This is a genomic window from Clostridiales bacterium (genome assembly GCA_030016385.1).
Lineage (GTDB): Bacteria > Bacillota > Clostridia > Clostridiales > Oxobacteraceae > JASEJN01.
This window is the reverse complement of the sequence record JASEJN010000010.1, coordinates 1-57,671: the sequence shown is the minus strand read 5'-3', so window position 1 is coordinate 57,671 and position 57,671 is coordinate 1. Positions and strand designations below refer to the sequence as shown.

The 57,671-nt window shown below is 38.5% G+C and carries 45 protein-coding genes, 1 other RNA gene and 1 riboswitch (1 of these 47 running past the window's edge); of the genes, 42 read left to right on the top strand and 4 right to left on the bottom strand.

Features of this window, described 5'->3' with window-relative positions:
* From grdC to secG, 10 genes are all read left to right on the top strand, one after another.
* Positions 1 to 285, top strand: partial view of a glycine/sarcosine/betaine reductase complex component C subunit beta gene (grdC, locus tag QME45_04040; GenBank protein ID MDI6617835.1) — the end only. Its footprint begins 1,251 nt before the window's first position; 285 of the gene's 1,536 nt are visible here — the last part of the coding sequence; its start codon lies beyond the left edge, outside the window; its stop codon occupies positions 283 to 285.
* A 13-nt stretch (positions 286 to 298) separates the two neighbouring features.
* Positions 299 to 1,462, top strand: a complete 1,164-nt coding sequence (grdD, locus tag QME45_04035) for a glycine/sarcosine/betaine reductase complex component C subunit alpha (protein ID MDI6617834.1) — start codon at positions 299 to 301, stop codon at positions 1,460 to 1,462.
* A gap of 110 nt (positions 1,463 to 1,572) precedes the next feature.
* The gene (locus tag QME45_04030) at positions 1,573 to 2,718 is read left to right on the top strand and encodes a BMP family ABC transporter substrate-binding protein (GenBank protein MDI6617833.1); all 1,146 of its coding nucleotides are present in this window, start codon (positions 1,573 to 1,575) and stop codon (positions 2,716 to 2,718) included.
* Positions 2,719 to 2,955: 237 nt separating this feature from the next.
* Positions 2,956 to 3,987 carry a sugar-binding domain-containing protein gene (locus QME45_04025; protein ID MDI6617832.1) on the top strand — a complete coding sequence of 344 codons (1,032 nt, stop codon included), beginning with the start codon at positions 2,956 to 2,958 and terminating at the stop codon, positions 3,985 to 3,987.
* 65 nt (positions 3,988 to 4,052) lie between these two features.
* Entirely contained in the window at positions 4,053 to 5,063 is a 1,011-nt protein-coding gene (gene gap, locus QME45_04020; GenBank protein ID MDI6617831.1) for a type I glyceraldehyde-3-phosphate dehydrogenase, read from the top strand.
* 73 nt (positions 5,064 to 5,136) lie between these two features.
* Positions 5,137 to 6,330 carry a phosphoglycerate kinase gene (locus tag QME45_04015; protein ID MDI6617830.1) on the top strand — a complete coding sequence of 398 codons (1,194 nt, stop codon included), beginning with the start codon at positions 5,137 to 5,139 and terminating at the stop codon, positions 6,328 to 6,330.
* A gap of 93 nt (positions 6,331 to 6,423) precedes the next feature.
* Complete coding sequence (gene tpiA, locus QME45_04010; protein MDI6617829.1) at positions 6,424 to 7,170, top strand: triose-phosphate isomerase; 747 nt, start codon at positions 6,424 to 6,426, stop codon at positions 7,168 to 7,170.
* A gap of 12 nt (positions 7,171 to 7,182) precedes the next feature.
* Positions 7,183 to 8,715, top strand: a complete 1,533-nt coding sequence (gene gpmI / locus QME45_04005; GenBank protein MDI6617828.1) for a 2,3-bisphosphoglycerate-independent phosphoglycerate mutase — start codon at positions 7,183 to 7,185, stop codon at positions 8,713 to 8,715.
* 44 nt (positions 8,716 to 8,759) lie between these two features.
* Positions 8,760 to 10,055 (top strand): phosphopyruvate hydratase, encoded by a 1,296-nt coding sequence (gene eno / locus QME45_04000; protein ID MDI6617827.1) that lies wholly within the window; start codon positions 8,760 to 8,762, stop codon positions 10,053 to 10,055.
* A 105-nt stretch (positions 10,056 to 10,160) separates the two neighbouring features.
* Entirely contained in the window at positions 10,161 to 10,397 is a 237-nt protein-coding gene (secG, locus tag QME45_03995) for a preprotein translocase subunit SecG (protein MDI6617826.1), read from the top strand.
* 50 nt (positions 10,398 to 10,447) lie between these two features.
* Here the strand turns inward: secG and QME45_03990 are convergent, their stop codons facing one another.
* Complete coding sequence (locus QME45_03990; protein MDI6617825.1) at positions 10,448 to 11,734, bottom strand: hypothetical protein; 1,287 nt, start codon at positions 11,732 to 11,734, stop codon at positions 10,448 to 10,450.
* A 406-nt stretch (positions 11,735 to 12,140) separates the two neighbouring features.
* On the opposite strand from QME45_03990, the gene rnr reads away from it, so the two are divergent.
* From rnr to QME45_03955, 7 genes are all read left to right on the top strand, one after another.
* The gene (gene rnr / locus QME45_03985) at positions 12,141 to 14,264 is read left to right on the top strand and encodes a ribonuclease R (GenBank protein MDI6617824.1); all 2,124 of its coding nucleotides are present in this window, start codon (positions 12,141 to 12,143) and stop codon (positions 14,262 to 14,264) included.
* Positions 14,265 to 14,366: 102 nt separating this feature from the next.
* A complete protein-coding gene (gene smpB, locus QME45_03980) occupies positions 14,367 to 14,834 on the top strand; it encodes an SsrA-binding protein SmpB (GenBank protein MDI6617823.1) in 468 nt (155 codons plus the stop codon).
* 3 nt (positions 14,835 to 14,837) lie between these two features.
* Positions 14,838 to 15,238, top strand: a transfer-messenger RNA (tmRNA) gene (ssrA, locus tag QME45_03975).
* A gap of 74 nt (positions 15,239 to 15,312) precedes the next feature.
* Entirely contained in the window at positions 15,313 to 16,335 is a 1,023-nt protein-coding gene (locus QME45_03970) for a hypothetical protein (GenBank protein ID MDI6617822.1), read from the top strand.
* A gap of 29 nt (positions 16,336 to 16,364) precedes the next feature.
* Positions 16,365 to 16,724, top strand: a complete 360-nt coding sequence (locus tag QME45_03965) for a DUF4186 domain-containing protein (GenBank protein MDI6617821.1) — start codon at positions 16,365 to 16,367, stop codon at positions 16,722 to 16,724.
* A gap of 137 nt (positions 16,725 to 16,861) precedes the next feature.
* Positions 16,862 to 17,425, top strand: coding sequence for a TetR/AcrR family transcriptional regulator (locus tag QME45_03960; GenBank protein ID MDI6617820.1), 564 nt, complete (start codon positions 16,862 to 16,864; stop codon positions 17,423 to 17,425).
* Positions 17,426 to 17,522: 97 nt separating this feature from the next.
* Complete coding sequence (locus tag QME45_03955; protein ID MDI6617819.1) at positions 17,523 to 18,152, top strand: CDP-alcohol phosphatidyltransferase family protein; 630 nt, start codon at positions 17,523 to 17,525, stop codon at positions 18,150 to 18,152.
* A 56-nt stretch (positions 18,153 to 18,208) separates the two neighbouring features.
* On the opposite strand, the gene yicI is transcribed toward QME45_03955, so the two are convergent.
* The gene (gene yicI, locus QME45_03950; GenBank protein ID MDI6617818.1) at positions 18,209 to 20,536 is read right to left on the bottom strand and encodes an alpha-xylosidase; all 2,328 of its coding nucleotides are present in this window, start codon (positions 20,534 to 20,536) and stop codon (positions 18,209 to 18,211) included.
* A 152-nt stretch (positions 20,537 to 20,688) separates the two neighbouring features.
* On the opposite strand from yicI, the gene QME45_03945 reads away from it, so the two are divergent.
* The 16 genes from QME45_03945 (at position 20,689) to QME45_03870 (ending at position 43,917) form a co-directional block, all read left to right on the top strand.
* On the top strand, positions 20,689 to 22,467 hold the full coding sequence (locus QME45_03945; GenBank protein ID MDI6617817.1) for a histidine kinase: 1,779 nt from the start codon (positions 20,689 to 20,691) through the stop codon (positions 22,465 to 22,467).
* A gap of 11 nt (positions 22,468 to 22,478) precedes the next feature.
* Complete coding sequence (locus QME45_03940) at positions 22,479 to 23,558, top strand: response regulator (protein ID MDI6617816.1); 1,080 nt, start codon at positions 22,479 to 22,481, stop codon at positions 23,556 to 23,558.
* 139 nt (positions 23,559 to 23,697) lie between these two features.
* A complete protein-coding gene (locus QME45_03935; GenBank protein MDI6617815.1) occupies positions 23,698 to 25,398 on the top strand; it encodes an extracellular solute-binding protein in 1,701 nt (566 codons plus the stop codon).
* A gap of 111 nt (positions 25,399 to 25,509) precedes the next feature.
* Positions 25,510 to 26,364, top strand: a complete 855-nt coding sequence (locus tag QME45_03930; GenBank protein ID MDI6617814.1) for an ABC transporter permease subunit — start codon at positions 25,510 to 25,512, stop codon at positions 26,362 to 26,364.
* Positions 26,365 to 26,379: 15 nt separating this feature from the next.
* A complete protein-coding gene (locus QME45_03925) occupies positions 26,380 to 27,267 on the top strand; it encodes a carbohydrate ABC transporter permease (GenBank protein MDI6617813.1) in 888 nt (295 codons plus the stop codon).
* Between the two features lie 324 nt (positions 27,268 to 27,591).
* Positions 27,592 to 28,518, top strand: a complete 927-nt coding sequence (locus QME45_03920; protein ID MDI6617812.1) for a nucleoside hydrolase — start codon at positions 27,592 to 27,594, stop codon at positions 28,516 to 28,518.
* Positions 28,519 to 28,692: 174 nt separating this feature from the next.
* Positions 28,693 to 29,613: a ribokinase gene (gene rbsK / locus QME45_03915; GenBank protein ID MDI6617811.1), complete on the top strand. Its 921-nt coding sequence runs from the start codon at positions 28,693 to 28,695 to the stop codon at positions 29,611 to 29,613.
* A 621-nt stretch (positions 29,614 to 30,234) separates the two neighbouring features.
* On the top strand, positions 30,235 to 31,161 hold the full coding sequence (locus QME45_03910) for an ABC transporter permease subunit (GenBank protein ID MDI6617810.1): 927 nt from the start codon (positions 30,235 to 30,237) through the stop codon (positions 31,159 to 31,161).
* 18 nt (positions 31,162 to 31,179) lie between these two features.
* Complete coding sequence (locus QME45_03905; GenBank protein ID MDI6617809.1) at positions 31,180 to 32,097, top strand: carbohydrate ABC transporter permease; 918 nt, start codon at positions 31,180 to 31,182, stop codon at positions 32,095 to 32,097.
* Positions 32,098 to 32,318: 221 nt separating this feature from the next.
* Positions 32,319 to 33,926 carry a hypothetical protein gene (locus QME45_03900; protein MDI6617808.1) on the top strand — a complete coding sequence of 536 codons (1,608 nt, stop codon included), beginning with the start codon at positions 32,319 to 32,321 and terminating at the stop codon, positions 33,924 to 33,926.
* Between the two features lie 95 nt (positions 33,927 to 34,021).
* Positions 34,022 to 35,536, top strand: coding sequence for a hypothetical protein (locus tag QME45_03895; protein ID MDI6617807.1), 1,515 nt, complete (start codon positions 34,022 to 34,024; stop codon positions 35,534 to 35,536).
* Positions 35,537 to 35,714: 178 nt separating this feature from the next.
* Positions 35,715 to 37,229 carry a response regulator gene (locus tag QME45_03890; GenBank protein MDI6617806.1) on the top strand — a complete coding sequence of 505 codons (1,515 nt, stop codon included), beginning with the start codon at positions 35,715 to 35,717 and terminating at the stop codon, positions 37,227 to 37,229.
* 12 nt (positions 37,230 to 37,241) lie between these two features.
* Complete coding sequence (locus QME45_03885) at positions 37,242 to 39,011, top strand: histidine kinase (protein MDI6617805.1); 1,770 nt, start codon at positions 37,242 to 37,244, stop codon at positions 39,009 to 39,011.
* Between the two features lie 103 nt (positions 39,012 to 39,114).
* Positions 39,115 to 40,722, top strand: a complete 1,608-nt coding sequence (locus QME45_03880; GenBank protein ID MDI6617804.1) for a right-handed parallel beta-helix repeat-containing protein — start codon at positions 39,115 to 39,117, stop codon at positions 40,720 to 40,722.
* A gap of 127 nt (positions 40,723 to 40,849) precedes the next feature.
* A complete protein-coding gene (locus QME45_03875; protein MDI6617803.1) occupies positions 40,850 to 42,826 on the top strand; it encodes a beta-galactosidase in 1,977 nt (658 codons plus the stop codon).
* A 164-nt stretch (positions 42,827 to 42,990) separates the two neighbouring features.
* On the top strand, positions 42,991 to 43,917 hold the full coding sequence (locus QME45_03870; protein MDI6617802.1) for a BadF/BadG/BcrA/BcrD ATPase family protein: 927 nt from the start codon (positions 42,991 to 42,993) through the stop codon (positions 43,915 to 43,917).
* A 108-nt stretch (positions 43,918 to 44,025) separates the two neighbouring features.
* On the opposite strand, the gene QME45_03865 is transcribed toward QME45_03870, so the two are convergent.
* Complete coding sequence (locus QME45_03865; GenBank protein ID MDI6617801.1) at positions 44,026 to 44,289, bottom strand: hypothetical protein; 264 nt, start codon at positions 44,287 to 44,289, stop codon at positions 44,026 to 44,028.
* A gap of 316 nt (positions 44,290 to 44,605) precedes the next feature.
* Between QME45_03865 and glgB the strand changes: the two genes are divergently transcribed.
* From glgB to QME45_03840, 5 genes are all read left to right on the top strand, one after another.
* Positions 44,606 to 46,540 carry a 1,4-alpha-glucan branching protein GlgB gene (glgB, locus tag QME45_03860; protein ID MDI6617800.1) on the top strand — a complete coding sequence of 645 codons (1,935 nt, stop codon included), beginning with the start codon at positions 44,606 to 44,608 and terminating at the stop codon, positions 46,538 to 46,540.
* 41 nt (positions 46,541 to 46,581) lie between these two features.
* Positions 46,582 to 47,772, top strand: a complete 1,191-nt coding sequence (locus QME45_03855) for a glucose-1-phosphate adenylyltransferase (protein MDI6617799.1) — start codon at positions 46,582 to 46,584, stop codon at positions 47,770 to 47,772.
* A 62-nt stretch (positions 47,773 to 47,834) separates the two neighbouring features.
* Complete coding sequence (glgD, locus tag QME45_03850) at positions 47,835 to 48,953, top strand: glucose-1-phosphate adenylyltransferase subunit GlgD (protein ID MDI6617798.1); 1,119 nt, start codon at positions 47,835 to 47,837, stop codon at positions 48,951 to 48,953.
* A 12-nt stretch (positions 48,954 to 48,965) separates the two neighbouring features.
* Positions 48,966 to 50,405 (top strand): glycogen synthase GlgA, encoded by a 1,440-nt coding sequence (gene glgA, locus QME45_03845; protein MDI6617797.1) that lies wholly within the window; start codon positions 48,966 to 48,968, stop codon positions 50,403 to 50,405.
* A 22-nt stretch (positions 50,406 to 50,427) separates the two neighbouring features.
* Positions 50,428 to 52,362, top strand: coding sequence for a glycoside hydrolase family 13 protein (locus tag QME45_03840; protein MDI6617796.1), 1,935 nt, complete (start codon positions 50,428 to 50,430; stop codon positions 52,360 to 52,362).
* 82 nt (positions 52,363 to 52,444) lie between these two features.
* On the opposite strand, the gene QME45_03835 is transcribed toward QME45_03840, so the two are convergent.
* Positions 52,445 to 52,747 (bottom strand): hypothetical protein, encoded by a 303-nt coding sequence (locus tag QME45_03835; protein ID MDI6617795.1) that lies wholly within the window; start codon positions 52,745 to 52,747, stop codon positions 52,445 to 52,447.
* A gap of 373 nt (positions 52,748 to 53,120) precedes the next feature.
* Positions 53,121 to 53,313: riboswitch (cobalamin riboswitch) on the top strand.
* 226 nt (positions 53,314 to 53,539) lie between these two features.
* Between QME45_03835 and nrdG the strand changes: the two genes are divergently transcribed.
* From nrdG to QME45_03815, 4 genes are all read left to right on the top strand, one after another.
* Positions 53,540 to 54,031: an anaerobic ribonucleoside-triphosphate reductase activating protein gene (nrdG, locus tag QME45_03830; GenBank protein ID MDI6617794.1), complete on the top strand. Its 492-nt coding sequence runs from the start codon at positions 53,540 to 53,542 to the stop codon at positions 54,029 to 54,031.
* 52 nt (positions 54,032 to 54,083) lie between these two features.
* Positions 54,084 to 56,321 carry an anaerobic ribonucleoside-triphosphate reductase gene (nrdD, locus tag QME45_03825; GenBank protein ID MDI6617793.1) on the top strand — a complete coding sequence of 746 codons (2,238 nt, stop codon included), beginning with the start codon at positions 54,084 to 54,086 and terminating at the stop codon, positions 56,319 to 56,321.
* Between the two features lie 87 nt (positions 56,322 to 56,408).
* Complete coding sequence (locus QME45_03820; protein MDI6617792.1) at positions 56,409 to 56,978, top strand: GNAT family protein; 570 nt, start codon at positions 56,409 to 56,411, stop codon at positions 56,976 to 56,978.
* 2 nt (positions 56,979 to 56,980) lie between these two features.
* Positions 56,981 to 57,577: a GNAT family N-acetyltransferase gene (locus tag QME45_03815; GenBank protein ID MDI6617791.1), complete on the top strand. Its 597-nt coding sequence runs from the start codon at positions 56,981 to 56,983 to the stop codon at positions 57,575 to 57,577.
* Positions 57,578 to 57,671: the final 94 nt, after the last annotated feature.

Below are 57,671 nucleotides of genomic sequence, written 5' to 3'. Positions count from 1 at the left end.
GGGAATCCAGGTTTTGCCCCTACCCAGGGCCATGTGCCTTCAGGTGTTCCCATAATAGGCTTTGCAAGGGACTTTATACTGGAAGGGAAAATAAAAAGCGTAATGGTAATAGGAAAGGGCAGCTTGTTTTTAGGAAGGATGACAAATCTGTTTGACGGAATTTCATTTGTAATCCAGAAAAATTCCGGTAAAACAGATGAAGGGTATGCGGTTTCAAAGGATGAGATAAAAGGCATGATTGCACAGGCGTTTAAAGACTTTGCATCGACATTACTTTCAAAGTAGAGGTGAGCTTACGGTGCAGGATAATATAAGGAAAACCATAGGAGAAGTATTTAGCGATATTGCGGATGCAATTGAAAGCGGCTCGTTTATAAATAAAGTCAGAGTAGGAATAACCGTACCCGGAAGTGAGCATGGTACGGATGAGATTATTAAAGCAGCAAAAATGGCGATGACAAAATACGGTGATTTTGATGTAGTTCTTATAGGAGCGAAACATGGAAGCAGCTTTGAATCATATGAAGCAGATACATTAGAAGAAGCGCATAAAAAAATGGAAGAGTTGTTGAACAGCAAGAGGATCGACTGTGCCGTTACAATGCATTATAATTTCCCGATAGGTGTTTCCACTGTAGGAAGGGTTATAACTCCGGGATGCGGAAGGGAAGTATTTATATCGGCATCCACCGGTACGTCTTCAGCAAATAGGGCTGAGTCTATTTTCAAAAATGCGCTGTATGGAATAATAGTTGCAAAAGCGTCGGGAAACTTGAATCCCAGTATAGGAATACTAAATATCGATGGCGCGAGACAGGCTGAGAGAGCGCTTAAAGAGCTTCAAAGAAGCGGATACAACATAAATTTTGCGGCATCGGTAAGGAAGGATGGAGGCAGCATCATGCGTGGAAACGACCTTTTGCATGGGACCTGCGATGTAATGGTAACAGATTCTCTTACGGGAAATATTCTGGTAAAATTATTAAGCTCGTTTACAACAGGTGGAAGTTATGAATCTACAGGATATGGATATGGTCCCGGAATAGGCGAAGGATATAATAAGGTCATAAGCATTGTTTCCAGGGCATCAGGTGCTCCTGTAATATGTGAAGCGTTAAGATATGCTGCAACCATGGTCAAAAATGGAATATTAGATATTGCCGGAAAAGAATTTGAGGCGGCAAAAAAGGCCGGTTACAATAAAATATTGGATAGGTTTTCCGAAGGGCATGAGAAAAAAGATACAATCGCTGTAAACGTTCCGCCTAAGAAGGTAGTGACATACCAGATAGCGGGAGTTGATATACTCGAGCTTGAGGATGCCGTAAAAGAGTTGTGGGAAAATGATGTTTATTCCGAAAGCGGGATGGGGTGCACAGGTCCCATTATACTTGTCTCTTCTGATGAAGGCGATAAAGCGAGAGGTATTCTCATCAAAAAAGGGTATCTTTCACCGAATTAATTAACAATTTAATAAATTTCCTATAATTTGAAGGAATTTATTCAGGAATATAGAATTAAATAAAGGCAAATTGAGTTGATTGGAAACTTTCATCCGGAGGCAGGTAAAAAATGAAAAAGGTTATCACTATATTTTTATCGGCAATTATCATGTGCGATTTTTTTACAGGGTGTAATTTTAAAATAAATAAAAAAATAAATACTCCTGTACCTCCAAATAATAATAACCATGTTGACAAACCGACGATAAAAATAGGATTTTTAACTAATATATACGGTATAAACGACAAATCTTTCAATCAGGCTGCTGATGAAGGCATAAAAAGGGCTAAGGAAAAGTATGGCATCAGCTATAAAGTGATTGAATCAAAAAAGGATTATGATTATGAATCGAATTTAGATACGCTGACAAATGCGGAAAAGACGACTCTCGTATTCTGTGTGGGTAAGGATATGGAGGACGCTGTAAAAGATGTTGCTCCTAAAAAGGCAGATAGTAAATTTGCTTTAATCGATGCTGTAATAGAACTGCCGAATGTTGAATCATTTACTTTTAAAAAAGAAGAAGCGGCTTTCCTGGCAGGGATTGTAGCAGGGAAAATGACTCTTGCAAATAAAGTGGGTTTTATAGGCGGTGAAAACATACAGGCTGTAAACATGATAGAGAGCGCTTTTGCCGCGGGAGTCAAGACCGTTAATTCCGCTGCCGCGGAGGGACTTTTAAGCAAGGACCAAAAGAGTTATCCAAAGGAAGTAAGGTATGGAAAGGATGATAACTTTACAAATATAAATAAAAGCTATAAGCTGGGGATTTCTTTGTTTAAAGACGGCTGCGATGTAGTATATCATACAGGAGATGGGAATGGAGAAGGCTTGTTTGCGGCGGCAAAAGAAATAACAGACAAGGGAAATAATAAAGCCTGGGCCATCGGGGATGACAGGGATCAGGCAATAGAATTCCCTGAATATGCGCCGTACATACTCACGAGCGCTGTTAAAAGAGTAGATAATGTTGCGTATAATGCTGTCGAAGACGTTATGAACAATGAATTTAAGGGCGGCAAGCATACGATCCTCGGGTTAAAGGAAGATGGCGTGGGGCTCGCTCAATCATCATATAAAAATACGCCCGGGGATGTGCTCGATCTTGTCGATAAGTATGCCGATTTAGTCAAAGACAAGAAAATAACGGTTCCACAAGACAGAAATGGAGTATTGAACTTCAAAGCCCCGCAGATAGAAGAAAATAGCAAATAGGCATCGCAAGATAATCATTTAGCCAGCGTATTCAATACATTTAAAATGTATGTTTTTGTGTATTGAAAAATCAAGGCTAAAATGATACCATAATATAGGATAATTTATTATCCGGGTGGGACATAAATGAAGTACAGGGACGATGACAGTCCCATACCATGAATCAATTCATGACATGAATTGATTGGATATTGCCTGCACATTGTGTAATAGCGGCCAAAAGGGCGTGAGGTGATTTTGAAGGATTTACTGCTGCTGCAGCAAAAGATTGTTCCGGAACTTATAGAATTGCTGGAAAAAAGATATACTATTTTAAGAGCTATATATTTTAAAGGCCCTATTGGCAGAAGAGCTCTTGCATTGCAGCTCGAAATGGGTGAAAGGATCGTCAGGAAGGAAGTAAACTTTTTAAAAAACCAGGGATTAATCAATATAGAATCCGTGGGCATGACTATTACGCCTGATGGTGAGAATATAATAGACACTTTAAAGGAATACATACATGAGCTAAAGGGTTTTTCCAGCATTGAAAAAATGTTGCAGGACAGATTAGGGTTTTCCAAGGTTATAATAGTGCCAGGCAATATTGACGAGGACCCATTGATATTGAAAGAAGTTGGAAGAGTTGGCGCCAATTATGTAAAAAACCTTATAACAGACAACCAGGTAATCGCCGTTACGGGTGGAAATTCGGTCAAGGAACTTGTAAACAGTATGCCGAAGATAACTAACAAATCAAATATTCTGGTTGTACCTGCGAGAGGGGGGATGGGAAAATTAGTCGAGACGCAGGCTAATACTATAACAGCAAACCTTGCAAATAAGCTTAATGCAAACTATAAGCTTCTTCATGTGCCCGATGTGATGAGCAAAGAGGCGCTTGAAACCGTCGGCAATGAGCCTGTGATAAAGGACATAATAAAAAGTATCGGCAAAACGAGTTTGCTGATATATGGTATAGGCAGAGCCGACGATATGTCAAAAAAAAGAGGCTTAAGCGATGAAGAGTTGAAGAAACTTATGGATAAAAAACCTGTTGCCGAGGCTTTTGGTTATTATTTCGACAGCGATGGCATTATAGTCGATAAGACACTGACAATCGGGCTCAAGTTTGAAGATGTCAAAAAAATCAAAACGATTATAGCGGTAGCGGGTGGTAACAGTAAGGCAAAGGCTATTATAGCCACAAAGACATACAGTAAAAACAGCATATTGATAACAGATGAAGGCGCTGCTAAAGAAATGGTAAGGCTTTTAAGCTCAAAATAGTGGTTAAACATAGTTTGTAATATTTTTTTCAAATATTTAAAATAAATTTTTCAGGAGGTTTTATTATGACGATAAAAGTTGGTATCAATGGTTTTGGAAGAATAGGAAGAAATGCTTTCAAGATTGCACAGGAGAAATTGAATAAAGATGTTGAAATAGTAGCTATAAATGATCTGACGGATCCGAAAACGTTAGCACATCTTTTAAAGTACGATTCGCTATTTGGAAAGTTCAAGGGAACTGTAGAAGCAAAAGAACATAGCTTTATTGTAAATGGAAAAGAAATAAAGATTTTTGCTGAAAGAGATCCAGGCAATCTTCCATGGAAAGAACTTGGAGTCGATATCGTTATTGAATCAACAGGATTGTTCACAAAGAGAGAAAAGGCAATTCTGCATATAAATGCAGGGGCAAAGAAAGTAATAATAAGTGCTCCGGCAAAGGGTGAAGACATCACTATAGTTATGGGCGTCAATGAAGAAAAGTACGATCCAGCGAAACATAATATCATATCAAATGCATCATGTACTACAAACTGCCTCGCTCCATTTGCAAAAGTTCTTGATGCCGAATTCGGCATAGAGAAAGGCTTAATGACGACAGTTCATTCATATACCAATGACCAGAGGATACTTGATCTTCCTCACAAAGATTTAAGGAGAGCAAGGGCTGCTGCAGAATCCATAATTCCTACAACAACCGGAGCTGCAAAAGCTGTCGCACTTGTTTTACCGCAGCTTAAGGGAAGATTGAACGGTCTTGCAATGAGGGTGCCGACTCCTACAGTATCAGTTACAGACCTTGTTTGCGAAGTAAGAAAAGAAACAACTGTTGAGGAAGTCAACGGCGCATTCAAGAAAGCTGCTGAAGGAAAGATGAAAGGAATACTCGGCTATTCAGAAGAGCCGCTTGTTTCAATAGATTACAGGGGAGACAGCCGTTCATCCATAGTCGATGGTTTATCGACAATGGTTATGGGTGGAAATCTGGTAAAGGTTATTTCATGGTATGATAATGAATGGGCTTACTCAAACAGGATCGTAGACCTCTTAAACTACGTAGCTGAAAGGCTTTAATCTGTTTAGTTTATAAATTAGTGCTTGTATTGCAGCCTTTGAATATGAATTAAATATTGAAGGGAGTGAAATTATGAACAAAAAAACTGTTAAAGATATAGAGATACTCGGTAAAAGGATACTTGTAAGATGTGATTTCAATGTTCCTCAGGATGCTGATGGAAACATAACTGATGACAGGAGAATTAGAAGTGCTCTTCCGACCATAAAATATCTTAAAGAGCATGGCGGCAAAGTTATACTTATGTCACATCTTGGAAGGCCAAAGGGAACTGGATATGAGAAGAAGTTTTCCTTAAAGCCTGTCGCAGACAGATTATCGAAGCTTCTTGGCGAAAAGGTATATTTTGCCGAAGATGGTGATGTTGTCGGGAAAAATGCGAAGGAAATAGCTGCAAAGCTTAAAAACGGAGAAGTAATGCTCCTTGAAAATGTTAGATTTGTAAAAGGTGAAACCAAAAATGACAGTGAATTTGCAAGAAAGCTTGCTTCACTCGGAGATGTATTTGTAAATGATGCCTTTGGAACAGCTCACAGGGCGCATTCCTCAACAGCGGGAGTTGCAGAGTATTTGCCTGCCGTAGCCGGTTTCCTTATCGAGAAGGAAATATCCGTTATGGGGAAGGCATTGAACAATCCGGATAGGCCGCTCGTTGCTATTCTTGGAGGAGCCAAAGTATCGGACAAAATAGGTGTTATTAATAACCTTCTTGATAAAGTCGATAAGCTTATAATAGGCGGAGGGATGGCTTATACTTTTGAAAAAGCCCTTGGAAGAGAAGTCGGGAAGTCCCTTCTTGAACCCGAGAAAATCGATCTGGCAAAAGAAATGATGGAAAAGGCGAAGAAAAAAGGCATAAAGCTTCTGCTTCCTGTGGATGTTGTCATTGCAAAAGAATTTAAAGAAGATGCGGAGCATCACGCTGTTGATGTCGATAAAATACCGGCCGATAGCATGGGGCTTGATATAGGTCCTAAGAGTATTGATCTTTTTAAAAACGAATTAAAAGATGCAAAGACCGTTATATGGAACGGCCCCATGGGTGTCTTTGAGATGCCTGCATTTGCCGTCGGTACGGAAGCAATAGCGCAGGCCCTTAGCAAAATTAATGGTACGACCATAATCGGAGGGGGAGACTCTGCTGCTGCCGTTGAGAAATTAGGATATGCAGACAAAATGACCCACATTTCAACAGGTGGAGGAGCATCCCTTGAATTTTTGGAAGGGCGTGAACTTCCAGGGATCGCTGCTTTAAATGATAAATAATAAAATGTGAAATGTCCTTTTGGGGACACTCTTCCCACCCCAGGTGTATTTAAAGGAAGGGTGCCCCTGAAATAATTTTAAGGAGGAAATAATATGAGAAAACCGATTATAGCAGGCAACTGGAAAATGCATAAAACTGTCGATGAAGCTGTAGAACTGATAAACTCACTAAAAGATAAAGTAAAAGATGCAAAATGCCAGGTGGTCGTATGCCCTCCTTTTGTATGCTTGCCTGCAGTCTGTGAAGCTGTAAAAGGCACAAATATAGAAGTTGGCGCACAGAATATGCATTTTGAAGAACAAGGGGCATTTACCGGTGAGGTTTCCCCGCTTATGTTGAGTTCGCTGGGTGTAGAATATGTAATAATAGGCCATTCGGAACGCAGGCAATATTTTGCAGAAACTGATGAAACAGTAAATAAAAAAGTTCATGCCGCTTTTAAACATTCCCTAATACCTATAGTTTGTGTGGGGGAAACATTATCCGAGAGGGAAAACGGCAAGGCTTATGAGAAGGTCGGCAGTCAGATAAAAAAGGACCTTGAGGGCCTCACAGTAGAACTGGCAAAGAAAATAATAATCGCATATGAGCCCATATGGGCCATAGGTACCGGAAAAACGGCAACGGCGAACGATGCTAATGAGATGATCAAATTCATAAGGAAAACAGCCGCAGAGATTTTGGGCGATGAGTGCGCATCCGAGATAAGGATACAATATGGCGGAAGCGTTAAGCCGGCAACAATAAAGGAGCAGATGGCGCAAAGCGATATCGATGGTGCATTGGTCGGCGGTGCAAGCCTGAAAGCATCTGATTTTGCTGCCATAGTAAACTTCTAAGGAGGACATCAGATGGATAAAAAGTTATGCATGCTTATGATATTGGATGGATGGGGATTAAGCAAGAGCGATAAGGGAAATGCAGAAGTTGCCGCAAATACTCCGAATATGGATGCAATTTTAAAGAAATACCCTCATACATCGATTAAAGCCAGCGGTCTTGATGTGGGACTGCCTGGAGAACAGATGGGAAACTCAGAGGTCGGACATTTGAATATCGGAGCCGGCAGAGTGATCTATCAGGACTTTACAAGAATCAACAGCGAAATAAAGACAGGTAATTTCTTCAATAACGAAGCATTTAAAGACGCAATATATAATGTGAAAAAAAATGGTACAAAACTCCATTTAATGGGCCTTTTATCTGATGGAGGTGTGCATAGCCATATAGAGCATCTTAAAGCGTTAATTAAGATTGCCAAAGATGAGGGGCTCAGTGAAGTTTATATTCACTGCTTTTTAGATGGAAGGGATGTACCGCCTGCATGTGCAAAACGCTATATAGTCGAACTTGAAAATTACATGTCTGAAATAGGAATAGGAAAAATAGCGACTGTTGCGGGAAGATATTATGCAATGGACAGAGATAAAAGATGGGAAAGAGTTAACCTTGCATATAATGCGATAGTTGAAGGCAAGGGAGAAACAGCCGAATCCGCTGTAGAAGCAGTAGAAAATTCTTATAATAAAAATAAAACAGATGAATTTGTGCTCCCTACTGTTATTCTAAAGGATGGTAAACCTACAGCGAAATTATGTGAAAACGATTCCATGATATTTTTCAATTTCAGACCGGATAGAGCAAGGCAGCTTACAAGAGCTATCGTAGATAAGAATTTCGCAGGTTTTAAAAGAGAATATTTTAAGACTCATTTCGTTTGTATGACCCAATACGATAAGACTATCGAAGATGTTGATATAGCATATTTGCCTGAGACGTATAAAAATACTCTCGGCGAATACGTGAGCAAATTAGGATTGAAACAGCTTAGAATTGCTGAGACGGAAAAATATGCTCATGTGACATTCTTTTTCAACGGAGGAGTTGAAAAGCCGAATGAAGGAGAAGACCGCATATTGATTCCGTCGCCTAAGGTTCCGACATATGATATGAAACCTGAGATGAGCGCATATGAGGTTACGAAAGTCGTACTGGAGAAAATAAAAAGCCAAACATACGATGTGATTATTTTAAACTTCGCAAATCCCGATATGGTAGGTCACACAGGAGTGTTCAAAGCTGCCGTTAAAGCTGTAGAAACAGTAGATACCTGCATAGGCAGGATATTGGATCAGGTGCTGAGCGTTGGAGGAAAGCTTGTTATAACGGCGGATCATGGTAATGTCGAAGAGATGATAAATCCTGAAACCGGCGGTCCGCATACAGCTCATACAACAAACCCGGTACCGTTTATCGTAATCGGAGAGGGAAATGCTAAACTTCGTGAAGGCGGAAGACTTTCGGATATCGCGCCGACTATGCTTTCTATGATGAGGATTCCCATTCCTAAAGAGATGACCGGAAAGAGTATTATAATCGGATAAATTGCAAAGCATAATTATACTGGATAATGAAAGGAGATAATAAAATGAAAACATATTATGAAATAGTAGATGTTCATGCAAGAGAGATACTGGATTCAAGGGCAAATCCCACAGTAGAGGTTGAAGTTGAGGTTGAGGACGGTACTATAGGCAGGGCTGCAGTGCCTTCAGGAGCATCGACAGGCGCTTATGAGGCTGTTGAGCTCAGGGATAATGACAAGGAGCGCTATAATGGGAAAGGCGTTTTAAAAGCAGTTGATAATGTAAACAATGTTATTGCGCCACAAGTTATAGGTTTAAATGTGTTTGACCAGACGCTTATCGATAAAACGATGATCGACCTGGACGGAACCCCCAATAAGGGTAAACTTGGAGCAAATGCAATACTTGGTGTTTCTTTGGCCGTTGCAAAGGCTGCTGCAAGATCCTGCGGTTTGAGCCTGTATCAGTACATAGGCGGAGTAAATGGAAAAGTTTTACCTGTTCCTATGATGAACATATTAAACGGCGGAAAGCATGCCGATAATAATGTGGACATTCAGGAATTTATGGTAATGCCCGTAGGAGCAAAGAAATTCAGCGATGCCCTCCGCATGTGTTCTGAAACATTCCATTCGTTAAAATCGATATTGAATAAAGCAGGGTTATCGACAGGCGTTGGTGATGAAGGCGGTTTTGCCCCGAACCTTAAATCCAATGAAGAGGCTATAAAGGTTATAATCGAGGCAATCGAAAAAGCAGGATACAGGCCAGGGGAAGATATCTCGGTCGCAATTGATGCTGCTGCCTCTGAGCTTTATAAAGAAGATGGAAAGTATCATCTTGAAGGAGAAGGCAAAGTATATACTGCAGCAGAGATGGTTGACTTTTATGAAACGCTGATCAAAAAATATCCTATCGTTTCATTAGAGGATGGGCTTTCAGAAAACGACTGGGACGGCTGGAAAGCATTAACCGATAAACTTGGAAAGAAGATACAGCTTGTCGGAGACGATTTGTTCGTAACAAATACCGAAAGGGTTAAAAAGGGAATAGAATTAGGCGTAGCCAATTCCGTGCTTATAAAGTTAAATCAGATAGGTTCCCTTACAGAAACATTAAATACTATTGAGATGGCTGAAAGAGCAGGATATACTGCTGTTGTTTCCCACCGTTCAGGAGAAACGGAGGATACAACCATAGCGGATTTGGTTGTAGGTGTTAATGCCGGACAGATAAAGACAGGCGCTCCGTCGAGAACTGAGAGAGTCGCTAAATACAACCAGCTTTTGAGGATTGAAGAAGAATTAGGAGAAGTTGCCGAGTATTTAGGCAAAAGCGCATTTTATAATTTGAGATAGAACAATCCTGACAGCATTTGAAAGGACATATTGTGTTTTACTGCATGCTGTGATAGAATCAAATCATGAAATCTGGTTTTTTTAAACAGCACGGGAGGTATCCTTATGTTAACATTTTTGACAATTGTGCATATAGCCATCTGTTTTATACTTATACTGGTCATACTCCTTCAATCGAGCAAAGTTGAAGGGATAACGGGTATAATTCAAGGCGGAGCCGAAACATTCTTCGGGAAGAATAAAGGCAGAAGCTATGAAGGAAAGCTTGAAAGAGCTACGGCGATATGTATGGTACTTTTTATTATAACATCCATCGGATTGAACATACTTGGAAACAGATAGCCTGATGACACACCTTAAATAATTGGATTTAAGGTGTGTCATTTTATATATTAATGGCTGTGGGACCTATGCAGCAAATATATTATGCAAATTGCTGCCGCCCCTGCACTGCCGTATAACAGATATTTATTATATTTTGTATTGCTGTTATCTACTTTTTCCTCAATGGACGATTCCTCAATTGCCGTTTTGGCGATCGCTTCGGCGGCAGGCTTTATCTCTTCATCTGCAAAGCTGCGAGCCAGGACATATTCGTTATATTGACCAAGCTTTTGGAGTTCTTCCATAAAAGAACTGTAATTATTTGAATCTTTAAGTTTTAAGGCGTTTATATATTCATATTTAATATATACAGGCCAAATATTAGTTTTGTAAGGTAAAGACAGCATCTCAAGAGCTTTGTTATATTTTTTCTGCCTGTAATAGAATTCGGATGCCAAATAGGCCGCCGTACCGCGATCATTCGACGTAAGTGTGGATAGTTTTTGGTTTTGTGTTATTTGCTCAAAAATTTTCGATAGCTGTTCATAGTTATTATTTAACAGTGCCCATTTTATGGAATAATCTATAGACGTATTTGTGCTGAAATTGGACGCTGCCTTTTGGTAAGACAGAACGTAAAGCCGGAAATCATGAAGATCATTTGTATTATCAAATCTCCATAATAGCTGGTTGTTATTCAGCGCAGGAGATAATGCCGATTTTGATATATTATTATACTCCGCTACTGAATTCATTATTATCCTTACATCGGGAGGACTTATTTGATCATCGTTTAAATATTGTATTCTGTAATTTTTGACATCACCAAACAGCTTATCCGTTGAGAACATAAAAGGTATTATGTAATAAGGGTTGTTATTCTCTTCGGATGTTCTCCAGGAAATATCATAGTTTAAAAATATATTTGTTTCAGTGTCCTTTTTGATCGGAACATTGAATGTGTGCCATTTGAAGCGCAGGGAATAATTATCCCGTATACCGGATAGGCTTTTAGCCGTATTATATATTTTATAATCGACTTCTCTATTGTCGATGAATACATTCAGATTTTCAATATATCCTGCTTCCAGAGTGTATCCGAGATCGCCTGGGATACCAATCGTAAGGTTGTCTATATTATCTATCCCCTTCAATGTATAAGCACAGGAAAATTTTATATTATTGTAATAAGGTGACACATTGATCTGTGCACTTTCTATTTTAACAGGCGGATTTTTAACAGGTTCAACGCCATCCTTCAATATTTTTAAGGGCGCTATATTTGCATATGCCTTGCCCGATATAAAAAAAATTAAAAACAACGAAAAAGAGACAAAACTTGTTAGTCCCTTCATAGATACACCTCCGTGATGTGTTCTCTATAGTCTTTCATAAAAATACAAAAATTTACCGAGATATTAATTCGACATTTATTATTATTTACCTTTTAAATTTAGTAAAATACAAAATAATTTAACAATTTGAAAAGGATGCACTTTCCCAAATATCGATCAATGTTAAGCAAAATTAACTTTGTTCTTTAAAATAGCCGGATATCAAATTTTATTGTATAATAAAATAGATGTTTAGAGTTAATATTTGTATATATAAAAGGAAAATAAAGTATAATATATGTTAGTGCGAAAAATCAATATGCTTTTGAAGTGTATATATTATTCGAATATAAAATATGCACCCATGATTTTGTATTGATTGATGGCTTATTTAATACAGGTGATGATGAATATTGGAGGAATACGAATGAACACTAAAGAGACAATATTGCAGTTTATGAGAGAGTCTGCATATAACCCGATGCTTTTTAAAGAGCTGCTAACTTCTTTTAATATAAAGAAAGATGAAGAAGATGCTTTTAAAAAAATACTGGATGAAATGGAATCGGAAGGGCTTATTTTTAAGACAAAAAAGCACAGATATGGCGCTCCTGAGAGGATGAACCTTGTAGTAGGAAAACTTCAGGGCAATTCTAAAGGATTCGGATTCGTGATTTCTGATGACGAAACGGTTTCGGATGTATTTATTTCCCAGGAAAATATGTCCGGAGCTATGAATGGCGATAAGGTAATTGCGAAGATATTGGAATCCAGGGAGGAGGGAAAGAGCACTGAAGGGGAGATAATAAAGGTATTGAGCCGGGCAAACAATTCGGTCGTAGGAATATTTGAAGGCAGCAAAAGCTTTGGATTTGTTGTGCCTGATGACAAAAGGATATTTCAGGATATATTTATACCAAAATCGGAGACAAACGGTGCAAGAACAGGACAGAAAGTTGTAGCCGAGCTGACAAAGTGGCCTGGACCGAGAAGAAATCCTGAAGGCAGAATAACAGAAATATTGGGATACAAAAATGCACCGGGTGTTGACATACTATCGGTAATGAGAAAATACGGCCTGCCCGAAGAATTCCCTGAGGATGTTGAGAAAGCGGCGCAAGCTATACCGGAAGAAATACCAGCATGCGAATATAAAAGAAGAAGAGATCTTAGAAATCTTAAGATGGTTACGATAGATGGAGACGATGCAAAGGATCTAGATGATGCCGTTTCCGTTGAGAGGCTTAAAAATGGCAATTATATGCTGGGTGTACATATAGCGGATGTAAGCTATTATGTAAAAGAGAACAATGCCATAGACAAGGAAGCACAAAAAAGAGGAACAAGTGTGTACCTTATAGACAGAGTAATTCCTATGCTGCCTAAAAAGCTATCAAATGATGTCTGCAGTTTGAATCCCAATGTTGACAGGCTCACGATGACATGCATGATGAAAATCGACAAAAAAGGAAATATTAAGGATCACGAAATATTTGAAAGTATTATCCGTACTAATGCAAGGATGACGTATACAGATGTAAATAAAATATTAAAGGATAATGATCAGGAACTGATAAAAAAATATTCGGGTCTGGTAGACGAATTCAGAACCATGCAGGAACTTTGCAAGATTTTGAGGGAGAAAAGGATGAAAAGGGGAAGCATAGATTTTGACTTTCCGGAATGCAAGATAACACTTGATGACAGGGGTAGACCCATAGATGTAAGGCCTTATGACAGGGAAATAGCGAATATGATAATCGAAGAGTTCATGCTGGCGGCAAATGAAACTGTGGCTGAACACATGTACTGGACCGAACTGCCGTTTATATACAGGATACATGAGGATCCCGATCCTGAAAAAATAAGGGCATTCAATGATTTTATACACAACTTTGGATATCGTATAAAGGGCATAAACGATCTTCATCCAAAAGCCCTGCAGGAGATTGTAAATAAAGTGGCTGGTAAAAAGGAAGAGGTAATAATAAATACGCTGATGCTGCGTTCCTTAAGGAAAGCCAGATATTCCCCCGAATGCACGGGACATTTTGGATTGGCCGCCAAATACTATACTCATTTTACTTCGCCTATAAGAAGGTATCCTGATCTTACTATTCACAGGATTATCAGGGAATACCTCAATAATTCGATAACTGAAAAAAGGGAGAAAAAGCTGTCAGGGTTTGTAAAGTATGCCGCAAAACAGAGCAGTGATATGGAGGTTGTGGCACAGGAAGCAGAAAGAGAAGTTGATGACATTAAAAAGGCCGAATACATGGGAGAGCACATAGGTGAGGTTTTTGAAGGCGTGATATCGAGTGTGACTCCCTTTGGATTGTTTGTTGAGCTCGAAAATACAGCCGAAGGACTTGTACATGTAAGCAGCCTTATCGACGATTATTATTTTTATGATGAAGACCATCACTGTTTTATAGGAGAAAGACTGAGAAAAATATACAGGCTTGGAGATACGGTAAAGGTTAAGGTCACAAAAGTGAATGTAGATGAAGGTTCAATAGATTTTTCACTCGAAGAGGCAAATGTATAGATATTGGATTATGCATTTTGTGAATATTGACATAGAATATAGATATGTTATAATAAAGTGCCAGGCGGTAATGGGCACTTTATTATAAAATGTGGTGATTTTATGGCTGAAGGAAGAAAGGTGCTGGCCGAGAACAGGAAGGCAAGGCACGATTATTTTATTGAAGAAACATATGAGGCAGGCATTAGCCTTTCCGGGACGGAAGTTAAGTCTGTAAGGTCAGGAAAGGTTAATATAAGGGATAGCTATGCAATGGTGGAAAACGGAGAGGTAATATTATATAATATGCATATAAGCCCATATGAAAAGGGAAATATTTTTAATCGTGATCCTTTAAGGGATAGAAAGCTTCTCCTCCATAAAAGAGAAATATCGAAACTTGCATCATATGTGTCAGAGAGAGGCTATTCTTTAATTCCACTTGAGCTTTACCTATCACCACGGGGTTTAGTAAAGGTCAATCTTTCAGTTGCAAAAGGGAAAAAGCTTTATGATAAAAGAGCAGATATGGCAAAGAAAGATGCTGAAAGAGAGATGGAACAAAGTATAAAATCTAGAAACAGGTACTAACATGGGGGCGTAAATGGTCTCGACGGGGGTACAGTGGATTCGAGAAGCGAGCCGTGGTTTGGTCTCTGGTGCCACGTAAAAAAGCTGGGGACAAAAAATAAACAACAACGATAATTTAGCTTTAGCGGCTTAATTTAAGCTGCTCGTTCAACCTAGGAATCCCACGGCTTAGGATTGGGCGTCGACTAGTGGGGAACCGAGCCTTACAAAGCTTTGAGTAGGGAACGGAATTTATGAAGCTACTGAAATCGGTATCCTGTCAGCGGGAGACCGATAGAGGGAAAAGGGACCGGGACGCATATCGAAAAATATGTGCCACCAGCCTGTAAGTACACTGAATGCGCTCGGAGAAACTCGGATTGTCTGACTTTCGGACAGGGGTTCAATACCCCTCGCCTCCACCACAATATTTAATTAAAGCATTTCATTCAACAGTGTTCACCAATACAGAGCTTCAAATTTTAAGAGAGGTAAAAACATGAAACTATCTCTAACCGATGCACAAATAACAGTGAATGGGTTTGTGTCTTCATGTAAATGCAAATGTAAACACTGCTTGTTATGTTCCAGCGATAATTTAATACCGTGTATTCCTTTTGATAAATTGGCACAATTGGCAATGAAATTCATTGGATTTTATCGATGTACAGGGATTGACGTCGGACTTGGCGTTTACAACTGCTCTGATTATCCTCAATTACCACAGGCAATGGAAATCGATAGAAAAATATCATGCTTTTCGGGGTACCAAAACCTTAATGGAACGCCTGTGCGTGAAGGGAAGGAACTCGCGGATTGGGTTTCATACCTGAAGTATGATTGCAAACTGCAAAATGCTAATATATCATGGTTTGGGACAAGAGAACTTCATGATACATTCGTCAGTGCAAAAGGGTATTATGATTATTTACTTGAGCTTTCAAAGGAGTTAAAGAGACAGGATGTTAGTTTTACAAACAGTATCTTTATTCTTAGGAGCAATATAAATGAACTCGCAAATTTACATCATACATTAATGCATTTAGGCGGAAGGATGCATTATTCTCTTTTGGACTATCGCGGCAATGCAAAAAAGATATTTCATGAGTTTTTGGATGTTGATTCCGTAAATAAACTGCCTCAATTTTTATATAATAATAGTATCTTTAATTTCAAACGATATAAAATGAATTCCGAGTGGGTTGACGCAACTATGAAGCATCAGGCGCCTGAACAGACCAAGCGAATTATGTTTTTGGTGGCGACGCCAGATAATATAGATCAATATCTGTATATGTCTATTAATGATATTTTGAGAATGTTTCATGAGCTTGATGAAAAGATTCAAAATGCAATACCGAGTTTTGAATATCTTGCGTCTAATTATGGGAGAAACAGCGGCGAAGTGTTAATTGATTACAGAAGTGCGTTATGGAGATGGATGGAGTTGTTTTTTGAAGAAGAAGGAATCGATAAAACGCTTTTGTTTTCTGATTTACACAATAGCGTAATGTGGAGATAAAGATGGAATTAAGGATGGAGGTAATCAGCATGCAAACAATTGATGAGGCACTGGATAGGCTTAAGACTTCGAAATTTCGGGCAAGTTTTTCCTTGAAAGAAAAAGACAAATCCTATGTCCGGGAAAAAGGCATGTATACCATCCGCCTCCACGCACAAGACTTCATCCGACAGCGGCTGGCGCCGGCTGTCATACCAAACGACGGAAAGCAGACGCCGATGCACGGTCATCCGGTGTTCATCGCGCAGCATGCTTGCGCCTGCTGCTGCCGAGGATGCCTTAACAGGTGGTATGGTGTTCCGAAGGGTATTGAGCTGAATGAACAGCAACAAGAGAAAATCGTGAATCTGCTGATGGCTTGGATCGAACGCCAGATGCAGGGGAAATAGCATAATCCTATTTATGCCATATTTCATATTACGAATTGAAGAAAATGATATCAAGCGGTTTGACAGATAAATATAATTGTTATATTATATGAATGAATAAAAAATTAATTCATTCATATAAAACGGAGAGTGTGTTAATGGTGGACAAGAAAGCAGAAATTTTTAAGGCTGGTAGGGAATTATTCCTTTTGAAGGGTTTTAAGGATGTAAATGTTTCCGATATAACAAGAGAGGCGGGAGTGGGAGTCGGGACTTTTTATAACTATTATCAATCAAAAGGGGAGCTTTTTTTTGATGTTTATTTCAGGGAAAATGAAGCGGCCAAAAAATCTATCGTGAGATCGCTTGATTTAAATGATGATCCTATAACTCTAGTAACTAAATTTCTGTCGTTGAGTACAGGTGCCATAAAAAAAAATCGAATCCTTCAGGAATGGTACAATAAAGATATTTTCGGTGATTTAGAAAAACGATATAATGATAAATACGGATGCTTTTTATTTGACTTTTATATGGATTTGTTAAAGAAATGGAAGCGGGAAAATAAAATAAGAAGTGATATAGATGATGAGCTTCTTGTGGCGCTTATGAATTCCGTGATCTATCTTGACACACATAAAGAAGAGATAGGAATCCAGTACTTCCCCGAAGTCACTAAATTGCTTGTGAAGTTTATCATGAAAGGATTGACTGATCGCTGATGTAAAATAGAGAACATATATTTTTGTCTCTATCTGAATGAATATTTTTATTGTTCATTCATGGCCATGGCGATTATATGAGAATGGAGGTATCGAAGTGACCAAAACTATTTTAGTAAATGCGTTGACATTGATACGTGTACCCCTATCAGTTATGTTCTGCGCCGAGGTATTGCATAATTCAAGTCCATTTTTGCCATGTGCCGTATTATTCCTATTGATAGGGACGTCTGATTATCTGGATGGAAAACTTGCGCGAAAATTTGGCGCCCAGACCGATATCGGGGCGATAATGGATGTAATGACCGATCTTTTCTTTATTGTTGCGGCCTGTTTATCATTGTCATTCCGCAATCTGTTTCCTTTATGGATGCTTGTGGTAATTCTATCCAAATTTTTGGAATTTTGGGTCACCTCACTCATCTTTAATAGAAGTGATAAAAATACAATTATATTTCTATTTGACCCTTTTGGACGGATTGTAGCAGTATTGTTCTATCTGTTACCTATATTGATGCTGTTGCTTCCTCTTTGCCTGCCGGATGTTGCACATCGAGGCGCCCTTGTAATGGTCTGCATAGGGATAACAGGATTGACAATTTTATCTTCGACCTGGAGGATCTCGTCAGTTGTAAATTGTAAATTTTCTGCAAGGGACTCTTTTAATTTTGCAAAAATTTATAAAAATTATTTATCGGCAAAGGAAATTGGAGAAAACCGCAGATAAAATTGTCTGGTAATGAATCTGCTATTTTAGCAGATTCATTACCAGATTTGACAATACTATTTAAGTATGCATTTTATATGCTTTGCCTGCTTCGGGATTGCCAATCTTGTTCCAAGCTCTTCGATTTTAAAGGAGGCACCTTTTGCAGTATCTATGTTAAATATACCCCTAAGCAAAATGTTCCATGCTTTATCAGTCCCATTGGAATCGATGGTTATACAGTTGCCCATCCGGCTTATGCTAACGGTGAGTTCTGCTTGTCCGTTAATATTATAAATAATGGTGGAAGCGGTACTCTTATCCTGAAGTTCAAAGACATGGAGTGTAACTCTGTCTACGTAATCATAATCGGGTTTTCTGTTTTCGCTTCCTATGGCTATGATGCTATTGGGCCTTACCATTAGCGGCATACTCAAATAATCGTGGATTTCTTTTCTCCAGCATCCGCCTTCGATTGTTTTACCTGATAGCAGATTTGTCCATATACCTTTCGGAAGATAATAGGATACGTGACCCTTTTTGTTGAATACAGGTGCGACAAGGAGCGAATCGCCCAGCATATATTGCCTGTCAAGGTAATCGCAGGATGGATCATTCTGAAACTCAAGCACCATTGCTCTCATTACCGGGATACCTTTTTTTGAGGCTTCGCAGGCATTTTTGAAAATATATGGCATTAGACTGCATTTTAATTTTGTAAAAAGCCTAACTACATTTACTGCTTCTTCATCGTAAAGCCATGGGACTCTATAGGAAGAACTGCCGTGAAGCCTGCTGTGAGACGAAAGAAGTCCGAAAGCCACCCAGCGCTTATAAACATCTGCCGAAGATTTGCTTTCGAAGCCGCCTATGTCGTGGCTCCAAAAACCAAAACCCGATAAACATAGGGACAATCCACCGCGCAAGCTCTCTGCCATAGATTCATAATCCGCAGTGCTGTCTCCGCCCCAATGTACAGGGAACCGCTGGCTGCCGGCAGTCGCAGATCTGGCAAATAATACAGCGTTTCCTTCTCCAAATCTTTTTTTAAGGACATCAAATACCGTCTTATTATAAAGGAATGTATAATAGTTGTGCATTTTTACAGGATCGGAACCGTCAAAATAAACTACATCGGTGGGAATACGTTCGCCAAAGTCCGTTTTAAAGCAGTCTACGCCCATATCAATTAATGAATTGAGCTTTGATGCAAACCACTCGCATGCATTTGGATTGGTGAAATCGACGATGCCCATGGCAGGCTGCCACATGTCCCACTGCCATATGTCGCCATTCGGCCTTTTTATCAGATATCCGTTTTTCATACCCTCATCAAAGAGTTTTGACTCCTGAGAAATATATGGATTTATCCATACGCAGATTTTTAATCCATTTTTCTTTAAACGCTTTAGCATGTTTTCAGGATCGGGAAAAACTCTTTCATCCCATTGAAAATCGCACCAATTGAACCCTTTCATCCAGAAACAGTCGAAATGAAAAACATGGAGAGGCAAGTCCCTTTTAGCCATCCCGTCTATAATAGAGGTAACGGTTTTCTCATCGTAGTTTGTTGTAAAAGATGTCGTAAGCCACAGGCCGAAACTCCAAGCAGGAGGCAGCGCCGGCCTTCCTGTCAGGAACGTATAGTTTTCAAGAACTTTTTTCATGGAAGGGCCGTTAATTACGTAATACTCAAGATATTCCCCGGGAACGCTGAATTGCACTTTATTTACTTTTTCGGACCCTACTTCAAAAGAAACGCGTTCCGGATGGTTCACAAATACACCGTATCCCTTGTTGGTTATATAAAACGGGATGTTTTTATAAGCCTGCTGGGTGCTGGTACCGCCATCCTCGTTCCACATATCGACAGTTTGTCCGTTTTTAACAAAAGCCGTAAAATGCTCTCCTAATCCGTATATGCATTCTCCAACTGATAGATCCAATTGCTCTCTCATAAAAACAGCATTGTTCTTGGCATCCTTTATATAGGAAATTTGCCTATAACCGCTGCCGGTTATTCTTTCATCGCCATTATAAAAGCCCATATTCCAATTACCTGTCTTTGATATCCTTACGCTGAGATTTCCGCTTGTCAAGCTTGCTGAGGTTTCGTTATTTACGATATCGGTTTTTATTTCCGGCATGCTTGTTATTTTAAATTTTGGTCCCCTAATATTGATTCCTTTATAATGAAAGATCTGTACACGTATAGTATCATACATTGGCGAGGATAGTCTTACCTTGATGACGGGTCCTCCCAACGTATCGCCGCGATTTGTTATAAATCTCGTAGTTGCTAAAACCGATATCGAATTATCGTCTGTTTCAATATCATAGGCCTGGACAGGGCCGTATGCATCGATGCCATCCTTGTTCAGCCAGCATCCGTTACTGAATTTCATGATTGTTTTTCTCCTTTCGATTTTCAATTTATATTTTTATTATACAATAAAGATATAAATTTAAGTAAAGTATACGGATTAAAAAGGATTCTATAAATATATGAAGAATATAAGAATATACTAAATATTTAAATAAATTATAAGGTGGACAGGTGTACACGATAATAAATTTAATTTTTTATTATCTGTGGCACTTAATCGATATGGTAAATTTTCTAAAGAAGTTAAATAGTATATTCTCGCTTTCAACCCTTAAAAATAGAATTGTGATTACTTTGACGGCAGGAATCATGTGCTGCTGCTTTTTAATGGTTATTGTTTCATATAATGCTATATACAGGATACAGGAAGATAAAATTAAAACCGTAATGTCATTTGATCTGCAGCAGCAGTCTGCAAAGCTTGCGCAAAAATATGCAAACTTGCTTCAAATAACACAGCAGATGGCACCCGAGGGCAATGTTGGAAGCCTGGTCGAAGAGTATTTCGCAGCTAAAGAATCGTATAATCGTCTGGTATTATCCAGAAGCATTGCAAGCAGTATAGGATTGATTACGTTCTCAAATTCGGACGTCGAGCTGGTTACATACTATTATCCAAAGAGCAGGCAGACTGTTTTTGCCAATCTTCCTCTGCAGGATGATTTCTCATTGCAGGCTCTGCCCGATCTTGAGGATAATGCAAATATAATATATCAATCACCCCATTTATCGCAATGCAGGTTCAGCGCGGATCAAGTGGTTTCAGTGGTACGTAAAATAACATTTTCAAACGGACAGCAGTGGATAATTTATGTCGAAACCAAATCGGATACTGCAAATGATATAAATATGCTGTCAAGAAGCGCAAATATGCCATATATACTAACTTTGCTTGATAGAAGGGATCGCGTCAGATACTGCAGCAATCTGAATGCTTTTTCAAATGGCCAGATACTTAACCTGGATGAAAAATCAGGCACCTTGGGAAAATATATATGGAATCAAACTGAAAGCGGTTACGAATATAAAACAGTGCTGCTTGTTCCTGCTGTTAGTTATAATCACGAGTTCTATATTTGGAAGAATCATATTTTGCTTATTTTTGGTCTCACCGTGATTATAATGGCATTTATAACAATAATGTTGTTACAGCTCATTTATAAACCCCTACGTGTATTTGAATCCGAGATGGAATCCATTGGGAAGGGCAACATGAATGCGCTGCATTATAGGACTGGGATCGATGAATTTGACAAGCTATTTGACAAATTCAATACTATGAAACAGCAAATACAGCAATTGATGCATGATGTCCAGGAAAAGGAAGAACGGCGCCATCAACTAGAGCTTGAGAAGCTGATATACCAGATAAATCCTCATTTTCTGCTGAATACTCTAAATTCCGTACACTGGTTGGCGGTTTTGCATAAGCAAAATGATATCGGCAAGGTAATTTCCACATTGAATTTTCTTTTAAGCTATAATATTGGCAGGTCTAAGGAGCCTGCTACTCTTCGAACAGAGATAAAGGTATTGCGCTCTTATATTGAGCTGCAGCAGATGCGTTATGACTTTAAAGTGATAGAAAATATTGAGGATGGCGAGTATCTCGATCGCCCCGTTGCCCGTTTTATTTTGCAGCCTGTTGTAGAGAATGCAATATATCACGGGATAGATGAGAACGGAACCATCGAGATAAATGTCATGCCTGTAAATAATCGTAAAGATATAAAAATTGTTATAAAGGATAATGGAAAAGGGATCAATGAGCATGCATTGGCAATGTTAAGACAGACTGATCCTGACGACAGTAAGACTCAAAAACACGGGATAGGTCTTCGCTACGTCCGTTCAATTCTCAAATCTTTTTATGGTAATTCGGCTTATATGACTATCGACAGCATGCCAGGGCATGGTACGGCTGTAACATTATGTTTACCTTTAAGATAGGAGATAATGATATGATCCGCGTTTTAATCGTTGATGATGATAAACTGGCACGAAAAGGTCTGATTTCAATTATGCCATGGGCTTCCCACAATATGAAAGTGGTCGGTGAAGCCGCCAATGGCGCGAAGGCGCTTGAATTTCTGAGGGAAAACGCCGTGGATTTAATGTTCGTTGATATATCCATGCCCGTTTTGTCCGGAATTGAGCTCATAAAGGAATCGCATAAACTTTATCCAAACCTGCAATCTGTTGTACTTACTTTCCATGAAGATTTTGAATATGTGCAGACTACTTTTCGCCTTGGCATACTCGACTATATTTCAAAAGCTCAATTGGAAATGGAAGATTATGATGAGATTTTCGATAGAATAGAGAAAAAGTTGACAACGGAACTTCGAAAGGAGGAAGTGCTAAAGCAGGATACAAAATATGAAGGGAATTATAGACCAGCAATTAATCCGGAAAATTTTTTCAACAGGGAAAAATGGAATAAAGTTGAGCAAAAATGGTTTTCCTTAAGTTGGCTGTTTAGTGATGCCGATTTCCAGAAGCTGTGTGCAGAAACGGCTGAGATTTATATACCGGTTAAGTATATCGAGGAGCTCTTTATGCGGATTGCCCTGAATATCGAGAATACTTTTCATATAAAAGAAGACTTGACGATGAATATAGAGAGTATACATTCGGCAATAGAATGGATAAAGCATTATCGCGGCTTCATATATTCACAGGTATCCAAATCTCAAAAACTGAGTGAAACTCCCATTTGTATACTTAAGGCCGTGCTGTTTATCCGCAATAACCTTTCGACGCCCATAAGCACCGAAGTGGTTGCGGAATATGTCAACATGAGCCGCAGCTATTTTTGCCAGAGTTTCAAAAAGTATGTAGGATTAACATTTAACTGCTTTTTACGCCAGGAACGAATCAGAACAGCCGAACAGCTTTTATGTCAATCAAAGCAGTCCATAGGCGAGATAGCGGTAAATGTAGGTTATTACGATGTAAAATATTTTTCACAGATCTTTCATAGTGAAACAGGCTTGTTGCCGTCAGAATTCAGATTGAAATTTCACAATAGGGATAAGTGATTTGAATTTTCAGAACAATTATCATCCTTCATCTAATTTTATATGGTATTGTCATATAAACATGTAACAGATACCTTACATAATAAGGTAATTCTTTATGATATGATGAATATATAAAATTAAAGGAGGAGTGGTCATTTTGGGAAAGAAAATTTTATCAATTATACTGGCATTTTTGTTATCTCTAGGCATATTAGCGGCATGTTCGAAAAATTCTACTAAAAATGCTGCAAACAAAGGTGAATCTACAAATAAACTTGTCGGTGATGATCCTGCCTTTGGAAAGTTTACAAATCCTGTCGATGTACACATAGGCATGAGCGTTGATCCGACTGATAAGACGCTGCCGAAGGGTGACAGTGCAGGAAGCAACCAGTATACCCGTTATGTCAAGGAGAAATATAATATAAATATTATTGTAGACTGGACAGCTGCTACGGGGAACGACTTCAACCAAAAGGTAAGCCTTAGTATAGCCTCCGGTAAATTGCCGGATGGGATGGTGGCGGCCGACCGCACATATATGACAAAAGCCGCCAGCTCGGGACTGCTCTGCGATATTACGGACTTATTCAAACAGTATCAATCCTCTCAGGTGAAGGAAATCATGGAGAGCACTCAAGGGCGTGCAATGGAGAATGCAAGCTATAATGGAAGGATGGTTTCGCTTCCGAATATAACAGTCGATACCGATGGTGTCCATATAATGTGGATACGCAAGGACTGGCTCGACAAACTTAAACTGCCCGTTCCCAAGACATTAAGTGATATTGAAAAAACAGCAAAAGCGTTTATTGATAATAAAGTGGCCGGTGATAAAACTATCGGTATTGCAGGCCCATCCAAGAACACATTCCTTTATTGTACTTTTTTAACATCATCTAATAATATGTGCGGATTTGATCCTGTATTCAGCGCAATGGATTCATATCCTGGATACTGGCTGGATAATGGAGACGGCACCGTAAGCTACGGTTCCATAAGTGAAAGTACTAAAAAGACATTGACGCTTTTAGCCGATTGGTATAAAAAGGGACTTATAGATCCCGAGATGGGGACGCGCGACAATGTCGGCGATCCTATCAATTCGAACCAATGCGGTATATTCTTCGGCCCATGGTGGAATGGAGGATATGGCAACGGGGATTCATTTAAAAATGACCCCAAGGCCAACTGGCAGGCATATCCTGTGTATACCGATGACGGCAAATGGAATGCCCATATGAAGACCACGGGAAGCAGTTACACGCTTATCAGCAAAAAGGCAAGCGAAGATGCCGTTAAGGCTATACTCATTATGAATAATGCCCTTGTGCGCGATGAAGCCAAGTTTGATGTATCGGTCAGCATCGGCTGGTATCCTCTTCGTAATGTCATGGCGGCGGCGAATGAAACCGAATATGAATACAAGGAACTTCTTAAGGTGCTCAAAGGTGAGACAAAACCGGAGGATTATAATAAGCCCAATAGCCTGTATAAGCTGATGTACAGCGATGCAACCAAAGTTCAAAAAGTTATTAAGCCTCCTTTTGATAATTTAAATGTAAGCAATTTTGATATGAGCAACTTTGGGGATTTTCAACGCTTGTATTCCCTTATGATAGGTGATCGTTCCTTTGCCACAATACCGATCGACAAAAAAGTATACAGTGTAACATACAGCCAGACTCCTACAATGGAGGTAAAATGGGCTAATTTAAAGAAAATGGAAGATGAAACGATGCTCAAGATTATTATAGGCCAGTCGCCTGTAAGCTCATTTGATAAGTTCGTGACCGATTGGAAATCGCAGGGCGGCGATCAGATAACAACGGAAGTTAAGGCGCTTTTAAAGAAGTAATTTATTACAACAAAGACGTTGGAGAAATTTCAACGTCTTTGTTGTAATAGCACTTAAGATAGGGGGACGATAGTTGTGAGAAAAAGAGGATTTGAAAAATATTATTATTTGATGCTGCTTCCAGGAATGATCTGGCTTTTCATGTTCAGTATAGTTCCTATGTTCGGCATTGTTATGGCTTTCGAAAATTTCAATCCGGGAGCGGGCATATTTCATTCCAGATGGGTCGGACTTGACAATTTCAAGTATATGTTTCAATTAAACGACAGTAAAACTGTTATAGCTAATACGATTATAATAGCTGTTGGGAAATTGGTATTTAATTTACTGATACCGTTGATTTTTGCATTATTGCTCAATGAGGTTGTCAATCTTCGATATAAAAAATTGATACAGACGGTAGTATACCTTCCGCACTTTCTATCATGGGTTATAATGGCGACGATTGTAATAGGTATCTTTGGCTATAACGGAGTGATCAATACATTCATCAAGACATTTGGAGGCCAGCCCAAGCTTTTCATGGCTGATGCAGGGATTTTCCGCCAGTTGCTTATAGGTACGGATGTGTGGAAAGAGTTTGGTTATAATGCCGTAATCTTTCTTGCAGCTTTGACTTCCATCAATCCCAATTTGTATGAGGCCGCTGCAATCGATGGCGCCAACCGCTGGCAGAGTATGCTGCATATTACATTGCCGGCGTTGTCTACGACAGTGGTGCTTCTTGGCGTACTAAGCCTTGGCAATGTGCTGAATGCAGGATTCGACCAGGTATATAACTTGTATAATCCGCTTGTATATTCTACAGGTGATATCATAGACACATGGGTTTACCGGCTAGGCCTTCAGAATCTTCAATATTCTCTTGCCACAGCGGCAGGTTTATTTAAGTCTGTTATCAGCTTTATACTAATTGTAATATCATATAATCTTGCATATAGGTTTGCCGATTACACGGTCTTTTAAAGGGTGGTGTTCATCTTGATAAGAAATAAAAATTTGGGATCAAGGATTTTTGATATTTTTAATTATATATTTCTCGGGTTTTTAATGCTTACATGTTTCTATCCTCTTTGGTATACACTATGTGTATCCATTTCAAATAAAGCAGCGGCAAACGCAGGATTGGTTACATTTTACCCGATTGGATTTTCGCTTGTGTCTTATAAGGAAATTATCGGCGATAAGTTATTTTTTAATTCATTCTGGATTTCCATCCAGCGTACAGTTATAGGGTCTGCATTTTCAATGTTTATTACTGTTTTGATGGCTTATCCCCTGTCAAAATCAAAAAGGGAATTTAAGGCCAGAAATATTTTTATGTGGATTCTTGTTTTTTGTATGCTTTTCAACGGAGGTCTTATTCCGTGGTATTTGACAATGCAGAATTATCATCTGATAAACACCATCTGGGCATTGATTCTTGGAGGAGGTGTACCTATTTTCAATGTAATTCTGGTGATGAACTTTTTTAGAAATCTTCCAAAGGATCTTGAGGAAGCGGCAGTAGTCGACGGTGCAGGTCCATGGCGTATTTTATTCCAGATTTTCATACCGTGTTCGATTCCTGTGCTTGCTACAGTTACGCTTTTTATAGGCGTTTACCACTGGAACGAGTTTTTTAATGGTCTTGTATTGATGAATACATCCGACAGATACCCGCTGCAGACATATATACAGCAACTGGTTGTCAATATACCGACCGGTACGAATCTGACTCCTGAGCAATACAAAAGACTTTCCGAACTCTCGAACAGGACGCTTAATGCCGCAAAGGTATTTATAGCCATGGTACCCATGTTGATTGTCTATCCGTTTTTGCAGAAATATTTTGTCACAGGCATTATGCTGGGAGCAGTTAAAGAATAAAATATGGACGATGTATATGAGTGCATATTTTATATTTGAAGAATATTATTTCAATCGCTAAGCTCACAGTCTAAAGAGTCTGTAAACTTGTTCAGGGCAAAATCAAAACTCGCTTTGCAAAAGATTGATTCTGCTTATCCTGAACATGCGTTAACAGACTCTAAAGACTTTCCGCTAATTGCTCTTTCCATAATATTCTTCAAATAATATAAATTCCTCACAGTATATACCTATTATTTGACATATGATATTGAAAATGGGATAATAATTCCAGAATAGTTCGAAAAGGGCGGCAGCGCCTGAATGCAGACTGGAGGAAAAGTTATGAAATTTACCAAACCGGATAATGAGAGAATCATTAAGATGCTAAAATATCCTGAGGGCAAGATAGATATGGTTTTGGATACCGATACTTACAATGAGGTGGATGACCAGTTCGCGCTGGTATATGCTTTAAGTTCCCCTGAAAGGCTTAACATAAAGGCAGTATATGCCGCGCCATTTTTTAATAATAGATCTGCCGGCCCGAAAGATGGAATGGAAAAAAGCTATAATGAAATAATAAGACTTTTAGGCAAAATGGACATATCACCTGAAGGTTTTGTATATAAGGGGTCCGACAGCTATTTAAAGGATACGGATAGGCCGGTTTCAAGCGAGGCGGCAAAAAATATCATAGAACTATCGAAAAACCATTCGGAGGAAAACCCTTTATATATTGCAGCTATTGCGGCCATTACGGATGTTGCATCGGCAATACTTATGGCGCCTGAAATCATAAATAAAATAGTTGTTGTATGGCTCGGCGGACATCCTCTATACTGGAAGAATACAAGAGAGTTCAATCTCTATCAGGATGTTTTATCGGCAAGGGTTATATTCGACAGCGGAGTGCCTGTTGTACAAATCCCCTGTATGGGTGTGGCATCACATCTTCTAACTACCGTACCGGAACTCGAGGCGTATCTTTCGGGTAAAAATGCAATATGCGATGCGCTGGTCCAATTATTTAAGGCATATAAAAGCGACCGCTTTGGATGGGCCAAGGAAATATGGGATATATCAACCATTGCATATTTGATAAATGAAAAATGGGTGCCGACAGATATGGTTCACAGCCCGATTGTTACGGATGAGGGTACGTGGAGCAAAGATACTGGAAGACATTTTATTAAAACGGCCACATTTATACATAGGAATGAAGTCTTTAGGGATATGTTCAGAAAGCTTGGAAACAGAAGAGATATCTGATCATATAATACAAAAAGGCATGTAAATTACATATTTGCATGCCTTTTTTGCATTTAGTGGGACGATGAATAGTTCTTTTATATAATATGTGTTAAAATTATTGTGAAATTGTTCATACAATTTGGTAGAATTAGAATAGCTAATTATTGATAAGGTCGGAAAGAAGGTAATAAAGTGAAAAAAATATGCGTTATAGGAAGCCTGAATATGGATTTGGTTGCATCCGTCGAGCGTTTTCCGGAACCGGGGGAGACAATTACGGGCAAAAGCTTTAACACTTTTCCTGGTGGAAAAGGTGCAAATCAGGCTGTCGCTGCAGGAAGATTGGGCGCTGATGTAAGCATGGTCGGGAAAGTAGGTGACGATTTGTATGGAGATATGTACCTTAAGGTGCTTAAAGAAAACAATGTCAAATCCCACGGCGTCGGAATCGAAAATGGCATTTCAACGGGTATCGCCGTTATAGAAGTTGAAAGCACAAGCGAAAACAATATTGTAATTATACCCGGAGCAAACGGGAAAGTGGATGTATCATTTATAGACAGCAAATGGGATGTCATATGCAATTGCGATATATTCTTATTCCAGCTTGAAATACCAATTGACACTGTTTTGTATACATTGAAAAAGTTAAAACAGTTTGGTAAAACTACTATACTGGATCCAGCGCCTGCAAGAGCGCTGCCGGAAGAAATCTTTGAATACATAGATTATATAACGCCGAATGAGACTGAAATAGAAATATTGACAAAAATGAAGATCGATAGTGAAGCGGCGCTTAAAAATGCAGCCGGTATGCTTTTGAAGAGGGGAGTTAAAACAGTTATCGCAAAGATGGGCAAAAAAGGTGCATGTATAATAAGCAACGAAATGTTTGAACATATTCCAGGATTCAGGGTAGACGCAGTAGATACTACTGCCGCAGGGGACTCATTCAACGCGGGGTTCGCTTATGCCCTGTCAAATGGCAATAGTTTAAAGGACTGCGTCAGATTCGCCAACGCTGTTGGCGCTCTTTCAACAACGGCTATGGGTGCACAGGGCGCAATGCCTTCAATTGATGCTGTGAAAATGTTTTTGAAGAGCAGAGCTTAAATTGATATTATAAAATTATAACAACTCCTAAAATATAAATACAGCTCGGACTTTAGAAAAAAAGTTATTACTATATGCTTGAAACATTTACAATAGTTGAGTATAAGTAATTATCTAAGAAGATTCGATAGCTTAAACATCAATATATTTACAGAAGGCTATTACTTCTGGATTTATCATAATTGGATAATAAAGAAGTTTATAGCCTTTTGCTATATTTTTCAGATAAGGGCATTATAAATAACATTTATAATAAAAGGATTAAGACTTATTATTGAATGGGTGTGCGTTTCTGTGTCTTATATTTCTCAATACTTTGAATGAATAATAATTTCATATCTTGATGAGGATCATTCATCACAAGTTTATTTCTATTAACCCCCAAAATTCTATGTAAAAGCCAAAAATATTATAGCAAATATAAATAGAGTACAGTGAAAGTTATATATGCAAATGTTAAGCTTTATGTATAAGAAGTTAAAAAGTTTTGATAATAAAAACTATTGCTTTTATATGGTATATTTTAATACTTAGCGGCTAAGCCAATATAAATTTAATTATCGCAGATATTTGCTAATTAAAATCAAAGTATTTTGAACTAGGACTGGAAGGACGGTAAATATGAAAAATTTTTTAAAATCAAAATCTAATCTGTTATCAATAAAACGTCAAATGCCATTACAAGCTATGGTTTTGCCAGGTATAATTGTTCTTTTGATATTCAGTTATCTGCCGATGTTTGGTATTATTATCGCTTTTAAGGATTTCACAATTGCAAAGGGTTTCCTTGGCAGCCCATGGGTGGGTTTGAAGCATTTCATAAGTTTTTTCACTGACAGTACTTTTATCATGGCTATGAAAAATACTGTGATACTTAGTTTGCTAAGACTGCTTATATGCTTTCCAGCACCTATTATTTTTGCTCTAATACTCAATGAAATCCCATACCTGCGTTATAAAAAGGTAGTTCAGACGAGCAGTTATTTTCCTCACTTTATAGCTTATGTAGTAGTCGCCGCATTATGGTCAAACCTTCTCGATCCAAGGGGACTTGTCAATAATTTTTTAATAGGTACAGGACTAATAAGCAAGCCTATAGAGTTCTGGACTGACTCTGGTAAATTTAGGATTCTTGCAATTATTGTTGATATATGGAAAGAAATAGGTTGGGGCGCGATTATATACATAGCCGCTATTGCCGGCATAAATCCTGAACTCTATGAATCTGCCAAGATTGATGGTGCAAGCAGAATAAAACAGATAATATATATCACATTGCCAAGTATAGCAAGTACAATTGCAATAATGTTTATACTCAGTATAGGCGGTCTTTTCAGAGGAAATCTTGATCAATCCTATCTTTTTGGCAATGCATTTAATAAACAAACTTCCTATATTATTGAGTATTATGTGCTCGATATGGGATTTAAAACGATGAGATATTCATTCGCTACAGCAGTCAACTTATTTCAGTCATTAATTTCCCTTATTTTATTAGTTTTTGCAAATTGGCTGTCAGGTAGAATTTCCGGAAATAGAATATTCTGAAGAAGGTGGCATTTAGAAATGAAGCTAAATTATTCAATAAAGTTATCTGCAGAAGATCATATAATCAATATTACATGCTGTGTAATTGCCTTTATTATATTTTTTATTACTTTATATCCAATTTATTATAGCTTTATATCTTCAATAAGCGATGGTCAAGCTGCAATGGCAACTCAGATATATTTTTTACCTGTAAAAGTAACTCTTGAAAACTATAAAATAGTATTTTCTGAAAAAACATTGTATAACAGTTATATTGTAAATATCTTGAGAACATTGATAGGTACAATTACAGGAGTATTTTTTACATCCATGATGGCTTATGGAATTTCGAGGAAAGAATTAAAATTCAGAAAGTTATATTCTATAATTGCAATTATTACTATGTATTTTGGCGGCGGTTTGATTCCTTATTATTTAGTTCTAAGGTACTTGCACCTTATAAATACGTTTTCTGTATACATTATACCTTCATTAATTAATGTCTTTAACATGTTGTTGTTTATGAGCTTTTTTCGGGATCTACCAGGAGCAATTATAGAGTCGGCAAAAATTGACGGTGCAGGAGAATTTACAATTTTTCGTAAAATAGTGATACCTTTATCAAAGCCTGTCCTTGCTACTGTAGCACTTTTCGTGGGGGTTTACCATTGGAATGATTGGTTCACTTCAGCTTATTTTGTCACTAATGAAAAGCTGATGACTCTTCCAACAATATTGATGAGACTTGTAAATTCCGCTGAAGCCCAGGAAAAACTTAACAAGATGATGCTCAGCAGCGCCGGTGTAAATATCGGAAGCATGAAAACAGGTCCCACAGTAAATTCCATACGCCATGCTACCATGCTGGTTTCAATAGTGCCGATTATGATGGTTTATCCTTTCTTACAGAAATATTTTGTCAAGGGCATAATGGTAGGAGCTATAAAAGCTTGATAGTTTCTAATATAAAATCCAAGAGAATAGAAATACTAAGCATTTGCATTAGTATAACCATTGGTTTGCTAAAAATAAAATAAACGAGGAAGTGATATATATGAGAGCACCTATATAGTTGCAAATCATTTAAAAATAGTAAATATAGGATTTTAGATTAGATTAAGTTTGAGAATGGAGACTTTTTTCTTGATTATTTTTAATAAAAAGGAGGAAATATTATGAAATTGACTTTTAAAAAAATGGCAAGTTTGCTCTTAACAGTGCTGATAATTTTAGGAATACTTTCAGGATGTTCTGGAAGCAAGAATAAGGGTTCTTCAAATGTTAATCCAAAAGGCGAAAACGATAATTCACCTATTACACTTACTGCTTATGTGGATGGTAACTGGTCAAATATGGATAACTGGGGTAATGATCCCACATCCAAGAGAATAACCAAAGAGACAGGTGTAACTGTCAAGACAAGCAAGCCCGTAGCTAATGATACTCAGAAAGTAAGTTTAATGGTATCCAGCGGTGATCTGCCAGATTACATGATACTTAGCAAGAATGATCCGGCCTGGGATCAAATGATCGCAAACGATCAACTTTTCCCGTTGGATGAGCTTATGGATAAATATGCTCCTAAGATGAAGAGCACTTTACAGCCTGAGCATCTGCAAATAAATAAGTATAAAGATGGCAAAATTTATTATTTTGCAAACTTTGTAGAAGGTCCAAAGTATAGAGAAGATGCCAAGAAATATAATTCTCTTGTGGGAACAAATCAAAGTGTTATATTGATCAGGCAGGATTATTACGATGAAATTGGAAAACCTGAGATAAAAAATCCACAGGATTTTATGAAAGCTCTGGAAGAATTAAAAGCCAAACATCCGGATAAAATCCCTTTTTACGGTGGAGATGGAAGTTTCCTTAGTGGTCCTGGACCGTTGACAACTCATTTTGGTATAGAACCTTATTATAAGGTGGACGATACTCTTAAAATGCAATACAAGGATCCTAAATATCTTGACATGCTAAAATGGATGAATCAAATGGCAAGCAACGGTTTACTCACAAAAGAGTCTTTTGTTGACAATACAGAGATCTCTATCGGCAAGACAAAACAAGGTCTGCCTATATCATATACATGGACTATAGGTGAGACTGGCAAAATACCTGGTGATAATCCTAAAACTACGTATCAGCCAATGGCTCCATGGGATTCTTATAAACAAGTGAGATATGGTACTGGCTGGTATGCTGTTGGAATCACAAAAAAATGCAAAAATCCAGAACGCGCTATTCGTTTCCTTGAATATGCCAATTCGGAAGCAGGATGGAAAGCTTTTAACTGGGGAGTTGAAGGAGATAAATATAGTGGAGACCCGGTAAACGGCCCTCATTATAAAGTGATCGATGGCAAGCCAACTTATTTTAAGGAATATATGGATGCTAAACTTGCCGACTGGGCTGGATTGGAACGTAAAAACGGGTTGGGTGCCTATTCCATGTTTGTATTGGATTATGAAGCTAATTACATTGCAACGTGGAATCCTGACGATCCCTTGATGAAAAAGATGAACGAGATATATGCCCCGAAGGTCGTTTATACGCCTGAGTATGATATAGTTGTTCCGGGCGGAAGCGATGAGTCGGTTATAGATCAGAAGATAGATGATTTAATCAAGGAATATACAGTAAAAATTGTATTCGCAAAGAGTCAGGATGAAGTTACTAGCCTTTATAATGAGTTTGTAAATACTTGTGAAAAGGCGGGGGCTTCCAAACTTGAAAAGTTTTACACTGAAAATTGGAAAGCCAAGCTATCAAAAAATAATTAACACCAAGTATCTAAGATACATGATATAATAGGGAAGGTATATGAGCTTCTCCATTATATCATGTATTGAATGATTTATATGGGGAGGGAGATAAAATGAATTTAATTCCACAAGGACCAGCCGGTTCTTATGATTATTGGTGTACTTGGAATACTCAGTATACATCACTTCCATCTTTTGCCGGTGGAGAAGAAGGCGTAGTTCAAGTAAGAAATAATCTCAATGAAAAGTTATTATTCGATTCGCCTGGAATTATAAGCAAATATTTCAGTAAATGCAGAAATGATTTATATGTAGTTTTTGATGACGGTTGGGATGTTGATTACAATCAGAATCCTGGCAAAAATATAAGTGCTTTTGGATCATGCAAATTATCAGAAAAGAGATTTCCCAGTTGTAATGGGAATCCTGCAGAAAGGCTTAAAAAACTTGATACTATGGTAAAATCTCTTGGATGGAGAGGTGCAGGCCTATGGATTTCCGCGCAGGCCGAGGGGGAAAAGCGAGGAACTGAATTCGATATATCTTATCTTAAAAAATATTGGCGTGAAAGAGCTAAATGGTGTAACTATGCAGGAATAAACTATTGGAAGGTAGACTGGGGCATACATGCTCATGACATGGAGTTTCGAAGAATGCTTACAGAGATTGCCAAAGAAGAAGCTCCATTATTGAAAGTGGAGCATGCCTATTGTATGGGGCCTTTTAATTCTCCGGATACTAAGGACGGTAGGTTTTCATCATCGGGAGATTGGCTTGACAAAAACGTCGATGTACTTAGTTTTAGCGATATATTGAGAACTTATGATGTAACATCGGAATTATCGGCGGCTTCCACTATAGACAGAGTATCTGAACTTCTGGCCAATCAAAGGATGGAATCTGGATGTGACGGCATACTTAATGTCGAAGATGAATTATATTTAGGTGCTGCTCTTGGATGTATCGTTGGCGTTATGAGGCATCCTATTTGGAATGAGAGTATAATCCCTGATGAGGGCAACAGAAGGCTTAGAATTGATGAAATAGTTCGTACAGTAAGATGGCATAGAATTGCACCGCCATATGGAGTTTGGATGAATAAATTCCATAAATCCAAAGAAATATTATGCGATAGCTGGTTCTTTGATAAAACATATGATTGGGCAGGTGTAGAATTTAAATCTGAGAATCAGAGTGCTCCGATGGCAATTAGCCGTGGAATGGATATTCCAGAAGTAATTGCTCTTAATGATAGACCTTTTGTAGTTGCATCGAAAAATCCGATTAGCGGTGCTGTATCTATAGCTACGATACCGAGGACGTATTTAGGAAAGGGCTTAATAATACCATCTGCCGATATAACTATCAAAGTAGACAGCATAAATACAATTATAGGGATTTTCGGTGAATACAGAAGTTTAACAATTGATTTTTCAGAATCAGTAGAGGGTATGGATGTATGGGCACAGGATCTTTCAACTGATGAGGCTCTAAAAATTACCGACAGGATTCACATGGACGGACATCATATTACCCTTGATGGAAAGACAATAAAGGAAATTGGAACTCTTGGTGCCACTCCTGGGGATCTTTCCTATCCCGGTTTGGCATTAGTGTTAAGAAAGTAAGATTGAAGGCTTAATTATTCCGGGAAAAGAAATGCAGAAGCATGCTTTAGCTTATCTTGTTTGACATGTTATTATCTGATTATTATAAATGTGGAATTAGTTTAACTTTCAATTTAAACAATGGAGTATTTATTATACTCTGTATATCATGAAATTTTGGCCAATGGAGGAATGGCTTATGTATAGTATTCTAATTGCTGAAGATGAGGATATCATTAGAAAAGGTTTGATAAAAATGATAAGTAAAATGAGATTGCCAATCGATATTTTCTATGAGGCAAGAAATGGCCGGGAAGCGTTGGAATATGTATATAAATTTTCTCCTAATATTGTAATTACTGATATAAAAATGCCGGTTATGGATGGCCTTGATTTAATAGGACAGATAAGAAAATTCAATACAAATATAAAATCAATAATCTTAAGCGGTTATAATGAGTTTTCATTTGCTCAGAAAGCTATAGGCCTTAATGTAAATGAATATCTCTTGAAGCCTATAGGGAAAGATGAATTATATAATGTCCTGATAAAAATAATAAACCAGCTCAAAATGCAGGAAGAAGAGATAAGACAGAAAGCTATAAAAGACATAAAAATTAAAGAATATCAGTCAATTGTGCTTAAGGAAATACTTGATGGACAAAATGATGCGCAGTTTACCAATATAGTAATAGCAGATGCTGGAATTGCTTTTGCAAAACAAGGTTTTTGTGTTATAGCAATGTATTGCAGTCAGAAAAGTGATCTTGCGAAAAACTATTTTGTGAAGTACATTGGACGTTATATATGCTGTATATATATAAATAAGTACAATAATATAATATGCCTTGTAAATATAAATAAAGAAGAGCTAAATGGGGTAGTATCTGCCATATCAAACGGAGTAGATTCTTTTGGAAGCGATGCAAGTTTAGGCATAAGCGATTGGTCTAAAGACGTAAAAATGCTTCATGGACTAGCTTTACATGCTGAAGAGGCTCTAGATTTCAGGATGGTCGATGACAGAAGACGGATATTTTCATATATTGAAATAAAGAAATGCAAAACACAGCAACTATCATTGGATGTTTATTTTCAGGAAATTTCCAATGCTATAAAGGTTAAAAATTTCATGGGATTATCAAGCAGCATTGATAGCTTATTTTGTTTTTTTAAAAAATCCAATGCTATACCTCAAGTAATTAAGGATTCGATCGAAAAATTGTTGCTGAGCAATATGACTGCCGCTGGCAGAAATATATTTGATATTCCGATTGAGGCAGCCAGACTCTTTAAAATATGCAGTTCAATTTCTGATTATAAGATTAGCATTAAACAAATCATATTAAAGATATGGGAGAACAAAGGGGATAATGATCAAATTAATTCAGGCAATAAAATTAGGATTGCAATAAAATATATAGAAAAAAATTATGAGAAGGATTTGAGCTTACAGGAGGTTGCGGATTATGTAAATTTAAATCCTTCTTACTTAAGTTGTATTTTTAAAAAAACGACAGGATTAAACTATAGGGATTTCCTTAATAAAGTCAGAGTAGAGAAGTCCAAGGTTCTTCTTATCCAGCCGAAATATAAAGTTTATGAAATAGCAGAAAAAGTCGGCTTCATCGATACAAATTACTATTATAGGGTTTTTAAAAAGTATACTGGAATTACGCCCAACCAGTATCGTTATAATTTATCTAATATATAGCAGAGGAAGAATATGAGCTTAAAAAGTAAATTGACTTTATCATATATCATAATTCTATCGATACCTGTTCTTATAAGCGGAGTATTACTGTACAATAATATGGTAAAATCTATAGAACATGAAACTCTTGTTATAAATGAACAGAGACTTTATGATGAGAAAGTAAGAATAAATAATCAGATTGATCAAGTAGAAAAAATCGGATATGAAATTTCAACGAATAATGTATTGAAAAAGTTTTTTACAAATAAATATTATACTGATTCTCAATTAATACTTGCCATGAATAATAATATACTGCCTTTTATTTCATGGATAGAAGCGGCAAAGAATCCATATATTAATAAATTTAGATTTTTTACTTATAATGAAAGCATACCGGAAAGCCAATCTTTTTACTGGGCGAAGGATTATGAAAAAGAGAAATGGTTTAAAAATATAAAGTCCCAACTAAGTCATAAAAATTCTTATTGGGAAGATGTGCATCCGGCAAGGCTGTATAAATATTCACCATTTAAAGGTGGACTAGTTTTTTCACTATTTTATCCAATGAATATAGATGACAAGGATAATACCACTTATATAGAAATCGAAATAGATGTTAATACTTTAATCGATTCCTCTGTTTATGTCGATCAGCCTGGAAATACCATTGCTATAATACAGGGCAAGAACATTATATATAGCGATAATCCAATATTATACAAGAAAATTTTGAATACTTGCAAAAATAAATTACAATCACTTAGTTCCGGTAAAAATTTGCGTGTTGCTTTGGATAGAAATAATTATTTGATAAATATAGAAAGAATCAACTTTCCCGGGACTTATTTTATAAGCGCCATCCCAATATCTGAAATTTCCAAGCCATTAGTGCGGTCGCGAAATATTTTTATCTTTATTTTTACCGCAGGTACTATTATACTTTCCAGTCTATCTTATTTATCCGCACATTTGCTTCTAAAAGAATTAAAAATAGTTCTCAAAGCTGTACAAAAAATAGAACATGGAGAATTCAACATATCCATTAATGTGAAAGGAAAAGATGAAATAACTGAAATAGCTGAAAATATAAATATGATGGCTGCCAAAATTAATGATTTAATCAATGTAGTCTATAAAGCTCAAATCGCGCAAAAGGATATGGCACTTGCCGTGCTTCAAAAACAAATAAACCCTCATTTCATTTATAATACATTAGAGACTTTAAAGATGATGGCAGAGATAAAAGATGAGGAAGAAATATCAGATGGATTGACTGCGTTAGGGAAACTGATGAGATATAATTTTTCATTTGGCAAAAAGCTTAGCACATTAGGGATGGAAGTTGACAATGCAAAAGATTATATAAAAATTCAGAATTTAATGCTGAATAATTCTTTGCATGTGCGTTATGATATTGCCCACGAATTTGAATTTGAAGCATGCAAAATACCCTGCCTTACGCTACAACCATTAATTGAGAATTGTATTGTTCACGGGCTTAAGGGTAAAGGTGGCGATCTCGATATTAAAGTAATTATTCGAAGTATTGATGGCTGTTTATGGTGTGAAATAGATGATGATGGAGTAGGAATTGATCAACAGCGTCTTGCTGATATTAATAAGAAACTTGATACTGAAGCCATTAATGACACTATAGACGCACCCAAAGATGGATTAGCCTTGGCAAATATTAATCAAAGAATAAAACTATATTTTGGCAAAGAATACGGACTGGAATTGCGCAGCAGAGCAAATGGAGGAATTGCTGCCATAGTTAAGCTTCCTATTACTTTTTGATAACTTTTCTGAGAATAAACTTTTTTGTAAGTATAATTTTTTATATATTACAGGACTGTTTTAGAGTGGGAAACATAAAGAAATATATTGAGGAGTGTATAAAATGAAAGTTGATAGGCCGCATGAGTTTTGTGATGGTATGGATATTTCGGAAACACTTAGGAATGCTGTTGATAAATGCTGCAAATTTAAGACCGGTAAAATAATTTTACCGAGGGGAAAATATATTTTTAAAGATGAAAAATCCATAAGAGATTTTAAAAATCTTATGATAGGGAATATAAATCCTGATACAAAATGGGGAAGATGCGGCATCCCTTTTAACAGAGCAGTTTCATTTAAAAATTGTGACAATCTTGTAATAGACGGTCAGGGTTCTACAATAATATTTGAAGGGCTTATTCAGCCGTTTGAATTTATAAACTGCAGCAATGTGCTGATAAAAAATATTTCGATTGATTGGAACCGTCCTATGTTTTCGGAAGGAAGAGTTCTTAATAATGAAAATGATACAATAAAAGCTAAAATTTTTGATAATTATTTTATTAATGGTGGCGAACCGGTATGGTCTTTCCAGGATTATGATCCTGCAACTAGGAGATTCGGGGTATTTTGCCCTTTCTGCCGCGGAACATCGATGGAACTTATAGCTCCTCAGGTTGTTCGCTTTAAATTTCCGGATTCTGGCAGGGTTCAAATAGGTTCTTATTTGATGTTTAGGCATATTGGCAATTATCGCCCGGCATTATATTTCTTTAATTGTACCAATGTAAATGTAGAGAACGTGACCATTAATGCAAACCCCGGCATGGGTATAATAGGCCACAGCAGCAAAGATTTCATATTTAGAAAGTTAAAAGTTATACCGCGAGACGAAAGGATAATGTCAGTAAATACCGATGCTGCACATTTTATAAGTTGTACTGGCACAATTGACTTTGAGGATTGCTATTTTCAGGGTATGGGAGATGATGCAGTCAATGTTCACAGTTTCTATTTTTCTGTAAAAAAGCGGTTTGATGATCGTACCATATTGGCTACTATAGAAGCTGTAACTCAGGATTGTCTTTTCGACAGTCCATCTGCAGGTGATTGTGTAGAATTTATAAGAAGGGATACACTTTTGCCATATGCTTCCGGGAAAATTAAGTTCGTCGAAACAGATCCCGAAGATTGGAGTTGTACAATTCGTTTTTCTCAACCGTTGCCTGAATCGTTTGATAACACTGACTTGATCTCTAATGTGTCAAGAACTGCTAAACTCCGATTCGTTAGATGCCTGGTAAAGAATATACGTGCCAGAGGACTTCTTATACAGACCCGAGGAGTAATTGTCAAAGATTGTACATTTGACCACTGTACAGGTACAGGCATACACATAGATACCGCAACAGGATGGTTCGAATCCATGGGTGTAAGGGATATAGTAATCCGCGATAATAGGTTTATTGGATGTGGATATGGTCCTGGAACATATAAAAGAACTTCTGGAATTAGCGTATTAACTGAGTGTGAAATTCCAGTTGCAGGTGTGCATAGGAACATTACCATTAAAAATAATTATATTAAAGGACCAGGGGATACAGGAATTTATATTAGTTGCACAGATGGAGCAGTTATCTGCAAAAATAATATCGAAGAAGTTAAGAATGCGATAAAAATCCAATATTCAAATAATATTAAATTGTATGAAAATCGAACTGACAGATAGTTGATTGTGATTGAATAGAAAATTATAATATATTTAGTAGTTTAATAAAAGAATGAAGGGATAATTAAAGTTAATAAAAGGGGATAGACAAAAATAAATATAAAGAATTGAAAGGGGAGAAATGAATATGAAGAATTTATCGCCTTACTTAGGTGCAGCATATTATCCTGAAGACTGGCCGTTTGAGGAAATCGACCGGGATATATCAATGATGAAAAAGGCAGGCATAAATGTGGTAAGGATAGGGGAATTCGCATGGAGCCGTATGGAGCCAGAGGAGGGTGTCTATGATTTTAAGTGGCTGCATAATGTGGTAGATAAATTATCTGCGGCGGACATTGCTGTTATTATGTGCACTCCGACGTGTACCCCGCCGGTGTGGCTTACGGAAAAGCATCCCGAAGTTCTGGTGGTGCATGATGATGGTACGAGAGAGCAGCATGGGGCAAGAAGACATGCTTGTCCTAACAATCCTGTATACAGGCAATATTGCATAAAAATAGTTACCAGGCTTGCCGAAGAGTTTGGAAGGGATAAAAACGTCATCGGCTGGCAGATCGATAATGAAATGTATCCGGCGCAGAAGCGCGGCTGCTGCTGTCCTGTGTGTCACAAAAAGTTCATAGATGCCATGCGCCGGCAGTTCAAAACCATAGATGACTTAAACAGGATATGGGGTACGGACTTATGGAGCCAGACATATAAGTCCTTTGAGCAATTACCTATTCCACGTTCCGATACGTGGCACCATCCTTCACTGCTTACGGCCTGGATGAATTTTCAATCCGATTCATACGTAGAATTTACAAAAACTCAGAGCGATATATTGCAGAAACTTACAAATCAGCCTGTAGGCACTGATATGATGCCCGTAAATGGCGTCAATTATTATAAAATGAGCCAGGTATTAAATGTAATGCAGTTTAATCATTACAATGATATGGAAAATCTATGGCAGGCTGCTTTCTGGATGGATTTTATAAGGCCTTTAAAGCAGTCGCCTTTCTGGAATACCGAAACGCAGACATGCTGGAACGGTTCGACTTCTGCAAACGGATATAAAAAGAAGGGGTTCTGCGTTGTGAATTCATGGCTGCCCATAGCATTAGGAGGAGAGGCCAACCTGTACTGGCTCTGGCGTGCGCACTGGAGCGGTCAGGAACTCATGCACGGTTCCGTTATTTCAAGTTCCGGCAGGCCCCTTCACATATTTGACGAAGTAAAAGAGGTATCGGAAGGTTTTAAAAAAGCAGGGGAGTTTTTGAATAATACCCGTCCTGTTAAATCGGGATTTGCCATACACTTTTCAGGTTATGCATGGTGGCTGTTCGAATTTCAGCCTATGGTAAACGGGTTCAAATATGCGGATAAAATTATCAATAAGGTTTATAAGCCTTTAATCGAATCTCAGATTCGGCCTGATATCATAGATCCCGCATCTTCGCTTGACGGTTACAGGGTTTTGCTGTCTCCATTCTTGCCGACGCTTGAAGAAGGCGGCCTGATTGAACGCATAAAGAAATGGGTATATAATGGTGGCATATGGATCGTAGGGCCGATGTCCGATATCCGGACCATCGATGCAACGAAGTACGCTAAGGCACCGTTTGGTTATTTAGAGAATCTATGCAATATTTATTGCAAATATCAAATACCGGGGGATCCTGAGGACTTTACTATTCAATGGGAGGATGGGCATAAATCCGACGGCTCCGTATGGTATGACGGTTTTGAAACACGCGGGGCAAAATCTATAGCCGACTATACTGAAGGGCCGCTGTCAGGGCTTTCTGCGATAGCAAAATGCGATATCGGCAAGGGTCAGGTCATAATCCTTGGAACTTTGCCTGTGCGGGAAGATCTTAAGTCTTTAGCTTTGAATGCATCAAAAAAAGCGGATATCATTCCTGTAGCAGCGTCCGAAAATGTACTCGCAGTGCCGAGAAGTGGCCAGGCGGGATCGGGGATGGTGATTCTTGAGCTTGAGAATCGCACCGGCAAGTTAAGCCTGAAAAGTGCCATGAGAGATCTCATAACCGGTAAATTATATAATGGAGATATAGACATACCTCCGTATTCCGTAATGGTATTAAAAGATGTATAAATACATCAATACTCTTTAAATAATTTTAATGCACAGGATATATATTTTATATTTGAAGAATATTATTTCAATCGCATTGCTCTTTCCATAATATTTTTCAAATAATCTTTATACATCCTAATGTACCTGTAAAGAATATAAAAACAAGGAGCGGAAGAAATTTTATGAAGTATGTAATAGGGATAGACGGCGGCGGGACGAAAAGCGTCATAAATATTGCCGATCTTAACGGTAAGATAATTTCGAGAGGCCTTGGAGGCCCCACAAATATTAAGTCCGCATCCTTAGATGAGGTCCATACTGTATTAAAGGAATTGATAGAGAATGCCGTATCAAAATCGGGGCTTCTAATCGATGATTGCTCCTCCGTCTGCATCGGCACGGCGGGCGTTCATGAGTTAAAGGGGGAGTCGGATATTGCGGCATTGATAAAGTCCATTGGCATAAAAGGTAATGTTATTGTTACAAATGATGCGGAAATAGTTCTGGCTGCGGAAAGCAAAGATGTCGAGGGTGTTGTTCTGATTGCCGGTACCGGCTCTATTGCATACGGTATCGATAGGTACAGAAAAAGATACAGGTCAGGAGGATGGGGGCATATACTCGGCGATGAAGGAAGCGGCTATTATATAGGGCTTGAGGGAATTAAAGCAGCCCTTAAGTGCTATGACGGAAGAGAGCCGTATACGGAGCTTCTGCCCATGCTCGAACAGGAAATGGGTGTTTTAAATGTGGAGGGCATGGTCGATAGAATATATAAAAAAGATTTAAAGAAGTCCGAGATAGCCTACTACTCCAAAACAGTCAATAAAGCCTTTGAAAATGGCGATAAAAAAGCTGAAGTGATATTGCAAAATTCATCAAGTGAATTATTCATGCTGGTCGATGCAGTGATAAAAGCGATGAAATATGAAAATGTAAGTACGACTGTTGTGGTAAACGGGAGCGTAATAGTTAAAAATAATTTTATATTTAATAGTTTCACGAATTTAGCAAAGGATAAATATCCTCTTATAAGCATAAAAAAACTAAGCAAAGAAGCCGCATACGGAGCTTCAAGGATAGCCCTTAAAGCTCTAAAGATCCAATGATTGCTTGGAGAAATCCGCGACTGCGCGCAGCTCTTTGAAATAATTATGGATTATTTCAGAAGGTTTGAGCCGATGGATCAGGTATGCCCGCCATCTTAAAAGAATAGTTTATTTTTCTTGGGGGAGCCTGCTTTTACCATCGCCGTGGCATGAACCGCCCTTACCTAAATGTCCCATTCCGAACATCATTAAAACCATGCCTATTGGACATGCCAATGATGCAAGAAGTGGAAGCACGGTTCCTCCCTTTATATTTAAAAGCGGCAATGCAAATATTACAACCAAAGGCAGCAGACAGCATGCCATCATCATTAAGCCGTGCTTTAACATACCGCCATGCCTGCTGGTATTTTTAGAATTATTATTTTCCATATCCTTATCCTCCAATCATATATTAGATAATCCGGCTAAAATATAAAAGCCGGTAAAAAACTCATCTTTCCATTCATATATATAATAGAATATAAATGTGATGTTTTTATGGAGATACAGAAATTTCGCATTCAAACCCCAAATCTTTTTTACAACTCTCTTTCCGTGATATTTTTCAAATAATTTGGATGCACACGGCGTATATTTTATATTTTTCCTGCATATTATCGTATATCTAAAGCTATATAGAAAAAATAAAAAGCTTTATGGGGATCTTAAGAAGAGCTTATAAGGGGGATTCATATTGGAAGATGCAATGGGTATAAGCGATTTTGAACTGTATCTATTTAAAGAAGGGACAAATCGCTACGCTTATCGCCTGTTCGGTGCCCATTTTCAAAATATCGGCGGGATTTATGGAGTAAGATTTTCAGTCTGGGCACCAAATGCAATAAGCGTAAGCGTCGTCGGAGATTTCAACGGCTGGGATGGCGGCAGGAATCCGATGGCAAGAATACGCGACACCGGAGTATGGGTTGCTTTTATTCCGAAAGTAAAAGAATACGATATTTACAAGTACCAGATACGGACAGCCGATGGGGAAACATTTTTAAAAAGTGATCCGTACGCGTTTTATTGTGAAAATCGTCCGCACACGGCGTCAAAAGTAGTAAGGCTTCAGGGATATGACTGGAAAGATGCTAAATGGCAGAATAAAAAAAAGGAAAAGGACAACTACGGCAATCCTATGCTCATATACGAAGTGCACTTGGGCTCCTGGAACAGGAAAAAGGATGGTGAGTTTCTTACATATCGTGAAATGGCCAAAGAACTTGTAGATTATGTATCCTATATGGGATATACCCATATAGAATTGCTTCCACTATCGGAACATCCCTTTGACGGTTCATGGGGATATCAGGTTACAGGCTATTTCGCCATAACGAGCAGATTTGGTACGCCTTATGATTTTATGTACTTTGTGGATAGGTGCCATCAAAAGGGTATAGGGGTAATACTCGACTGGGTTCCGTCCCATTTTGCAAAAGATGCCCACGGCCTTGTGAAGTTTGACGGCAGGGCATTATACGAATTCGAGGATCCGCTGCAAAGCGAACAGAAGCAGTGGGGCACCCTTAATTTCAACTATGGAAGAAAGGAAGTTGCAGCCTTTTTAATATCCAATGCCATATTCTGGATGGATGTGTACCATGTGGACGGGTTGAGAGTCGATGCTGTAAGCTCCATGCTTTATCTGGATTTCGGCAAAAGAGAAGGGGAATGGGTCCCGAACAGATATGGGGGCAGAGAAAATTTACATGCGGTGAAGTTTTTGAAAAACCTTAATGATGCCGTTTCAAAGGAATTTAAAAATGCCCTGATGATTGCGGAGGAATCTTCAACATGGCCAAATGTCACCGGCCCTACATATCTTGGAGGTTTAGGCTTTAGCTATAAATGGAATATGGGGTGGATGAATGATATTTTAAGTTATATGTCCACAGATCCGATATTCCGTAAATGGAAACATAATAACCTCACATTTTCTATGACCTATGCATTTTCTGAGAAATATATACTTCCCCTTTCCCATGATGAAGTTGTGCACGGTAAAAAGTCTCTCCTTAATAAAATGTATGGGGATTATAAGCAGAAATTCGCAGGCTTAAGAACGCTGTATGGATTTATGATGGCGCATCCCGGCAAAAAGCTGCTATTTATGGGCGGGGAATTCGGGCAGTTTATCGAATGGAGGTTTGACACCAAGCTTGATTGGAACTTATTGGGGTTTGAGATGCATTCAAAGATCCGCGAATATGTGAGGGACCTCAATCATTTTTACTTGAATGAGAGCTCTCTTTGGGAAAGGGACAACGGATGGGACGGGTTTAAATGGATAGAGCCGAATGATTTTGAACAGAGCGTTATCTCGTTTATAAGAATAGGAAAGGACCCTAAGAATATATTGATAGCCGTGTGCAATTTCACACCGGTAAAAAGAGAGAATTATCGTATCGGCGTTATATATCCGGGAGAGTATTGTGAAGCCTTAAGCAGCGATGATGTAAAATACGGAGGCTCCGGCAAAATAGATAGATCGAATATTATAGCCCAAAGTATACCCTGCCATGGGATGCGATATTCCATTAGCATTAAAATTCCCCCTGTATCAGCGGTATTTTTTAAACCCTTAAAGCTGTATGATGATTTATCCCTGAAATACAACGATGAAGCACAGCTGAAATCATAAACAGGGATAAAAGACCATGACAATAAGGAGGAATTATAGAAATGAGGCCAAAGGAATGTATAGCGATGCTTCTTGCAGGCGGCCAGGGAAACAGGCTTGGAGTTTTAACTAAAAATTTAGCCAAACCGGCCGTTCCCTTTGGGGGTAAATACCGTATCATAGATTTTACATTAAGCAACTGTGCAAATTCCGGCATAGATACCGTCGGCGTGCTGACACAGTACAGACCTCATAAACTGAATTCATATATAAGTACCGGCAGGCCCTGGGGATTTGACAGGCTGAACGGCGGTTCTTTTGTCCTTCCCCCATTTGTAAAGGGAAGCATTGGGGAATGGTACAAGGGAACAGCCGATGCGATATATCAAAACATCGAATTTGTCGAGCAATACAGCCCGCAATTTTTGCTTGTTTTGTCAGGAGATCACATATATAAGATGGATTATAATGCGATGCTTGAAAGCCATAAGGCAAATAATGCCGATGTGACCATCGCCGTCAAGAATGTGTCATTGGAGGATGCGGGCAGGTATGGGATCATGAATGCCGATAAAGACGGAAGGATATTCGAGTTTCAGGAGAAGCCGAAAGTCCCTAAGAGCAATAAAGCATCTATGGGGATATATATATTTAACTGGAAGGTATTAAAAGAATATCTGCTGGAGGATGGAAATGATAAAACTTCCGAACATGATTTCGGCAAGAATATAATACCTAAAATGCTGAGGTGCGGTCAGGCGGCGTTTATGTATCCTTTCGAGGGATACTGGAAAGATGTGGGGACCATAAGGAGTCTCTGGGAGGCCAATATGGACTTGCTTAAGGATCCTCCCATGTTTAATCTGTATGACCATTCATGGCCGATATATTGCAGGAATCACGGAGAACCTCCCCATTATATGGCATCCTGCGCCGATGCCAAAAATTGCATAATGACTGAGGGAAGCATTTTATATGGAAGCGTAATGAATTCGGTTGTTTCGACAGGTGTATTTATAGATGAGGGAACAAGAATAGTGGATTCGGTGATAATGCCTTATGTAAAGGTAGGCAAGGGCGCTGTTATTTTCAACAGCATAATTGCAGAGAAGGCATATATAAATGACAATTGCATAATAGGGCATGCCAATAAACTTCGAGGCAGTTTTCCGGAAATAACGGTTATAGGGGCAAACATGCAGATACCTGCCGGTGCAAGAGTGGGCGCGGATATTGATGAATGCGTCATATAACGAAAGGATGATTTTATATTTGAAGAATATTTATACATCTATAACGAAAGGATGTGTATTTTATGAATGCGGTTGGAATTATATATGCCATCGATGAAGGCATTGAACTTGGAGATATAACAAGGGAAAGAGCCGTAGCCTCAGTACCCGTAGGAGGCAGGTACAGGATGATAGATTTTGTCCTGTCGAACATGGTAAACTCGGGTATTCAGAGCGTAGGCATAATAATACAGAATCATTATAATTCTCTTTTAGTGCATCTCGGCTCGGGAAAGGAATGGGATTTGGATAGAAAGCGTGGAGGGCTTTTTATGTTTCCTCCTTATGCGAGCAACGGCAGAAACGGCTGGCATAATGGGAGCACCGATGCCCTGCAAAGCATAAGGAGGCTGCTCAAAAAGACAAAAAATAAATATGTGATTATTTCAGGAAGCAATGTCATATGCAACATGTTATATAATGATGCAATGAATTTCCATATTTCAAAGGGAGCGGATGTTACTGCCATTTATAAAGAAGACAAAAAATTTACGGCGGATGAACTTCGAAAGAATATAATAATACAAACGGATGAGGATGGCAGGGTACGGGACGCAAAAATAGAGCCTGCATTTTCCGAATCTTTCAAGGTACTTTTGAACATGTATATAATTGAAAAGTCCCTTCTTGAATATCTTGTGGATGAATGCCTGTCAAAGGGAAGCGGCGATTTTATAAAGGATATGCTTCTAAACAAACTCGATTCTTTAAAAATATACGGATACGGGTTTAAGGGCTACTCGGCAATCATCAATTCAATCATTGCATATTACAGGCATAATATGGACTTACTCGATCCTTCCATACGCAATGAAGTTTTTTTCAAATCCGGAATAATTTATACCAGGGTAATGGATGAGGTACCGGCAAAATATTCGTCCAACGCACGTGTCAGGAATTGTTTAGTCGCCGATGGCTGCGTGATCGACGGTGAAGTCTTAAATAGCGTATTATTTCGGGGAGTTAAAGTAAGCAGGGGAGCAAAGATTGAAAACAGCATAATAATGTCATACAGCGAAGTAATGGAGGATTGCATACTTCAAAATGTAATTTTAGATAAGGAAGTAATAATACGGAAGGGAAGAAAGCTTATCGGGCAGAAAAATTATCCTGTGGTTATAAGGAAAGAGTCGGTCGTTTAGGGGGAGATATATATGGTAAAAGTATTGATGGCATCATCGGAAGCGGCGCCTTTTGCAAAAACAGGCGGCCTTGGGGACGTGGCGGGTTCGCTGCCTAAATACATCATAAAAAATGACGTGGATATAAGGGTGATAATGCCGTTGTACAAGACGATACCTCAAAGTCTTAAAAAAAATATTTTCTACAAAACCAATTTTTTTGTAAATCTGGGATGGAGAAGACAGTATTGCGGCATATATGAATGCACTTATAACGGCGTAAGGTTTTACTTTATAGATAATGAATATTATTTCGGAAGGGATAGGATTTACGGATATATGGATGACAGCGAATGCTTTGCTTATTTTTGCAGGGCAGTGCTCGAAGCACTGCCATATCTTGATTTTATACCGAATATAATCCACTGCAATGACTGGCAGACGGGGATGATACCTGTGCTTTTAAAGGCAAAGTACTGCTCGATCGGCCTTTATAAAAAAATACGCACGCTTTTCACAATCCATAATCTTAAATATCAGGGCATATTTCCAAAGTCGATACTTGGAGATATTTTAGAACTTGGCGATGAGTATTTCACTTATGATAAGCTTGAGTTTTATGGAAGCGTAAGCTTTATGAAAGGTGCCCTGGTATATTCGGATATTATAAATACCGTAAGCCCGACATATGCATATGAAATACAATATCCGTACATGGGTGAAAGGTTGGATGGCCTGCTGAATGCAAGAAAAAAAGATCTGTATGGCATATTAAACGGTTTGGACTATGATGAATACAACCCCGAGACTGATAAGAATATATTTGCCAATTATGATGAAAACAATATCGCGGGGAAGACAGCCGATAAATTGAAGCTTCAGGAATACTCGGGGCTTGACGTATCTGCTGATAAACCCGTTATCGGAATCGTATCCAGGCTTGCTTATTCAAAAGGATTGGATCTTGTCATAAATGTTTTTGAAAGGCTCATGGACCTTGATGTACAGCTTGTGGTGCTCGGCGTGGGAGATGAGGCATATGAGGACTTCTTTAAGGGCGCTTCCCTAAAATACAAGGGCAAAGTTTCGGCGAACATAGTATTCGATAATGCCCTCGCCCATAAGATTTATGCAGGGTCCGACATGTTTTTGATGCCGTCATATTTTGAACCGTGCGGACTTGGTCAGATTATTGCATTAAGATATGGCTCGATACCAATAGTACGTGAGACTGGCGGACTTGTGGATACCGTGCTTTCGTATAATGAATTTACAAATGAAGGAAACGGATTTAGTTTTACAAACTTTAACGCCGATGACATGCTTTATACCATAAAAAGGGCGTTGGGATTCTATCATGAAAAAAAGATATGGAATGAGATTATGAGAAGGGCTATGGGATGTGACTTTAGCTGGGATAAATCGGCTTCCATCTATGTTGAGCTTTACAATAAGCTTATTTCTTTCAATTGATGGAAATATTGATGCGCAGGCGGTGATCTTCTTGATATTTCATGACTCACAGGACTTATTCTATAGAAATCCGTTTGGGGCGGTGCCGTGCGGCCAAAACATTATTATAAGATTGAAAGCAGATACGAAAATAAAAGTGCAGTCGGCTATGTTGCGGAAATGGACGGATGAAAATGGTGAAGAAAAATTTAATATGGAATGTATGAATGGGAATAGCAAAATATTTGAAGTTAATATAAAGGCTCCGGACGAGCCCTGCGTTTTATGGTATTATTTTATAATTCATGTTTCAGACAGGATTTACTATTACGGAAACAACAGTATGCATCAGGGAGGCGCGGGGGAAGTATACGGGCATGAGCCTGATTCGTACCAGATAACCGTATATAAAAGAAGGTTTTATACGCCTGGTTGGTTTAAAGATGGCGTTATGTATCATATATTTGTAGATAGATTTTGCAATGGAAACAGGAACGGGGAAATACTAAACAAGAAGGAAGGCCGCATAATACATAAAAATTGGAGTGAAATCCCATATGCAGCGGGTGAGAAGAACTTAAACAACGATTTTTTCGGAGGAAATCTTCTTGGCATTATAAAAAAACTCCCTTACCTCAAGGAACTCGGGATAGATGTCATCTACTTAAGCCCCATATTTGAATCTCCTTCGAATCATAAATATGATACAGGTGACTATATGAAGATAGATCCTATGTTCGGCGATAATCGGACATTTAAGATGCTGTGTGAAAAGGCGAAAGATCTCGGGATTTCGGTGATACTCGACGGCGTATTCAGCCATACAGGCAGCGACAGCGTTTATTTCAATAAGTTTGGACATTATGATTCCAAAGGGGCGTATCAATCGAAGGATTCACCCTATTACCCATGGTATAATTTTATCGAATATCCTGAAAAGTATGAATGCTGGTGGGGGATAGACAGTCTGCCGAATGTAAATGAACTTGAAAAATCATATCAGGATTTTATATTATTCAATAGAGACAGCGTAGTCAGATACTGGATGCATCTCGGGTGCAGAGGATGGAGGTTGGATGTGGCCGATGAGCTTCCGGACGGATTCCTTAAAAATATGAGGACAGTAGTCAAGGGTGAGGATCAAGATGCCGTGATAATAGGGGAAGTGTGGGATGATGCATCAAACAAGATAAGCTATGGAAAAATGAAGGAATATCTGCTGGGGGACGAATTGGATTCTGCAACAAATTATCCCCTCAGATTTGCGGTAATCAAATTTTTTATGAATGAATGGGACGCTTTACAGCTACACAAATGTATTATGAGCATATATGAAAATTATCCAAAATGCGTTTTTTATTCAATGATGAATTTTCTCGGAAGCCATGATACGGTAAGGATTAGGACGGTTTTCGGGGAAGCCCGCTGTGAAGATGTATCTAAAAAGGATGCCGGGTCGGTAAAATTGAGCCTGGATCAGAAAATCCTTTCACTAAGAAGGCTCAAGGCGGCGGCCTTATTCCAGATGGCATTTCCCGGAGTGCCATGTATATATTACGGAGATGAAGTCGGAGTTGAAGGATGCGGAGACCCGTTTTCACGGGGTACTTACCCTTGGAAAGACGGCGATATGGAGCTATACAAATGGTACAGAAATATCATATCCGTAAGGCATAGGGTTTCCGCCCTTCGCACAGGCTATTTCATTCCAGTTTATCATAGCGGCAGCGTTTACGGGTTTATAAGGACAATCAAAAATGGAAAGGATATATTCGGCCAAAAAAGGGAAAATGGCTTTGCGGTAATAATATTTAACAGCAGCATAAGGGATAAAAAACAGGTAAACATAGACATGAACAAATGGGGTATAGAAAAGCTGCATGACGTGCTTCATGACAATAAGGAAATCAGGACAAACGGCGGACATCTGTCGGTGAGCCTTAATCCCATAGAGGGAAAGCTGCTGATTGGAAGTTGATCGTTTATTACAGCCAAAAGCGGTTGGCATATGCCAGCCGCTTTTGGCTGCTTGTAAAAAAGGATAAAGGCAGCCTGAAGCATTAAAGCATTACCTGTAAGTCGTCGATTTTTCTTCCCTGGAAGACTAATCTTTTAAAATATCCTGATGCCGTGGAATTCCTTGAAGAGGAAGTATTGATCGATATGGCTTCCCAGCCGTGCATACCAAGTATCCCTATGATCTTATAGTATGGATTGGTATTTTCAGATCTGCTTTTTTTCAATGTCGGCAGCTCCCTTAAAATAATCCCTGTCGGGCTGAAGTAGGTAATCTTGCACATCCAGTTGTTGTCATTTGAGCATGAAACATCGAGGTAGCAATATTCCCACTGCTGATTTTCCAATAAGGTTTCCTCCCTTACATATTGCCTTTACTTACATTATTACGAATAATGCGCCGTATTTGTTACAAAAATTTACGAATGTCCCTTCCGTAATATTCTTTAAAAATAAAATCCTGCTTTCGGGTGTATATAAATTATTTGAAGAATATTATGGAAAGAGCAATTAGCGGAAAGGCTTTAGAGTCTGTTAACGAAGTTTTGGATAAGCAGAATCAATGTCTGAGCGTAGCGAGTTTTGATTCTGCCCAAACGAGTTTACAAACTCTATATACTTAGAGCTTGGCGATTGGAATAATATTCTTTAAATATTACACACTGCGTTTTTTGCTGACTTGTATTTTGGAAAATACTATAATATAATTAATGTTGAAAATTGAATATGACACTTTATGGTGCTGCTATTAATATAGCAGTCAAAAGGGAAACCGGTTGAATACCGGTGCGGTCCCGCCACTGTAACAGCGAATCCGGCTGTTTTTATGCCACTGCTTATTTATAAAATGGGAAGGCAATAGCCTGGATGATGACCTGGAGTCAGGAAACCTGCCATGAAGTATTAAAAAGCTGCTGCTTACGAGGATAAGGGGATGCTAAATGATGATTTGATTAATTAGAATATAATCATATTCATATATATTAGATAGATTATATTCTGTAATTTGTGAGCCTTTTTCCTAATGAAAAAGGTTTTTTTATTTCATGGGAAACATGATGGGCGGAACAAATTGTGTTTCCGCCGGAGCGAAATTTTCATCCTTTATTTACTGGATGATGCGGGGAGGTGTTAAATATATGGATATATATCTGGCATCGGATATAAATAATTCAATAATAGAAAGTCTGACAGACGGGACAGGCATAAGGCTTGTCATTTTCACATGTGGATGTATTCATCACTGTCCGGAATGCCAGAACCCGAAATCGTGGGATATAAAAAACGGTGTCAGGATTCCGGTAGTAAAAGTTGCCAATTATATTATAAAGAAATTATATGAAGGGGATTTTGACGGCATAACCCTTTCGGGGGGAGACCCTCTCTACCAGAGCGATGCGATTCTTGAGCTTCTTGTGATATTGAAGAATAAAATAAAAAGCCTCAATATATGGTGTTATACAGGATACCTGTATGAAGAGGTAAAAAATTTGAAGGCTATAAAATATATAGATACTCTGGTCGATGGCCCTTTTGAAAAGGACAAGAAATTCCCGAAGAAAAAATTCAGAGGCTCCTGGAACCAGAGAATACTTCATCTTTCAAATGGCTCCGTAGTGATGGAAGAGTAATATATATTGCATTTTTAATTGGCCGGCTCGTAAATTAAAGGAGGTAGTTTCGTTGATCAGGAATATTGTTAAAAGAGATGGCAGGGTAATAGATTTTGACAGCAGAAAAATATATAATGCCGTATTGAAGGCTTTTGCAGATAGACGCGGGTGTGCCGGTAAGGAAATGCCCGAGAAGAGGGAAGAGAGCAAAAAAAATGCTGCCGCTGTTACGGCAGAAGTGATGAGAAGGCTTAATCTCGAGGGCAATAAGACAGTTGAAGTGGAACATGTACAGGATATCGTCGAGAGGGTGATATCAGAGCTCGGATTCTTTGATATCTCAAAGAAGTATATATTATACAGAAACAAAAGATCCATTGAAAGAAAAAGGAAAGAGAGAGTATATAGAAGGATATCGGATATAATCAAGGTAACGGATAGGGAAAATGCAAATGTCGGTAACGGCCCTTCGAGCAAGCTCTTGCAAATTGCGGAAACTGCGAGCAGGGATTATTCGGAATCATTTCTTACAACAGAAGATGTAAAAAAAGCCATGGATGACAATTATATTTATCCGCACGATTATTCGTGGTTTGGAGTAGGGACTACCACATGCACATTCATAAAGCTGAGCCGGCTGCTGAATGACGGGTTTAATACAGGCCATGGATTTATACGCCCTCCAAAAAGGATAAAAACCGCCGCACAATTAGCCTGTATTATATTCCAGGCGAATCAGAACGATCAGCATGGGGGCCAGGCCTATGGTTTCTTTGACCGCGATATGGCTAAATATGTGAGCTTGGAGAGGCAATGGCAGCTAAGACAGCTTAATAGGACTTTTGAAACACTGGGCATCGTTGAGGACGGGGAAAAGATATATGAAATCGCAGACAGGTATGCAAGGGAGGAAACATTCCAGGCAATGGAATCTCTTGTACATAACCTCAATTCCATGCACAGCCGTGCAGGGGCCCAGGTGCCGTTTACAAGCATCAATGTAGGCACGGACACATCCGAAGACGGAAGAATAGTCACCGAGTCGCTCCTTAAAGCTTATGAAAACGGATTGGGAAAAGGCGAGCAGGCGCTGTTCCCAAATATAATATTCAAGATTAAAAAAGGGATAAACTGGGAAGATGGAACTGCAAACCACGACCTTCTAATGTATGCTTTAAAGGTTTCATCAAAGAGGTTGTTCCCTAATTATGTATTTGAAGACTGCTCTTTATTTAAGGGTTTCCCTACGGATGTTCCCGTAATGGGATGCCGGACGATTGTCGCATGGAACAGGCACAAGGATGAGGAGCATCAGACATGTGAGGAGAGGGGCAACGATTCATTCACTACCATAAATCTTCCGGGAATAGCATTAAAATCCAGACTTTATGTAAAATATACTCCGGAAATAGAGTCCAAATTTAATGAGATTTCAAAGAAATACGGCATATGCATGTCTGAAAAATTCAAAGACAATAATGTGCTGAAAACTTTTTTTACAGAGCTTGATTATTATGCGGATCTTGTAATCGAACAGCTGCTTGAGAGGCTTGCTTACCAGTCAACATTCGTCAAGGAGGATTTCCCGTTCCTTATGAGCGAAGTATGGATGGGATGCAGGGATTTAAAAAATGGTGAAACTGTGGGGGATGCAATAAAAAACGGCACGCTTGGCACCGGATTTATCGGCCTTGCGGAGGCCCTTTACTCTCTTGCCGGCTCCCACCACGGAGAGAGCAGCGACGCCGACAGTCTAGGATATGAAATAATCAAGTTTATGAGAAAAAAAGTGGATGAGGCATCAAGAAATAATGATCTTAACTTTTCGCTTCTTGCGACTCCTGCGGAAGGCCTCTGCGAGAAGTTCGTGGAAAAGGACAAGATGAAGTTCGGCATTGTCAAGGGTGTTACGGACAAGGCATGGTATACGAATTCATTTCATGTCCCTGTTGAATTCACCATCTCCATATTCAAAAAGATCGGGATAGAAGGCAAATTCCATCACCTATGCAACGGAGGGCATATATCATATGTTGAGCTCAAGGAGGCTCCATTGGATAATACCGAAGGAATGTACAGCATTTTGAAATGCATGGAGAAAAACGATATGGGATATGTAGCCGTCAATTTTCCTGTGGACAGATGCAGAAAATGCGGCAATACAGGCGTTATCGAAGGGAGCTGCCCAATATGCGGAAGCGATGATATATCGAGGATAAGGCGTATAACGGGATATCTCGCGGAGCTTTCCAATTTCAACCATGCAAAGAGGGAAGAAGTGAAACACAGGCTGCCTCATGGGATGTAATGCCATAAAACAACTGCGCATAATCATTTGCTTTTATGTTATAATGATAGGTAATATTTTACTGATTTATTGAAGGAGGAGTTTAATATGTACTATAAAAAAATGATAGGTCAAAAATGTTATCTGTCACCCATTGACGTCGATGATTATGAAAAATATACAAAATGGCTCAGCGATATGGAAGTGGCGGCTGGGATGCTTTTAGCGTCAAAATTGATAACGGCCTCGAAAGAAAAGGAGATTTTAGAGAGGCTGTCGGTGAGCGAGTATAACTTTGCCATTATAGATTTGAAAACCGACAGGCTTTTGGGAAATTTGGGATTCCCTAAAATGGATTATATAGATAGAAACGCCGAGGTAGGCATTTTTATCGGCGACAAAGAATACTGGGGCAAGGGTTACGGTGCCGATGCGCTGAGGCTTGCATTGGATTTTGGATTCAATATATTGAATCTTCATAATATACGTCTTAAAGTTTATTCATATAATAAGCAGGCTATTTCCTGCTACAAAAAAGTAGGATTCAAAGAAGCTGGGCAAATAAGGGAAGCCAAGGAGATAGCTGGCAAAAGATATGATGAAATATATATGGATATGCTGGATAAAGAATATGAATCCATATACGTTAAAGGAATTATCGATAATAAAGAACTGTGATTATGGACAATATCGGATATATTACCGGACTTGTCTCGAATTCTATGTTTAATTATCCATTATGCCGTTATTTTTTTCCCGACAAGGAAAGGCGCAGAAGGCTTCTCCCTGAAGTTTTCAATGTTATGGTCAAATATGGCTTTCGCTTCGGCGATATATTCATCTCATCCGATCTAATAGAAGGTGCTGCGATTGTAGGGCCTCCCGGAAGCAAGAAATTTTCAAATTTTACTGCGGCAAAATGCGGAGGCCTTTTGCTTCCCTTTAAATTCGGCATTCCGGCACTTGATAGAATAAATAATTATCAGACATATGCCGCAAAGATCCATGAAAAATATGCGCCTGATTATAGCGTCCATCTCATGCTTCTTGCAGTGGCTCCTTCAATGCAGGGAAAAGGCTATGGAAGCATTTTGATAGGGAAAGTCCTGTCGGAATGCAGAAGGATAAAGGCTTCATGCTATCTTGAAACCCAGAGTGAAAATAATGCGGTCCTTTACAGTCATTTTGGCTTCAATGTCGTATACAAAGGCTTAATCCCCGAAACCCACATAATGAATTACGCAATGGTCTTTTCGCAATACTCTTCGAATCGCTGATATTTTTTTCTGCTTATCTTAAAACCAATGTCTATTTTCATTTTTTTGATTCGTAATATGAGCTCTATGTTATTTTGAGCACTCATTCGTCGCT

Excerpts from the sequence above, each read along its gene's own strand:
- tpiA (MDI6617829.1), top strand. The coding sequence starts at position 6,424 with ATGAGAAAACCGATTATAGCAGGCAACTGGAAAATGCATAAAACTGTC.
- gpmI (MDI6617828.1), top strand. The coding sequence starts at position 7,183 with ATGGATAAAAAGTTATGCATGCTTATGATATTGGATGGATGGGGATTA.
- QME45_03940 (MDI6617816.1), top strand. The coding sequence starts at position 22,479 with ATGATCCGCGTTTTAATCGTTGATGATGATAAACTGGCACGAAAAGGT.
- gap (MDI6617831.1), top strand. The coding sequence starts at position 4,053 with ATGACGATAAAAGTTGGTATCAATGGTTTTGGAAGAATAGGAAGAAAT.
- QME45_03920 (MDI6617812.1), top strand. The coding sequence starts at position 27,592 with ATGAAATTTACCAAACCGGATAATGAGAGAATCATTAAGATGCTAAAA.
- QME45_03930 (MDI6617814.1), top strand. The coding sequence starts at position 25,510 with ATGCTGCTTCCAGGAATGATCTGGCTTTTCATGTTCAGTATAGTTCCT.
- QME45_03905 (MDI6617809.1), top strand. The coding sequence starts at position 31,180 with ATGAAGCTAAATTATTCAATAAAGTTATCTGCAGAAGATCATATAATC.
- glgA (MDI6617797.1), top strand. The coding sequence starts at position 48,966 with ATGGTAAAAGTATTGATGGCATCATCGGAAGCGGCGCCTTTTGCAAAA.
- secG (MDI6617826.1), top strand. The coding sequence starts at position 10,161 with ATGTTAACATTTTTGACAATTGTGCATATAGCCATCTGTTTTATACTT.
- QME45_04030 (MDI6617833.1), top strand. The coding sequence starts at position 1,573 with ATGAAAAAGGTTATCACTATATTTTTATCGGCAATTATCATGTGCGAT.
- QME45_03870 (MDI6617802.1), top strand. The coding sequence starts at position 42,991 with ATGAAGTATGTAATAGGGATAGACGGCGGCGGGACGAAAAGCGTCATA.
- QME45_03895 (MDI6617807.1), top strand. The coding sequence starts at position 34,022 with ATGAATTTAATTCCACAAGGACCAGCCGGTTCTTATGATTATTGGTGT.
- smpB (MDI6617823.1), top strand. The coding sequence starts at position 14,367 with ATGGCTGAAGGAAGAAAGGTGCTGGCCGAGAACAGGAAGGCAAGGCAC.
- QME45_03820 (MDI6617792.1), top strand. The coding sequence starts at position 56,409 with ATGTACTATAAAAAAATGATAGGTCAAAAATGTTATCTGTCACCCATT.
- QME45_03855 (MDI6617799.1), top strand. The coding sequence starts at position 46,582 with ATGAGGCCAAAGGAATGTATAGCGATGCTTCTTGCAGGCGGCCAGGGA.
- rnr (MDI6617824.1), top strand. The coding sequence starts at position 12,141 with ATGAACACTAAAGAGACAATATTGCAGTTTATGAGAGAGTCTGCATAT.
- glgB (MDI6617800.1), top strand. The coding sequence starts at position 44,606 with ATGGGTATAAGCGATTTTGAACTGTATCTATTTAAAGAAGGGACAAAT.
- QME45_03970 (MDI6617822.1), top strand. The coding sequence starts at position 15,313 with ATGAAACTATCTCTAACCGATGCACAAATAACAGTGAATGGGTTTGTG.
- QME45_03885 (MDI6617805.1), top strand. The coding sequence starts at position 37,242 with ATGAGCTTAAAAAGTAAATTGACTTTATCATATATCATAATTCTATCG.
- eno (MDI6617827.1), top strand. The coding sequence starts at position 8,760 with ATGAAAACATATTATGAAATAGTAGATGTTCATGCAAGAGAGATACTG.
- QME45_03965 (MDI6617821.1), top strand. The coding sequence starts at position 16,365 with ATGCAAACAATTGATGAGGCACTGGATAGGCTTAAGACTTCGAAATTT.
- QME45_03960 (MDI6617820.1), top strand. The coding sequence starts at position 16,862 with ATGGTGGACAAGAAAGCAGAAATTTTTAAGGCTGGTAGGGAATTATTC.
- QME45_03990 (MDI6617825.1), bottom strand. The coding sequence starts at position 11,734 with ATGAAGGGACTAACAAGTTTTGTCTCTTTTTCGTTGTTTTTAATTTTT.
- QME45_03880 (MDI6617804.1), top strand. The coding sequence starts at position 39,115 with ATGAAAGTTGATAGGCCGCATGAGTTTTGTGATGGTATGGATATTTCG.
- yicI (MDI6617818.1), bottom strand. The coding sequence starts at position 20,536 with ATGAAATTCAGTAACGGATGCTGGCTGAACAAGGATGGCATCGATGCA.
- glgD (MDI6617798.1), top strand. The coding sequence starts at position 47,835 with ATGAATGCGGTTGGAATTATATATGCCATCGATGAAGGCATTGAACTT.
- QME45_03815 (MDI6617791.1), top strand. The coding sequence starts at position 56,981 with ATGGACAATATCGGATATATTACCGGACTTGTCTCGAATTCTATGTTT.
- QME45_03900 (MDI6617808.1), top strand. The coding sequence starts at position 32,319 with ATGAAATTGACTTTTAAAAAAATGGCAAGTTTGCTCTTAACAGTGCTG.
- nrdG (MDI6617794.1), top strand. The coding sequence starts at position 53,540 with ATGGATATATATCTGGCATCGGATATAAATAATTCAATAATAGAAAGT.
- QME45_03910 (MDI6617810.1), top strand. The coding sequence starts at position 30,235 with ATGAAAAATTTTTTAAAATCAAAATCTAATCTGTTATCAATAAAACGT.
- QME45_03890 (MDI6617806.1), top strand. The coding sequence starts at position 35,715 with ATGTATAGTATTCTAATTGCTGAAGATGAGGATATCATTAGAAAAGGT.
- QME45_03865 (MDI6617801.1), bottom strand. The coding sequence starts at position 44,289 with ATGGAAAATAATAATTCTAAAAATACCAGCAGGCATGGCGGTATGTTA.
- QME45_04015 (MDI6617830.1), top strand. The coding sequence starts at position 5,137 with ATGAACAAAAAAACTGTTAAAGATATAGAGATACTCGGTAAAAGGATA.
- QME45_03875 (MDI6617803.1), top strand. The coding sequence starts at position 40,850 with ATGAAGAATTTATCGCCTTACTTAGGTGCAGCATATTATCCTGAAGAC.